This is a genomic window from Chitinophaga solisilvae, from assembly GCF_009928525.1.
In the GTDB taxonomy this organism is placed as follows: domain Bacteria; phylum Bacteroidota; class Bacteroidia; order Chitinophagales; family Chitinophagaceae; genus Chitinophaga; species Chitinophaga solisilvae.
Genome location: NZ_JAABOK010000003.1, coordinates 403,701 through 461,371, shown reverse-complemented (window position 1 = coordinate 461,371; position 57,671 = coordinate 403,701). Strand labels below are relative to the sequence as shown.

55 protein-coding genes (2 of these 55 cut by a window edge) are annotated in these 57,671 nt (G+C 46.9%); 19 read left to right on the top strand and 36 right to left on the bottom strand.

Annotated elements, in window-relative coordinates:
• From porL to GWG06_RS07800, 5 genes are all read right to left on the bottom strand, one after another.
• Positions 1–535 carry the 5' portion of a type IX secretion system motor protein PorL/GldL gene (porL, locus tag GWG06_RS07820; protein ID WP_127044402.1) on the bottom strand. 212 nt of this gene lie to the left of the window's left edge, so the window shows 535 of its 747 coding nt (coding positions 1–535); its start codon is at positions 533–535; its stop codon lies off the left edge, out of view.
• 138 nt (positions 536–673) lie between these two features.
• Entirely contained in the window at positions 674–1,939 is a 1,266-nt protein-coding gene (porK, locus tag GWG06_RS07815; protein WP_127044401.1) for a T9SS ring complex lipoprotein PorK/GldK, read from the bottom strand.
• A gap of 282 nt (positions 1,940–2,221) precedes the next feature.
• Entirely contained in the window at positions 2,222–4,270 is a 2,049-nt protein-coding gene (locus tag GWG06_RS07810; protein ID WP_160712407.1) for a thioredoxin domain-containing protein, read from the bottom strand.
• A gap of 179 nt (positions 4,271–4,449) precedes the next feature.
• Positions 4,450–5,241 (bottom strand): uroporphyrinogen-III synthase, encoded by a 792-nt coding sequence (locus GWG06_RS07805; RefSeq protein ID WP_127044369.1) that lies wholly within the window; start codon positions 5,239–5,241, stop codon positions 4,450–4,452.
• Between the two features lie 35 nt (positions 5,242–5,276).
• Positions 5,277–6,341, bottom strand: a complete 1,065-nt coding sequence (locus GWG06_RS07800; RefSeq protein WP_160712405.1) for a DUF4271 domain-containing protein — start codon at positions 6,339–6,341, stop codon at positions 5,277–5,279.
• 243 nt (positions 6,342–6,584) lie between these two features.
• On the opposite strand from GWG06_RS07800, the gene hemW reads away from it, so the two are divergent.
• Positions 6,585–7,709, top strand: a complete 1,125-nt coding sequence (gene hemW / locus GWG06_RS07795; protein ID WP_160712403.1) for a radical SAM family heme chaperone HemW — start codon at positions 6,585–6,587, stop codon at positions 7,707–7,709.
• 128 nt (positions 7,710–7,837) lie between these two features.
• Here hemW and GWG06_RS07790 read toward each other — a convergent pair whose 3' ends face one another.
• The gene (locus tag GWG06_RS07790; RefSeq protein WP_127044208.1) at positions 7,838–8,812 is read right to left on the bottom strand and encodes a deoxyhypusine synthase family protein; all 975 of its coding nucleotides are present in this window, start codon (positions 8,810–8,812) and stop codon (positions 7,838–7,840) included.
• Between the two features lie 165 nt (positions 8,813–8,977).
• Positions 8,978–9,430, bottom strand: a complete 453-nt coding sequence (locus GWG06_RS07785; RefSeq protein ID WP_127044207.1) for a hypothetical protein — start codon at positions 9,428–9,430, stop codon at positions 8,978–8,980.
• 364 nt (positions 9,431–9,794) lie between these two features.
• On the opposite strand from GWG06_RS07785, the gene GWG06_RS07780 reads away from it, so the two are divergent.
• From GWG06_RS07780 to GWG06_RS07755, 6 genes are all read left to right on the top strand, one after another.
• Positions 9,795–10,391 carry an acyl carrier protein phosphodiesterase gene (locus GWG06_RS07780; protein WP_127044206.1) on the top strand — a complete coding sequence of 199 codons (597 nt, stop codon included), beginning with the start codon at positions 9,795–9,797 and terminating at the stop codon, positions 10,389–10,391.
• A 99-nt stretch (positions 10,392–10,490) separates the two neighbouring features.
• Positions 10,491–11,078 carry a DUF2911 domain-containing protein gene (locus GWG06_RS07775; protein WP_127044205.1) on the top strand — a complete coding sequence of 196 codons (588 nt, stop codon included), beginning with the start codon at positions 10,491–10,493 and terminating at the stop codon, positions 11,076–11,078.
• Positions 11,079–11,515: 437 nt separating this feature from the next.
• Complete coding sequence (locus tag GWG06_RS07770; protein ID WP_160712401.1) at positions 11,516–12,655, top strand: cystathionine gamma-synthase; 1,140 nt, start codon at positions 11,516–11,518, stop codon at positions 12,653–12,655.
• A gap of 196 nt (positions 12,656–12,851) precedes the next feature.
• Positions 12,852–13,625: a TIGR02757 family protein gene (locus tag GWG06_RS07765; protein ID WP_160712399.1), complete on the top strand. Its 774-nt coding sequence runs from the start codon at positions 12,852–12,854 to the stop codon at positions 13,623–13,625.
• Between the two features lie 17 nt (positions 13,626–13,642).
• On the top strand, positions 13,643–14,584 hold the full coding sequence (locus tag GWG06_RS07760) for a DUF6263 family protein (RefSeq protein ID WP_160712397.1): 942 nt from the start codon (positions 13,643–13,645) through the stop codon (positions 14,582–14,584).
• On the top strand, positions 14,584–14,928 hold the full coding sequence (locus GWG06_RS07755; RefSeq protein ID WP_160712395.1) for a hypothetical protein: 345 nt from the start codon (positions 14,584–14,586) through the stop codon (positions 14,926–14,928). Before GWG06_RS07760 ends, GWG06_RS07755 begins: the two co-directional genes overlap by 1 nt.
• A gap of 122 nt (positions 14,929–15,050) precedes the next feature.
• On the opposite strand, the gene GWG06_RS07750 is transcribed toward GWG06_RS07755, so the two are convergent.
• From GWG06_RS07750 to GWG06_RS07740, 3 genes are all read right to left on the bottom strand, one after another.
• On the bottom strand, positions 15,051–15,707 hold the full coding sequence (locus tag GWG06_RS07750) for a sterol desaturase family protein (protein ID WP_127044380.1): 657 nt from the start codon (positions 15,705–15,707) through the stop codon (positions 15,051–15,053).
• Between the two features lie 171 nt (positions 15,708–15,878).
• Positions 15,879–17,126, bottom strand: coding sequence for a serine hydrolase (locus GWG06_RS07745; RefSeq protein ID WP_160712393.1), 1,248 nt, complete (start codon positions 17,124–17,126; stop codon positions 15,879–15,881).
• A gap of 36 nt (positions 17,127–17,162) precedes the next feature.
• Complete coding sequence (locus tag GWG06_RS07740) at positions 17,163–18,287, bottom strand: hypothetical protein (RefSeq protein WP_160712391.1); 1,125 nt, start codon at positions 18,285–18,287, stop codon at positions 17,163–17,165.
• Between the two features lie 91 nt (positions 18,288–18,378).
• On the opposite strand from GWG06_RS07740, the gene GWG06_RS07735 reads away from it, so the two are divergent.
• On the top strand, positions 18,379–19,389 hold the full coding sequence (locus tag GWG06_RS07735; protein WP_127044383.1) for a fumarylacetoacetate hydrolase family protein: 1,011 nt from the start codon (positions 18,379–18,381) through the stop codon (positions 19,387–19,389).
• A 2-nt stretch (positions 19,390–19,391) separates the two neighbouring features.
• Positions 19,392–20,279 (top strand): flavin reductase family protein, encoded by an 888-nt coding sequence (locus GWG06_RS07730; protein ID WP_127044384.1) that lies wholly within the window; start codon positions 19,392–19,394, stop codon positions 20,277–20,279.
• 111 nt (positions 20,280–20,390) lie between these two features.
• Here GWG06_RS07730 and GWG06_RS07725 read toward each other — a convergent pair whose 3' ends face one another.
• From GWG06_RS07725 to lysS, 3 genes are all read right to left on the bottom strand, one after another.
• On the bottom strand, positions 20,391–21,137 hold the full coding sequence (locus GWG06_RS07725; protein WP_160712389.1) for a DUF4197 domain-containing protein: 747 nt from the start codon (positions 21,135–21,137) through the stop codon (positions 20,391–20,393).
• Between the two features lie 38 nt (positions 21,138–21,175).
• Entirely contained in the window at positions 21,176–22,009 is an 834-nt protein-coding gene (locus GWG06_RS07720) for a universal stress protein (protein ID WP_160712387.1), read from the bottom strand.
• A gap of 180 nt (positions 22,010–22,189) precedes the next feature.
• Positions 22,190–23,701 carry a lysine--tRNA ligase gene (gene lysS, locus GWG06_RS07715; protein WP_160712385.1) on the bottom strand — a complete coding sequence of 504 codons (1,512 nt, stop codon included), beginning with the start codon at positions 23,699–23,701 and terminating at the stop codon, positions 22,190–22,192.
• A gap of 314 nt (positions 23,702–24,015) precedes the next feature.
• On the opposite strand from lysS, the gene GWG06_RS07710 reads away from it, so the two are divergent.
• Positions 24,016–26,169 carry a S9 family peptidase gene (locus tag GWG06_RS07710; RefSeq protein ID WP_160712383.1) on the top strand — a complete coding sequence of 718 codons (2,154 nt, stop codon included), beginning with the start codon at positions 24,016–24,018 and terminating at the stop codon, positions 26,167–26,169.
• 727 nt (positions 26,170–26,896) lie between these two features.
• On the opposite strand, the gene GWG06_RS07705 is transcribed toward GWG06_RS07710, so the two are convergent.
• The 4 genes from GWG06_RS07705 to GWG06_RS07690 form a co-directional block, all read right to left on the bottom strand.
• Positions 26,897–27,232 carry a tRNA-binding protein gene (locus GWG06_RS07705; RefSeq protein ID WP_160712381.1) on the bottom strand — a complete coding sequence of 112 codons (336 nt, stop codon included), beginning with the start codon at positions 27,230–27,232 and terminating at the stop codon, positions 26,897–26,899.
• A gap of 247 nt (positions 27,233–27,479) precedes the next feature.
• On the bottom strand, positions 27,480–28,034 hold the full coding sequence (gene lptC, locus GWG06_RS07700; RefSeq protein WP_127039683.1) for an LPS export ABC transporter periplasmic protein LptC: 555 nt from the start codon (positions 28,032–28,034) through the stop codon (positions 27,480–27,482).
• A gap of 105 nt (positions 28,035–28,139) precedes the next feature.
• Positions 28,140–29,435: a BamG family beta-barrel-assembly machinery protein gene (bamG, locus tag GWG06_RS07695; protein WP_160712379.1), complete on the bottom strand. Its 1,296-nt coding sequence runs from the start codon at positions 29,433–29,435 to the stop codon at positions 28,140–28,142.
• A gap of 213 nt (positions 29,436–29,648) precedes the next feature.
• Positions 29,649–30,284, bottom strand: coding sequence for an LON peptidase substrate-binding domain-containing protein (locus GWG06_RS07690; protein WP_127039689.1), 636 nt, complete (start codon positions 30,282–30,284; stop codon positions 29,649–29,651).
• A gap of 138 nt (positions 30,285–30,422) precedes the next feature.
• Between GWG06_RS07690 and GWG06_RS07685 the strand changes: the two genes are divergently transcribed.
• The 3 genes from GWG06_RS07685 (at position 30,423) to GWG06_RS07675 (ending at position 32,665) form a co-directional block, all read left to right on the top strand.
• Positions 30,423–31,241, top strand: coding sequence for a glycosyltransferase family 2 protein (locus GWG06_RS07685; protein ID WP_127039692.1), 819 nt, complete (start codon positions 30,423–30,425; stop codon positions 31,239–31,241).
• 11 nt (positions 31,242–31,252) lie between these two features.
• Positions 31,253–32,161 (top strand): methylmalonyl Co-A mutase-associated GTPase MeaB, encoded by a 909-nt coding sequence (gene meaB, locus GWG06_RS07680; protein WP_160712377.1) that lies wholly within the window; start codon positions 31,253–31,255, stop codon positions 32,159–32,161.
• A 177-nt stretch (positions 32,162–32,338) separates the two neighbouring features.
• Positions 32,339–32,665, top strand: a complete 327-nt coding sequence (locus tag GWG06_RS07675) for a DMT family transporter (protein WP_127039698.1) — start codon at positions 32,339–32,341, stop codon at positions 32,663–32,665.
• A gap of 2 nt (positions 32,666–32,667) precedes the next feature.
• Here the strand turns inward: GWG06_RS07675 and GWG06_RS07670 are convergent, their stop codons facing one another.
• Positions 32,668–33,954, bottom strand: a complete 1,287-nt coding sequence (locus tag GWG06_RS07670) for a chloride channel protein (protein ID WP_160712375.1) — start codon at positions 33,952–33,954, stop codon at positions 32,668–32,670.
• Positions 33,955–34,133: 179 nt separating this feature from the next.
• Between GWG06_RS07670 and GWG06_RS07665 the strand changes: the two genes are divergently transcribed.
• From GWG06_RS07665 to GWG06_RS07655, 3 genes are all read left to right on the top strand, one after another.
• Positions 34,134–34,712, top strand: coding sequence for a protoglobin domain-containing protein (locus GWG06_RS07665; RefSeq protein WP_160712373.1), 579 nt, complete (start codon positions 34,134–34,136; stop codon positions 34,710–34,712).
• A gap of 38 nt (positions 34,713–34,750) precedes the next feature.
• The gene (locus GWG06_RS07660; RefSeq protein ID WP_160712371.1) at positions 34,751–35,011 is read left to right on the top strand and encodes a DUF2024 family protein; all 261 of its coding nucleotides are present in this window, start codon (positions 34,751–34,753) and stop codon (positions 35,009–35,011) included.
• 67 nt (positions 35,012–35,078) lie between these two features.
• Entirely contained in the window at positions 35,079–35,687 is a 609-nt protein-coding gene (locus tag GWG06_RS07655; RefSeq protein ID WP_127039711.1) for a MarR family winged helix-turn-helix transcriptional regulator, read from the top strand.
• A gap of 84 nt (positions 35,688–35,771) precedes the next feature.
• Here the strand turns inward: GWG06_RS07655 and GWG06_RS07650 are convergent, their stop codons facing one another.
• From GWG06_RS07650 to GWG06_RS07575, 16 genes are all read right to left on the bottom strand, one after another.
• Entirely contained in the window at positions 35,772–36,254 is a 483-nt protein-coding gene (locus GWG06_RS07650) for a GNAT family N-acetyltransferase (protein WP_127039714.1), read from the bottom strand.
• Between the two features lie 28 nt (positions 36,255–36,282).
• On the bottom strand, positions 36,283–36,498 hold the full coding sequence (locus GWG06_RS07645; RefSeq protein WP_235938210.1) for a hypothetical protein: 216 nt from the start codon (positions 36,496–36,498) through the stop codon (positions 36,283–36,285).
• A gap of 60 nt (positions 36,499–36,558) precedes the next feature.
• Positions 36,559–37,131: a DUF420 domain-containing protein gene (locus tag GWG06_RS07640; RefSeq protein ID WP_127039717.1), complete on the bottom strand. Its 573-nt coding sequence runs from the start codon at positions 37,129–37,131 to the stop codon at positions 36,559–36,561.
• A gap of 81 nt (positions 37,132–37,212) precedes the next feature.
• Positions 37,213–37,905 carry an SCO family protein gene (locus tag GWG06_RS07635; RefSeq protein WP_127039720.1) on the bottom strand — a complete coding sequence of 231 codons (693 nt, stop codon included), beginning with the start codon at positions 37,903–37,905 and terminating at the stop codon, positions 37,213–37,215.
• Between the two features lie 54 nt (positions 37,906–37,959).
• Positions 37,960–38,370, bottom strand: a complete 411-nt coding sequence (locus tag GWG06_RS07630; protein WP_127039724.1) for a cytochrome C oxidase subunit IV family protein — start codon at positions 38,368–38,370, stop codon at positions 37,960–37,962.
• A 76-nt stretch (positions 38,371–38,446) separates the two neighbouring features.
• A complete protein-coding gene (locus tag GWG06_RS07625) occupies positions 38,447–39,121 on the bottom strand; it encodes a cytochrome c oxidase subunit 3 (RefSeq protein ID WP_127039727.1) in 675 nt (224 codons plus the stop codon).
• A gap of 27 nt (positions 39,122–39,148) precedes the next feature.
• Positions 39,149–39,712: a cytochrome c oxidase subunit 3 gene (locus GWG06_RS07620; RefSeq protein WP_127039760.1), complete on the bottom strand. Its 564-nt coding sequence runs from the start codon at positions 39,710–39,712 to the stop codon at positions 39,149–39,151.
• Between the two features lie 16 nt (positions 39,713–39,728).
• The gene (gene cyoE / locus GWG06_RS07615) at positions 39,729–40,628 is read right to left on the bottom strand and encodes a heme o synthase (RefSeq protein ID WP_160712369.1); all 900 of its coding nucleotides are present in this window, start codon (positions 40,626–40,628) and stop codon (positions 39,729–39,731) included.
• A 126-nt stretch (positions 40,629–40,754) separates the two neighbouring features.
• Positions 40,755–42,566, bottom strand: coding sequence for a cytochrome c oxidase subunit I (locus GWG06_RS07610; RefSeq protein WP_127039733.1), 1,812 nt, complete (start codon positions 42,564–42,566; stop codon positions 40,755–40,757).
• A 111-nt stretch (positions 42,567–42,677) separates the two neighbouring features.
• The gene (locus GWG06_RS07605) at positions 42,678–43,724 is read right to left on the bottom strand and encodes a cytochrome c oxidase subunit II (protein WP_127039736.1); all 1,047 of its coding nucleotides are present in this window, start codon (positions 43,722–43,724) and stop codon (positions 42,678–42,680) included.
• Positions 43,725–43,788: 64 nt separating this feature from the next.
• Positions 43,789–44,994, bottom strand: a complete 1,206-nt coding sequence (locus GWG06_RS07600) for a quinol:cytochrome C oxidoreductase (protein ID WP_127039739.1) — start codon at positions 44,992–44,994, stop codon at positions 43,789–43,791.
• Between the two features lie 47 nt (positions 44,995–45,041).
• Positions 45,042–45,647, bottom strand: coding sequence for a c-type cytochrome (locus GWG06_RS07595; RefSeq protein ID WP_127039742.1), 606 nt, complete (start codon positions 45,645–45,647; stop codon positions 45,042–45,044).
• A gap of 87 nt (positions 45,648–45,734) precedes the next feature.
• Positions 45,735–46,319, bottom strand: coding sequence for a DUF3341 domain-containing protein (locus tag GWG06_RS07590; RefSeq protein WP_127039745.1), 585 nt, complete (start codon positions 46,317–46,319; stop codon positions 45,735–45,737).
• Between the two features lie 50 nt (positions 46,320–46,369).
• Positions 46,370–47,806, bottom strand: a complete 1,437-nt coding sequence (gene nrfD / locus GWG06_RS07585) for an NrfD/PsrC family molybdoenzyme membrane anchor subunit (RefSeq protein WP_127039748.1) — start codon at positions 47,804–47,806, stop codon at positions 46,370–46,372.
• 112 nt (positions 47,807–47,918) lie between these two features.
• Positions 47,919–50,984, bottom strand: a complete 3,066-nt coding sequence (locus GWG06_RS07580; RefSeq protein ID WP_160712367.1) for a TAT-variant-translocated molybdopterin oxidoreductase — start codon at positions 50,982–50,984, stop codon at positions 47,919–47,921.
• A gap of 104 nt (positions 50,985–51,088) precedes the next feature.
• Positions 51,089–52,315: a c-type cytochrome gene (locus GWG06_RS07575; RefSeq protein ID WP_235938238.1), complete on the bottom strand. Its 1,227-nt coding sequence runs from the start codon at positions 52,313–52,315 to the stop codon at positions 51,089–51,091.
• A 482-nt stretch (positions 52,316–52,797) separates the two neighbouring features.
• On the opposite strand from GWG06_RS07575, the gene GWG06_RS07570 reads away from it, so the two are divergent.
• The 3 genes from GWG06_RS07570 to GWG06_RS07560 all read left to right on the top strand — a co-directional run bounded on the left by GWG06_RS07570 (position 52,798) and on the right by GWG06_RS07560 (position 55,031).
• Positions 52,798–53,547: a copper resistance protein NlpE N-terminal domain-containing protein gene (locus tag GWG06_RS07570; RefSeq protein WP_160712365.1), complete on the top strand. Its 750-nt coding sequence runs from the start codon at positions 52,798–52,800 to the stop codon at positions 53,545–53,547.
• A 155-nt stretch (positions 53,548–53,702) separates the two neighbouring features.
• A complete protein-coding gene (gene purN, locus GWG06_RS07565; RefSeq protein ID WP_160712363.1) occupies positions 53,703–54,269 on the top strand; it encodes a phosphoribosylglycinamide formyltransferase in 567 nt (188 codons plus the stop codon).
• 72 nt (positions 54,270–54,341) lie between these two features.
• On the top strand, positions 54,342–55,031 hold the full coding sequence (locus tag GWG06_RS07560; protein WP_127042864.1) for a hypothetical protein: 690 nt from the start codon (positions 54,342–54,344) through the stop codon (positions 55,029–55,031).
• Here GWG06_RS07560 and GWG06_RS07555 read toward each other — a convergent pair.
• Both GWG06_RS07555 and GWG06_RS07550 read right to left on the bottom strand, forming a co-directional pair.
• On the bottom strand, positions 55,028–57,487 hold the full coding sequence (locus GWG06_RS07555; protein ID WP_160712361.1) for a TonB-dependent receptor: 2,460 nt from the start codon (positions 57,485–57,487) through the stop codon (positions 55,028–55,030). The genes GWG06_RS07560 and GWG06_RS07555 overlap by 4 nt on opposite strands.
• A gap of 149 nt (positions 57,488–57,636) precedes the next feature.
• On the bottom strand, positions 57,637–57,671 hold the final stretch of the coding sequence (locus GWG06_RS07550; RefSeq protein ID WP_160712359.1) for a GTP-binding protein. Its footprint extends 1,150 nt past the window's final position; 35 of the gene's 1,185 nt are visible here — the last part of the coding sequence; the start codon falls outside the window, past its right edge; it ends in the stop codon at positions 57,637–57,639.

Genomic DNA, 57,671 nt, shown 5'->3' with positions numbered 1-57,671 from the left:
CATTCAGGGAAGCCAGGTTTTTGGTCATACCCTGCATTTGCTCATGGAAACTTCTGGTAGACTCGGAAGCGCTGTTGAAGGAAGATACAGCAGCAGCGGCAGTAGTGTAGGCGTTAGCTACGTTACCGATAGCGCTGGCAGCTTCTCTTGTTTTCTGAGTATAATCGCCAGTAGCAGCTACTACGTCGGAGATGTCTCTCATTTTGTCAACAGTGGTACCCAGTTTCTGGAAGTTTTCGCTCAGGCGTTGCAGGTTGGCAGGCGTGATGTCTGCTTCCTGGAGCATTTTGTCAAGACCAGCAACTGCAGGGCTGCCGGCAACTGCTACTACCTGACCTTCCGGATGAGAAGCGCTGGAATCAGGAACGAAAGCATATACGAAAAAGATGAGCGCTTCTGTGCTCAGACCTAAAATCAAAGCGATATCCGCTCCCCGCCAGTGCTGCAGTTTAAATAACGCTCCGATAATTACTACAGAAGCCGCAATACATACGAAAAAGTTCAGCCATTTAGCTTTGTTAGGATTCATAGCCATAGGTTAAAATTTACTGGTTAAAGTGATAAGTGTTAAAGTTCTCTGTATGGAATAGTTGTTACTCACCGATTTGCTAATAGTTGTCATAATATAAAAGGGTTTACTTGTTATATTAATTAGAGCTATTAATACGTGCGTTTATTTTTTGTGTCTTCTGCTAAGCGCAATTGTACATCTGAAGCCTACGTAGGATTTGGAACTATCCTGGTATTCGTAGGTTCTGGTACCGGTCTGCAGGAAATATCCCACATCTTTCCAGGAACCGCCGCGGATAGCTTTACGCTTCATTTTCAATGGTGCGTCGTCAGGTACATCCATTCTCAGATAAGGGTTCATATCGGATGTAAATGAGTAGGCATTTTCATAGAAGATGTCAGCAGTCCATTCCGCTACGTTACCAGCCATGCAGTACAGGCCGTAATCGTTAGGCCAGTAGGCGTCTGCACGTACAGTATAGAAACCGCCGTCTTCCGGATAGTTACCGCGGCCAGGTTTGAAGTTGGCCAGCAGACAGCCTTTTTTGTTACGGATATAGTATCCGCCCCATGGGTATGGCGTTTGTTCTCTTCCGCCGCGTGCAGCGTATTCCCATTGTGCTTCAGAAGGCAGCTGGAATTTATCTTCCGTGAACAGTTTCTTGGAGTTCCTGTAATCTTCCCAGAATTTACTTCTCCATTCGCAGAAGGCAGTAGCCTGGTGCCAGTTAACGCCTACCACCGGGTAGTTGTCGAAGGCAGGATGCCAGAAATACATACGGGTCATGGGCTCGTTGTATGCGTAGGAGAAATCCCTGATCCAGCACAGCGTGTCCGGATAGATAGGAACATCTTTTTTCACGATGAACGTAGAACGCGGTTTACCGAAGTTCTCCCTCAGCTTGGCCTTGTCCCAGTTGAAAGTTTCCTGGTGATAGATCAGCTTGCCCACGTCGATGTCCTTGCGGCCATAGAGACGGTCAGCTTCGGTATACACCATCGCATCCAGTTTCTCGAGGGTAGCCTTGTCTTTCCAGACAATTTTCTGTTTCCAGTCAATGATATCATGCCCGTCGTCCTGTTTAACGTGTCCCAGGAGGATATGCGCAATTGAGTCCTGCACCCACTGCACAAACTGGCGGTATTCATTGTTGGTGATTTCAGTGGCATCCATGTAGAAGCCCGAAATCGAAATAGATTTGTTACGTGCCGTATAGGCGTAGTTTACATCTTCATCGCTGGGACCCATATGAAAGGTTCCAGGTGGTACATAAACCATCCCATAGGGTACAGGGGGAGTGTACTTAGGTCTGGGGCTTACGCCAATCAGTTGACCTTGTGCGTTCTTGGGGCCTTTACTACCACCACAGCTGGCCAGCAGGGAAACCAGCAGCACTGCCAACAGACCTCTTAAATAGTTAAGCTTCATAAGGGTAGCTTTCATCAGAATATGTTTTTCTATTAACCAGCCTGGTGCTTTTTGCCTGAATGCAAGGGAACACATTTCTCATTTTTTCACCCGCTTTGTTTATATGAAAGATAGCAAATGTAATAATAATATTTAATTTGTAGTCACTTTTTATACAACTTTTTCAACTCTACATACACCGGATCGGTAACTAATTTAAACGTATTTTTTAACATTTTATTATATCATCGTCACAACATTTGTTTTAGTTTCCCCTACCCTTATAACGGGCAAGTTACATAATTATTCTATTAAATTAATAATTTCTTGTATATAAAAAACAGGCTTAATACAATGATAATCCTTGCATAAATAAACTAATGTGTCATTTTCCACGGCCCTGTCTGTCAGCAAAGGAATAGCCGGAATATTTTTTTCTGCACCGATTAAAATTTTAAAAGGAAGAAACCATTGTCCGGCCTCATTCATTCTTGCCAGAAAATCTTTTCCTACTACCGCCAGCTCAGGAGTACCTTTCACGAACTGTAATAACTGGCTCGCCCACACGCCGAAGGAAGTCGGATACCTCACCACCGTTTGCGCCAGCCCGGAAACCGCCGCCACCGCCTTATCTGCCCAGTTTTTGTTATCAAAAACAACAGAAAGGTACCAAAGGTTTTGCGCCATCAGCGCATTACCGCTGGGCACTGCGCCGTCGTACACCTCTTTCTTTCTCACAATAACATCCTGCTGCCCGTCTATCGTATAGTAAAAATAATGGCCGGTTTCATCTCCGAAATGATCGTTCACAAAGGCGGTAATATCATGTGCCTTATAGAGGTAGTCCAGGTTTCCGGTAATCTCCTGTAAGGCAATCAGGGCGCGGATCAGGCACGCATAATCGTCCAGGAATGCAGGATATTTTGCCTCCCCGCCCTTCCAGGTATGGAAGAAGGCCTGTCCGTTTTCTTCCTGCCGGAAACTGGCCAGGCAGAATTCCATATTACGTACAGCCATTTCCCGGTAGGCTTCATCGCCCAGCGCGGCATATGCCTTACAGCAGGCATGTACCATCATGGCATTCCATCCGAGCAGGATTTTATCGTCCAGCCCCGGGCGTATTCTGCCGGATCTTACCGCCAGCAGCTTCTCCCGGCAACCTTTCAGCATGGCACCCAGTACAGCGGGATCATAGCCCTTTTCAGCGGCAAACTGCTCCAGCGGCTGTTGTATCCACAGGATATTTGTTTCTTCCCAGTTGCCATGATCGCTGACATCATAAAATTCGCAGAAAGGCTTCGCCTGTTCTCCCAGGATATGATGTATTTCCGCTTTGCTCCAGGTATAGAATTTTCCTTCCACCCCTTCGGAGTCCGCATCCAGTGCGGCATAGAAGCCACCTTCAGGAGAAGTCATCTCCCTGGTAATAAAAGTCAGTGTATCCCTTACCGTTTGGGCATATACCTCCCTGCGCGTGAGCTGCCAGGCATCGCAAAGCACATCAATCAGCAGGGCGTTGTCGTACAGCATTTTTTCGAAGTGCGGGGCCAGCCACTTCTCATCGGTGGAGTACCGGGCAAATCCGCCGCCCAGCTGGTCGTAAAGCCCTCCCTGCAACATCTTGTCCAGGGATAGCAATGCCTGCTGCAACGCCGCCGGATCTTTGCAGACATGATGATACCGCAACAGGTAAGCAATGGTAAACGTCTGCGGAAACTTGGGCGCACGCCCGAAACCGCCCCAGACAGTATCTGCCTGTTTCAGTATATTTTCACAGATGGTATCGCATTGTTCCCTGGTAAATAATTCTTCCCGCGGGATATTCAGGTTTAAGCCGGCCTGTATTCCAAACTGGCTGGACTGGCTGATATGTTGTGTAAGATTATCTGCCTGCTGCTCAATTTCGTCTCTTTTAGTGGCAAATGCATCGGCGAGCGACAGCAGTACATCTTTCCAGGACGGCCTGTTATATGCTTTTACCGGAGGATAGTAAGTGCCTCCGTAAAAAGGCTTTCTTTCCGGTGTGAGAAAAACATTCAGGGGCCAGCCACCGGCTCCTGTCATGGCCTGCACGGCATCCATGTAAATATGATCCAGGTCAGGGCGTTCTTCCCTGTCTATCTTGATGTTGATGAAATGCTCATTCATGATGGCTGCGGTAGCAGCATCCTCGAAGCTCTCCCTTTCCATTACATGACACCAGTGGCAGGCAGCATAACCAATACTCACGAGTATAGGCTTATCCTCCGCCACGGCGCGTTGCAGTGCCTCTTCCCCCCAGGGATACCAGTGAACAGGATTATGTGCATGCTGCAGCAGATAGGGACTTGTTTCGCCGGCTAGTTTATTCATGGATTCCGCTTAAATGGTTGAATGATTCCTTGTTACAAGATTAAAAAAGTTTTTGTTCAACCATGCATATCAGGCAGGAATTTTTAAAATATTCTCAGGATGCGCCTGTATTGCAGCCAAAAAAACAGGGATGGCAGTCTGCCATCCCTGGTATAATTAATTGCTATGCGGAAACCGCACTACTTCTTGTTGATAGATGCAAGGTACTGATCCAGCGCTGCTGCCATGGATGGCGCCTGCGGAGCGGGAGCTTTAACATCGAGCCTTAAACCTGCCTCTTCCACAGCGGCAGAGGTAGTAGGTCCGAACGCCCCGATACGGGTACCATTCTGTTCAAACGACGGCATGTTCTCAAAAAGTGATTTCACACCTGAAGGACTGAAAAACACAATCATGTCATATGAGTTCTTCGCCAGTACTTCCTTTACATCGTTGGAAACGGTTTTGTAAAGGGTCGCTGTAGCATACTCACATTTGTTCGTCTTTAACCATTCCTCAATGTCCTTCTTCTGACTGTCTGAGCTTGGAAACAGGAACTTTTCATTGTCACGATGCTTGTTCATAACCTCCAGTACACCTTTGGTTGAACCATCCGCACCATAAAACACTTTGCGCTTGCGATACAGGATAAATTTCTGCAGATACAGTGCCACTGCTTCTGTAATACAAAAGTATTTGCAGTCCTGCGACACTTTAATCTTCATTTCTTCACAGATCCGGAAAAAGTGATCTACTGAATTGCGGCTGGTAAAAATTACCGCAGTATAATTCAGGATATCAATTTTCTGCTTCCGAAACTCCTTAGCGGGTAATCCCTCTACTCTGATGAACGGGTAAAAATCCAATTTTATGTTGAACTTCTTTGCCAGATCAAAATAGGGAGATTTTTCTGTTTCAGGCTTAGGTTGAGAAATTAGGATTGACTGAACTTGTTTACCTTGCAAATCTTTTTTTGGCCCGCCTTTTATCATACGTTTTTTGCTCTTGTGTTAACAATAGGCGATAATCAGGGATTACCAGTTAACCAGATATTCAGCAGCACCCTGGTTAATATTAAAACAGGCGCTACTTCGAATGCGCAAAGGTAAAGAAAAAAATGCAATTTACTGAAAGACAAGTACTGCCTAACTAAAGAATAAGATCTAATATACCTGTAAAGAACAAGTAATGCAATAATAAATAATGATATATATAGAAAAGCGAGGGCTATTTCCTGGTCACAGAAGGCCATAATCACTAAAAACGGTACCAGTATAACTCCCAGGATTTTGTTAATCAGGTACAGGATGAAGATATATGCATCTGCCAGTTCGCTGTTACCGAACAGCCATCCGCAGAAACGCAGCATCACATACTTGATGCCGTATACCACTGCTACCAGAATCACCAGCCCCGGAATCAGCAACCACGGCTCTGCCTGCGGGAACACCTGCTTTCTGTATAGCACCAGGTACAGGTATAACCCCAGTGATATGGCAAAGAAGATATTGAGCAGCATATTCGGGAAAGGCGCCTGTGACAACTGGTCTTTCAGCTGCCGCTGGCTGAGCGTGGGATTAAAGAACGCCTTGAACAGATCAGAAAAATATTTGGTGTAGGACAACCGGATGATACTCAGCACCAGCAGGATGCCAGCCACGAGATAAATCAGCCAGTCCATGTTCCGGTAGCTGCGTACCGGGTTGGTATCGTAATAAACCGGCCTGCCGGGCTTCAGGAAGTCATTTTCGCGGGCCAGCTGCTTCATATACAGGTCGTAGTAGGAAACTGGTTTGGGAGCAGGAGGCGCCGCCGCAACACTGTCTTTCCCCGTCAGCGCACTGTCGGTTACCGCTGTTACGGGAGTGGCGGCCGCCGCGGTATCCTTTTTAACAGGCGTTACAGTACGCGGTTTAGGCCGGGAGCTATCTGCAGCACGATGGGTGATAACCGGTGCGGCTATCCTGCCGGAATCCCTTTTCACCGCAGCTGTATGCGGCCTGGGTTTAGGCTTTGCTGTATCCGATACCTGACGGGTAACTGCCGGTTTTCTGACAGGCTGATGAGCGGTACTGTCCGCTGTTTGTGCCATTACCGGCAAATAACTGAAAATGAATAGAAACAAATACCAGATGCGCACCAGGATATTATTTTGCAATGACTTTATATTTGGCTTTTCAACAAAAACGTTCCCCCGAAATCCATCAAACCAGAGGCAATTAACAGCGTCCTGTTCACATAACAAAACTGAAACGTAATTTTGTCGTTTGCAAAGATATTAAAATAGTCCATAGTTGGCCTGTGAACGCCTGCTGCGGACAGCTATATAACGCTGATGGCCGGAATTTATTTACATATTCCTTTTTGTAAGCAGGCATGTTATTACTGCAACTTTCATTTTTCTACTTCCCTGCGGCAGAAAGATGAGCTGGTAGCGGCTTTATTGAAAGAGATCGTCTTACAGAAAGATTATTTGTCCGGTGAAACCGTGCAAACCATTTACTTCGGGGGTGGAACACCCAGCTTATTGACTGTTGCCGAGCTGCAACAGTTGCTGGCTGCCCTGCGCAGCACTTTTCCCGTGGCCGCCGATGCTGAAATAACCCTGGAAGCCAATCCTGACGACCTTGACAGCGGGCGGCTGGAATCTTTGCGGGATGCAGGCATTAACCGCCTCAGCATTGGTATACAGTCTTTCCACGAAGCGGACCTCCGCTGGATGAACCGTGCGCATAACAGCGAACAGGCGCTGCGTTGTATAACGGACGCACAAAAGGTTGGGTTCCGGAACATTACCATAGACCTCATTTATGGCGGGCCTACGCTCACGGATGAAGGGTGGCAGGAGAACGTAGCGCAGACGATTGCCCTGGGTATCCCGCATATTTCCTGTTACGCGCTCACCGTAGAACCCGGCACTGCGCTGGATCATTTTATCAGTAAGAAAAAGATGGAGCCTACGGATCCTGATAAAGCCGCCCGTCATTTCGAGCTGCTGATGCAGTGGCTGGAGGCAGCCGGATTTGAACATTACGAGATCTCCAATTTTGGAAAGCCGGGGTGGCACTCCCGGCACAACAGCAGTTACTGGCAGGGGCAGCAATACCTGGGCCTGGGCCCGTCTGCACATTCCTTCAACGGCCATTCCCGCCAGTGGAATATTGCGAACAATGCACAATATATCCGCAGTCTGGCGGCCGGGAAGGTACCTTCTGAGCTGGAAACCCTCACCACTGCCATGCAGTTCAATGAGTACATTATGACGAGCCTTCGTACGGCCGCGGGGTGCAACCTGGAATGGGTAGCAGAGAAGTTCAGCGCTCCGCAGAGCAGCCAGCTGCTCGCCAGTAGTCAGCCATTCATCAGCAAGGGATGGATGGAACAGAAAGGAGAAACGCTCCGCCTTACAAAGGCTGGCCGTCTCTTTGCAGACGGCATTGCGGCCGACCTGTTCATTTGATTATTTTATTATTTTGTTATTTGAGATTTGTTATAAATCAAGAAGCCCCCTGGAAGTTTCGATATCCAGGGGGCTTCTTGATTTATAACAAATCTCAAATAACAAAATAATAAAATGACTGATTGTTTTTACCAGCCAAGAATGTAGGCAAAAATCAGGGGAGCTACGATGGTAGCATCTGATTCTACGATAAACTTAGGTGTGTTGATGTCCAGTTTACCCCAGGTGATTTTTTCATTCGGTACAGCGCCCGAGTAGGAGCCGTAGGAGGTAGTGGAGTCAGAGATCTGGCAGAAGTAGCTCCAGAAAGGAACGTCTGTCCATTCCAGATCCTGGTACATCATAGGCACTACGCAGATCGGGAAATCGCCGGCGATACCGCCACCAATCTGGAAGAAGCCAACGCCTTTACCGGCGGAATTGTTACGGTACCATTCGGAGAGGAAGATCATGTATTCGATACCGCTCTTCATGGTAGATGTTTTCAGGTCGCCCTTGATGCAGTAGGATGCGAAGATGTTACCCATGGTACTGTCTTCCCAGCCTGGAACGATGATAGGAATATTTCTTTCTGCTGCAGCGATCATCCAGCTGTTTTTAGGATCGATTTCGTAATGTTCTTTCATTACGCCGCTGAGGAGCAGTTTATACATGAATTCGTGCGGGAAATAGCGTTCGCCGCTTTCTTCTGCATCTTTCCATATTTTGTAGATATGTTTCTGGATACGGCGGAAAGCTTCTTCTTCAGGGATGCAGGTATCAGTTACGCGGTTGAAGCCCTGTTCGAGCAGATCCCATTCTTCCTGGGGGCTCAGATCACGGTAGTTAGGAACTCTTTTATAGTGGGTATGTGCTACCAGGTTCATAATATCTTCTTCCAGGTTTGCACCGGTACAGGAGATAATATCCACTTTACCCTGACGGATCATTTCTGCGAAAGAAATGCCCAATTCAGCCGTACTCATCGCACCGGCCAGTGTCACCATCATTTTACCGCCTTCCAGCAAATGAGTTTCATATCCTTTGGCAGCATCCACTAATGCAGCAGCATTGAAGTGGCGGTAATGGTGCTGGATAAATTGAGAAACGGGTCCCTTGTTCATGTTATTTAATCGTTTATACATTAACAGTCTGGCTCATAAAGCCTTAACAGTTCGCAAAGTTAAGATAATTTTCATTGGGGGAGGGGCATGTGCAAAAAACAACAAGGCTCATGGTAGCACCCATGAGCCTCAAGTTTCAAACAATAGAAAAACACAACTGAAAAACTAAGCTTTTTTCAGACGGCCCTGTACGGTTACAGCACCGTTGCGGTCGGCTTTCAGCGTAGTCCATGTATTCTTGCCTTCCAGCGTGATAAAATACACGGTGCCTTCTCCGGCGCTATATTCTACGATGCAGTAGATGCTGTCGTCTGCATATCTTTTTGCGATTTTACCTGATACGGAAAGGGGCAGCTGATCGGCCTGCAGGTAACGGGAAGTAGCCAGCAGTGTACCATCTTCATTGAAGAAGGCGGTTACCTTTGAGTTGCTGATTTCAAATTTTGCAGTAAAGGTCTTGTTATCGTCTGTATACCATTTCACTTCTTTGGCGCCAACGAAAGCATCATTAAATGCATATTTAATTTTGTTGCTAACGGTTGTTTCAGACGGATTTGCAAAAAGGGTGGTTGCACTCAGTAAAAAAGCTGCACTCAGTAAAACAATTATCTTTTTCATGACAGTAATTTTAAATGGTTTAAATGTTTTTGTCCGGTTGGTTTTGTTTTTGATTTTTTTGTTGAAACAAAGCTACGACGGGATGGTACCAGTGGTCAAGCCATACTTTACCACTGGCACTACTAGATAACTTTAAGTATCCGTAATCGGACGTCCGCCTGCCCGCAGCCGGACATGCAGCCTTCTTTGCCAGCCACAGCTTAGTTGTTGGTGACACCTTGCCAAAGCTGCATGGAGGAGTGTTAAGGTTGTGTTAAAGTGGATGGGAAATCCGTATAAACATGAAAACTGGCATAACCACCTGTACCAATGGTAAACGAATCGTTACTTTTGTAGTCTTATTACCATCAGGAGGGGCTTTTCCATGAATCATCTGGCACATGCTTATCTATCCTTTCATCAGCCATCGCTTATTACAGGTAATCTGATTGCAGATTTTGTGAAGGGCAAACGGCAGCTGGAAGTATTTACACCGGATATACAGCGTGGTATCCGTATACACAGAGCCATCGATACCTTTACAGACCAGCACCCGGCAACGGGAAAGGCTAAACTTTTTTTCCGGCCTTCCTGCGGATTGTACAGCGGCGTATATGTAGATGTAGTGTTTGATCATTTTCTGGCCAACGACACCGCCCGGTTTACTGAAGACTCGCTCTATGCCTTTGCTGCAGAGGTTTATAGGGTAATCAGCCAGCAGGCAGACGCACTGCCGCCGGCGTTTATGGAGATGTTTCAGTACATGCAGCAATACAACTGGTTATATAATTACCGGACTACTGCAGGCATAGAACGCGCATTCAGGGGTATCACCCAACGGGCCAGGTACCTGGAAACCAATGCCAGCGTTATAACCGCAGTTTTTATAGAACACTATGCCGCCTTGCAATCCTGCTATGAAACGTTTTTCCCGCAGCTGCAGGCACACGTAGAAAAACTGCTGTTGACGGAAAACCGCTAACACCATGTTAAAGCGGGTTTCTACTCTTTTCAGGTTCGTTAAAAATGTCTAGGTTTGACCCTTCAAATCCGTTTCAAGAAATATATAAAGTATAGCAGGATGATTAAAAAAGCATTCTTATTTGCCGTTGCATTGGGAGTATTTGCACTGAGCGCTGTTGCACAGGAAAAAAAATTGCCACCACTGGATGCCAGCCCTATGGATATGGCCTACTACCCTGTAATGTATCCGTACGTTTGTAAAATTAAAGGCGAGCCAGGCACCCTGATCGCCAGGGTTATCTACAGCCGCCCGCAAACCAAAGGCAGGGAAATATTCGGTAACCTGGAAGAATACGGAAAATTATGGCGGCTGGGCGCAAATGAAGCCACAGAAATCGAATTTTTCCGCCCGGTAATCATTGCCGGCAAAAATATTCCGAAAGGCCGCTACTCCCTGTATGCCATCCCTACAGAAAAAACATGGACGATCATCCTCAACCGCGAAACAGATATCTGGGGCGCCTTTAAATATGATGAACGTAAAGACCTCGTAAGAACTGCCTTACCGGTAATGTCGCTCGACACCCCCGTTGAAGCCTTCACCATGGCATTCGAAAAAGGAGAACCCGGCGCAAACCTCGTTATCGCCTGGGATAAGGTAAGTGTGAGTTTGCCGATTAAGTGGACAGATGTGAAGAAGAAATAATTACGAATTTCAAATTACGAATTACGAATGTAGAAGCGAAGAGCTAAACTTAGATTAAAGGTGATATCTAATACTTATCCTCCTTAATCTAAGTTTAGCTCTTCGCTTCTACATTCGTAATTCGTAATTTGAAATTCGTAATTAAATAGAAAAAGGGCGGTAAGACTACCGCCCTAAGAATTTTAACCATATCCTATGAAAAACCTGAACGAATTTAATCCGAATATCCATTCCCGTTAGTAGTCATTTGGTGAACGATGTAAAAATGTTCGTGAGCGTTGTGAAAAGTAGGTCAAGGGAGAAATAATAGCTAAATAGGACAAATATTGCCGCGTACGCTTTTTACCGGCTCTTTCGGAAGGCAAAATCACGCAATCGCAAAAACTGGAGTATATTTGAAAAGCACCAGAAATTATTCATTTTAAAATATTTAAGACATGAAGCTGGGTACTAAACTCATACACGCAGGTGTAGCTCCGGACCCTTCCACCGGGGCCATAATGACTCCTATTTTCCAGACCTCTACCTATGTACAGAGCGCCCCTGGCGAACACAAAGGCTACGAATATGCCCGTACGCAGAACCCCACCCGCGACGCCCTGCAAAACGCACTGGCTGCCATTGAAGGCGGCACCCATGGCATCTGCTTCGGCAGCGGCCTCGCCGCTACAGACGGTATCCTGAAATTACTGCAACCCGGCGATGAAGTAATTGCCACCAACGACCTGTACGGAGGTACCTACCGCATCTTTACAAAGGTATTTGAGCGTTATGGTATTAAGTTCCGGTTCATCGGACTGCAGGATGCCGGCAACCTGGAAGCACACATTACCGCCCAGACTAAACTTATCTGGCTGGAAACACCTACCAATCCACTGCTGAATATCATTGATATTGCTGCCTGCGCAGAGATAGCCCGGCAAAAAGGCATCCTGCTGTGTGTAGACAATACCTTTGCCTCCCCCTACCTGCAGAATCCCCTGGAACTGGGCGCCGATATTGTGGTGCATTCCGCCACCAAATACCTGGGCGGCCACAGCGATGTGGTACACGGAGCAGTGATTGTAAAGGATGAAGAACTGGCTAAGCAATTGTATTTCATACAGAACAGCTGCGGCGCTGTGCCTGGTCCTCAGGATTGCTTCCTGGTGCTGCGCGGTATCAAAACCCTGCACGTACGCATGCAGCGTCACTGCGAAAACGGAGAGGCCATCGCACAGTTCCTGCGTAACCATCCCAGGGTAGCCCGCGTATACTGGCCGGGATTTACTGACCATCCTAACCACAATATTGCCAGGAAACAGATGCGCGGCTTCGGCGGCATGATGTCCTTCACCCTGAAAGACGATAACCTTGCTGCTGCTAACCGCATCCTGAGCGGCACTCACCTGTTCTCCCTCGCAGAATCACTGGGCGGCGTGGAATCCCTGATCGGACATCCGGCCAGTATGACCCATGCCTCTATTCCAAGGGAAGAAAGGATCAAAAACGGCCTGGCCGACTCCCTGATCCGCCTCAGTGTAGGTATTGAAGATGCCAGCGACCTCATAGAAGATTTAAACAACGCCATAGGCTGATTTCCGCCGGTAAAGATCATTTTAAATCTTTCCTGTTTAAAATTATCTTTACCGGAATATATTATTCCTGACCATATCCACAGCCTTTACGAAAGCGCTGAACGTCGTAAGCCACCTGTGGCAGTACTGCATGCGGTATTGTTTCAGGTGGTTAAAGTCGTATAGCCGGGCTGCCGGTGCTACACATGTGACTACTATGAAGATCCAGCAACTGAGGGATTTCCTGAATACAAAGGCGGCATATTATAATCAGACAGACTTTATTGCAAATGACCCCATTTGCATACCACACCGCTTCAGCGAACTGCAGGACATAGAAATATCCGGCTTCTTCGCTGCCATACTCGCCTGGGGTAACCGTACCAGCATTATCAACAAATGCACGGACCTGATGCAGCGTATGGATAATGCACCATATGATTATATACGCCACCACCAGCCCAGGGAACGTATGCAGCTGATGTCCTTCTGCCACCGGACCTTCAACGGGCTGGACCTGCTGTACTTTGTAGAATTCCTCCAGCATTACTATAATAATGTAACATCGCTGGAATTCGCATTCAGCGGACATATTACCGCAGAAGACGAAAATGTGGAAAAAGCACTGACCGGATTCAGAAAAGTATTCTTTGCACTGGAACATCCCGACAGAACGGAAAAACATATTTCTACCCCGGCAAAGAACTCAGCCTGCAAACGATTGAACATGTTTTTACGCTGGATGGTAAGAAAAGATGAAAATGGCGTGGATTTTGGGCTGTGGCATCACATATCACCATCTCAGCTGGTTTGCCCGATGGATGTACACGTAAGCCGTGTAGCCACGCGACTGGGGCTGATTTCAGACGCCAAAGCCGATTGGAAAACAGCTGTAGCCCTGACACACGAACTAAAAAAACTGGATCCTGATGATCCCTCTAAATACGATTTCGCATTGTTCGGGCTGGGGGTGATTGAAAAATATGTTTGAATAAATAAATAACGGTAATGAAAAGACTACTGGGCATCACTGCCATGATGCTGACATTCGCTGTCAGCGCCGGCGCACAGGAATATATGGACCTGCGCTACAACTTTAACAAAGGAGAACTGTTTGAACTGGAACAAAAAAGTAAGAGCGAAACCTACATGACCGTTAATGCTATTCAGCAACGTACTACCCGTGACTATAATAACCTTATCAGCATAGAGGTAACGGAGGTGAATCCCGGTAAAGCTATACTGACATTCCGTTATAAGGAACTGAAATTTAACTTCAACGGCAAAAATCAGAACATTTTCGTGGATGCAAAAGTATCCAAACCGGAAGAACCCTTCCAGGCCGGCCTTAAAAAAATGCTGGACCAGCCCTTCACCGTAGACCTGCAAACCAGCGGTATCATCAATAAAATAGATGGCCTTGATAACCTGCTGGACAACGCCGCAACCGCCTTCTCCTCCCTGAAAAAAGATGAACAGGAAGCCTATAAAAAACTCATGAAAGACCAGTTCGGTACCGATGCCTTCCGCGGATGGCTGGAACAACTGCTTATCATGTATCCGGCCCACGGTATTAAAACAGGCACCCAGTGGGAGGAAAGCGTTCCCCTGCGTGGCGGCCTCATTGGCCGTATTGACCTGTACTGGAATCTGCAGACCTGGGATGCACAGACCGCCAAAATAGGAGGCACCTCCAAAATAAATACCGATAAGGTACAACTGCTGACGCTCGAAGACGATATCAAAGCTACTGCCGAAATCAGCGGCAGCACCTCTTCCAACTATCTCATCAACCGCAGCAGCGGCCTTCCCTCCATCTGCGTACAGAACACAGAAATGAACGGTACCTACACCTATAAAGTTAACCGCGCCAAAAGAATTAAACACGATCTTAAAGTGCCGGTGAAAGTAGTGACCAACGCTTCCTACAAAATAAAACAAATGAAGTAATGAGTTCCCTGCCTGCACAGCATCTACAGGAAACAGCCGCATGGACGCAACAGACCTTTGAAGTGTCTGTACCCGTCAACATCAGCTTTGAACAGCTGCAGGACCTATTGGCCACCCGCCTGAAACAATTGATCAGCAAGGACTTCGGGCAATTTATCTACCTGCTGTACCACATCGATGTTTCCGAGAAAAAGGTAAAAGCCATACTGGATGATGCCGCTGCCGACGGCACTGACCCCTACAGGCCTATCGCCGCCCTCATCATCGAAAGGCAGCTACAGAAAATAGCCACCAGAGCTTCTTTCAAAAAAAACAACCTCCCCGATGACGAAGAAAAATGGTAACCAGCCATGTCGTTATTTGGTTATTTGGTTATTTGAGATTTTATTCCAAAAGAAGATGCCCTCCGGACTTACCAGAGGGCATCTTCTTTTGGAATAAAATCTCAAATAATAAAATAATCAAATTAAAACATGAGTTCTTTCACTTTCTCTTTGTCTTCCTTCTCTTTGTCCAGATCGAAGAAGGTGCCGAACACCTTATCCCAGAAGGAAGAACTTACACCAAATCCCTTATCCTCACTTTTATAGTGATGCAGGTGGTGATTGCGCCAGAGCGGCTTCATAAATTTAAATGGCGGATTCCATGCGTGAATAGCATAATGCATACTGCCATAAATGAGATAGCCCAGGATAAATCCCGGGAAAAACATAAACGTATACTGCCGCAGGAAAATATACTGCGATCCGAAAATAGCCGAAGCCAGAATCAGACTGGGTACCGGCGGCATAAATAAACGTTGCTTGTCTCTGGGGTATTCATGGTGGTTACCATGCATCACATAAATAAACCGCTGTACCCTGGGAGTGTCGCTCGCAAAGTGAAACAGAAAACGATGCATGATATACTCAAAAAAGGACCAGAATAACATAGCCCCGACAAATATCAGGGAGATTTTGCCAAGGGAGAACCCAAGTGAATCATGGCTATAATACAACATATAACCAATGATGGGCAAATACAACCCCCAGATCACGAGAGGATGCGTTTTGGTCAGCATCTCCAGGTACTGGCTTTCAAATAACCTTGCCTGTCCTTTGTTCTTAATCTTTTCAAATTTCATGAATCCCAGTTTTAACGTAACAGTTACGGGAAAATGAATAAAACCCTTCTAATTTTACCCTGGCGGAAGCCATGCAACATTCACATTAAATAGCTTCCTGACCAATATCTCCACAAAAATACAACCTTAGGATTAATTGAGATATTTTTCATGCTGAAATTACCCTGACCGCTATTCCCCGTATCTTATCCTGAATGACTGCAAATCCGGCTCGTGCGCACGTTTCCGGTGCAGCTCGTATTCATAAATAATCTTTCCCACATCCCGGAAAAAAGGATATCCATCATCTTCATATTCATATTTATTATCATTCAAAATTCCATCTCTGTTTACATACACGTTTCCGGTAAGCATAAACTCCAATCCATGCTTGAAATCAACAATATAAGCAGCATCCGTCAGGAACCCGTAAGACCAGCCCGTTTTGTTGAAATCCCGCAAATAGGAGGGAATCCTGTGACCAGCGCCCTTGAAGAGAAAAAACTTCGTATAGCTGTCAAAGTACTCCGCTGTATCATATTTAGGCCAGGCGGTTTCAGAAGGGTATTGCGACATATACTGGTATAAAAAGTGATAGTCTGCCGCATCTATATTAAACCTTTGCCGGGCAGGTACGGAAGCCGGGAATATCACGGATTGCAGCATCTGCTGCAAATCTTCCAGCGGCAATTTGTTATGCCGGGTAAAATCCATCGGGAGCGGCACCAGCTTATCATCTTTATCCAGGTAACCCTGACCGATGGTGACGGGCTTGCTGTAATCAAATTGCAGCGTGCTGACAGCCGCCGGTTGTTCGTATATGCTGTTACCGTTATCCACAAAACGGATAGCATTGGTATGCCTGTTCTGTTCTTCATTCAGCGGCATAAAGCGGCGTACAATACGTGCACGCCTGTATCCTTTCTCCCACAGCCTTTCATGAATTTCCTGCTGCCCTACAAATTCGTACAACCGGTTATACGCATCATTATCACTGATGAGAAAAATGCGTTTGATATAGTGATAGATAGAAGGCAACAGGTTCTCTGCTGTACTGTCTGTATGAACGGTCACCTGCCCGCTCCAGCTGCTGTCTGTCAGCATAGGCGTATGGCCTGTCAGCCCCGGAATCCGTAATTCATGCAGCTTTTCCAGTGCCAGCAACGCAATCGGTAACTTCACGGTACTGGCCGGATTAAAATACCGGTCTGCATCCACATTCAGGTAGTAATGCCTGAAATGCGGCACATTGCGGGCATCACGGTTGATCTGGGTATATATCAGCTGGTACCTGAATGAGTCCGGATGCTGCAGGATATGTTGCAGGGAAGGGGAGGCTCCCTTGTAAATCAGCTCTTTCAGGAATTTGTCAGTACGGGGCTGCGCCTGCAGGAAAGACAGGCAGCAGGCGCCCAGCAGCGCCAGCAAATATTTACGCATGTGGAAAGGAAGTTCTGTTCTCTAAATATAAAATATTTAGCCGGCTGTTAATAGCTTTCTCACCTTTTCATTAAAATTCTGCGGGGTGATGCCAAAGAACTGCTGCATATTTTTCAGCATTCTTTCATCTGTATTTTCTCCCCTGATAAATGCGAGCACCTGCGCAAAACCTTCCCGTTTATCCAACGTAGCTACCAGCAACGCGCTGATAGTGTGTTTCAGGGAAATATCGCCTGCTGAGAGGTTGTTCTTGAACGGTTCATACAGGTTGGTATCAGGGTGTGCAGCGGCATAGTCCTTCAGCGTTTTCAGGCATTTCTCATATGATTCACCCCAGCCGCCATCCATGTAATAAGCCAGTCCTTCCTCAGCGGGTCTGCAGGTTTGTTTCGGAAAAAATTTGGCGCAGTAAAAATGTACCAGGTCATGTTTGTATAGCGGAGAATTAATACCGCTCATGAAGATGTTATTTTCTTCATCGGAATCTCCTCTGCGCAGGTAGCTGGCAGTAGCATCGAAATCAACGCCTTTGACTCTCAGCAATTCCTGTGCACTGCTGCAGTGATAATAGGTGAGCGCCACGGGCTTCACGCCAAACTTAGCGGCCAATGCTGTGTTAAATTCATCGAAACGCTTTGCTGCTGACAGGTCCAGCGTATGCGGATAGACATAGTGAATGCGGCCCACCTGCTTATGTTGCCAGTCTTTCACCACATAATCCACTGCAGGATAGAATATAAATTTATCTGCCTTCTCCCTGGCTACCATACTGTATAATTTACGTACAACGGGCTGCCTGTCGGGGGTAACGCCTGCAAACGCCAGCTTAATCAGGTATTCGCCGGGATTGATTTTAATGATGTTGGTGAGCTGCGGCCGGAAGAAATTGCTGTCATTATATTTCTTACTGTTTTCAATAAACTGAATCTCATCAAATCCCATCTGGTAGCGGCGCAGGTAAGCAGTATCCGTATAACCGGCGGCGCCTCCCGGACGATCCTTATCCTGCAGGAAGCCGTCCAAACTTGTCAACAACCGGTTCTTTACCAGGCTGTCAGGCGGAAAAGACAGGGAAGGAGACAGGGAAAAGCGCAGCTGCTGCGCTGTCAGAGCAGCTGGCAGTAAGGCCAGTAGCAGAAATGGCAGGGATAGGTATTTCACGATAGCAGGTTTTATTCTTCTTAATTTATATAAAAAAACAGCAATAGCATCCTTATATTTGGCCATTCATACACCCAGAACAAAGCAAATCATGAAACTTGTTAGTTATTTAAGAGAAGAAACAGACCAACTGGCCATATTAGTGGACGGACTGTTGTATAACACCCAGGACCTGCATCCCGACCTGCCCAATAATATGGGCATGTTTCTGATGATGTGGGAAGATGTGATTGAAATTGCCAAAAGAGCCGATGCCAACCTGAAGGCCGGCATTAATCCGGGTGGCGCCGGTATTCCTGTACAGAACGTACAACTGCTGTCTCCCGTGCCTTTCCCTACTTCCTGCCGCGACGGATATGCGTTCCGCCAGCATGTGGCCGCCGCCAGAAGAAACCGTAAGGTAGACATGATCCCGGAATTTGATCAGTACCCTATCTTCTATTTCACCAATCACAATGCTATCCAGGGTCCGGGCGATATTCACTGTATGCCGGATCATTTTGACAAACTGGATTTTGAGCTGGAAGCAGCTATCGTTATCTGTAAGCAGGGCCGTAATATTACAGCTGCAGAAGCAGATGACTACATTGGCGGCTACATGATTATGAACGATATGAGCGCACGTACCCTGCAGATGGAAGAAATGAAGCTCAACCTGGGGCCGGCTAAGGGCAAGGATTTCAGCACCGTAGTAGGACCTGTGCTGGTAACGCCTGATGAACTGGAAGCCTTTAAAATTCCGGCTAAACCAGGTCATACCGGCAACAGCTACAGCCTGAAGATGATCTGCAAGGTAAACGGCATTCAGGTGAGTGAAGGTAATATGGGTGATATGGACTGGACCTTCGCCGAAATCGTGGAGCGCTGCGCCTATGGCGTAAATATCATGCCCGGCGATATTATCGGCAGCGGCACCGTTGGCACCGGTTGTTTCCTGGAACTTAACGGTACCGGCAAACTCAACGATCCCAGCTACACGGAACAGTGGCTGCAACCCGGCGATGTGGTGGAAATGGAAATAGATGGACTCGGTACTTTAACCAATACCATCGTGCAGGAAGACAGCGACTTCTCGATTCTGGCACTCAAGAAAAACGTATAGCCATGATAGTGAATCCTGCTGAAATCAAAACCAGCGAACTGCATGCCTATCTGCTGGGGGCGGTATCTCCGCGTCCTATCTGCTTTGCCAGCACGGTAGATAAAGACGGCCGCCCTAATTTATCACCTTTCAGCTTTTTTAACGTATTCGGCGCCAATCCGCCTACACTCATATTTTCCCCGGCCCGCCGCGTGCGCGATAATACGGTGAAGCATACCCTGGAAAATATCTATGCCACCAAAGAAGTAGTCATCAACGTAGTATCCTACGATATGGTACAACAGACTTCCCTGGCGAGCTGCGAATTTCCGGAAGGCGTCAATGAATTTGAAAAGGCCGGCTTTACAGCGCTGCCGTCAGAAAAGGTAAAACCATTCCGGGTAAAGGAAAGCCCGGTGCAAATGGAGTGTGTGGTAAAACAGGTCATTGAAACCGGCCAGCAGGGCGGGGCCGGCAACCTGGTTATCTGCGAACCGGTATTGCTGCATATCAACGATAACATACTGGATGCCAACGGTAAAATAGATCCGCATAAGATAGATCTCGTTGCCCGCATGGGCGGTGACTTCTACTGCCGTGCTTCCGGCAATGCCGTATTTGAAGTAGCCAAACCCAATACAAAACTTGGTATCGGCGTAGATGCATTGCCGTTAGCTATCCGTAACAGCCACATTCTTAGTGGCAACGACCTCGGCAAGCTCGCCAACGTCCATGAAATGCCCTTCGTTGATCCGGCTTTCGAAGATGATCATCTGAAGAACATCATCCAGTACTACAGTATCACACCGGATGAAATGGAGAAAGAGCTTCACCGCCATGCCAAAAAACTCCTCGAAGAAAATCAGGTAGCAGCAGCCTGGCAGATACTGCTCAGCAACGTAGTTATTTGATTATTTGATTATTTGGTTATTTGAGATTTATTATAAAACAAGATGCCCTCTGGTAAGTCCGGAGGGCATCTTGTTTTATAATAAATCTCAAATAACCAAATAATCAAATAATCACATGCCAAACACTTTTTTCAGCAAATCGGTTGTGCGTGCTGCAGGGTTGGCGCGGATAGCGGCTTCTTCTTTGCCTATCTGGTCAAAGAGGGCGTTTACGGCCATGGTGGTAACGTAGTCCTGTAAGTCAGGGTTTACCTTGTTGAAGGTAGTAGGCAGTTTATTGTATGTAGTAACAATATCGCTGTAGTAGCGGGTAGCGCTGGTACTGTCGAGTGAATTCTTCACCACGGGCGAAAATGCTGCTTTCAGCTGATCGGTGGTTTTGGATTTGAAGAATTCAGTAGCAGAATTATTACCACCTCTTACCAGGTTTAATGCGTCCGTGAGTGTCATTTGTTTAATGGCGTTCACGAAGATGGGGGCGGCGAAACCAACTGCTTTTTCTGCTGAACGGTTAATCTGCAGGATGGCGTCATCCACCTGTTTGCCGAATCCCAGGGAACGCAGGGTGTTACCTATTTTTACTGCATCGGGAGGCAGCAGTAATTTATATATTTCGTTTCCGAAAAAGCCATCCGTCTTATTCAATTTGGAAATACCTGCTGAAACCCCTTTCATCAGTGCTTCCTTGATAGCGGAACCCGCTTCTCCTTCGGTTACATTTGTGTTACCCGTTGTTTTGTTGGCCGTTGTGGTGGTATTTTTCTGACCCAGTTTTTTACTCAGTTTGTCCAGAAACTGAGCCTGGCTTGCCTGCAGACAAAAAAAGCCCAGCAGTACTAACAGTGATCTTTTCAACATAGTTGTTTTGTATAATTAATGAATCAAATATAAAAGAATTATTCATGTATTGTTAATAATGGAATATGTGTTTTATAGGCCAGCTTTGCTGTATTGCTGCGTTTGAAAATACTTTCAAACAGTCCGTGTTTTTTGGGAATGGTCAATATCAGGTCTGCATGGATTTCTTCGGCAAATTCCACTATTCCCTGTACTATATTCGGATTATCAATAAAATGATATTCAGGTTGATAATCTTCCAGCAGCGTATCCAGCATCAGTGTTTCGAAAGGGGTATCTGTGGTAAAATGTCTGCTTTCGTGATCTATATTGATGACGTACAGTTCCGCCTGAAAGGCCGCCAGTAATTTTTTCAGCGGGGCTATCGGCGTAGTATCCGCTACCTTCCTGAGATCGCAGGCGAACACTATTTTCTTTACCGGTTTGAACGTGGTATTTCCCGGGATAATCAGCACCGGGCAGGTTGTATTTTTCACCACATCGATGGTATTGGAGCCGATAAGAATTTCCTCCATTTTACTGCCGCCGGTGATGCCCATTACAATCAGGTCTGCCTCTTCCTGCTTACTCACATCATCTATGGTGGCTGCCAGTATGGTGTTATCCGCACGTACCACGAGGCTGGTTCCTGCTGCCAGCAGCGGAGTCAGTTCTTTCTTCATTTTTTCCAGTCCGTCCAGCGAAGAAGCGCGCAGATCTTCCGGATTTACCATCGGTATGCTGGTGGGTACATCCGGAATGGGCATAATCAGTTCGTAGGCGTGATACAGAACAATGCGGGTAACTCCCAATGCAGGGGCCAGTGACAATGCGTAGGCAGCGGCATTGTAGGCAGTATCTGAGAAATCAGTGGGGACAATTATCGTTTTCATATAACCAATTTGAGATACAACAGATAAGAACTACTTAAAGTTAAAGCTGTGCTCCTTTAAATGTGTGTTACCACTGTGGCTATAGAAAATTTGATGCCGTTTTTGCCGGACGCAGAGAAAAAAGCAGGGGCGCAGAGAAAAAATCTTCTGCGCCCCTGTTTTTTATGATAATATTAAGATTTAGCTTTTCTCCGGCTTCATCTGCGGGAAGAACAACACATCCTGAATGGATGGCTGGTTGGTCATGAGCATGGTCAGGCGGTCAATACCAATACCGATACCGGATGTTGGCGGCATACCGTATTCCAGTGCGCGCAGGAAGTCGTAGTCAATGTACATGGCCTCATCGTCGCCACGTTCCATGAGTTTCACCTGTTCTTCAAAGCGTTCGCGCTGGTCAATAGGGTCGTTCAGCTCACTGTAGGCGTTGGCAATTTCCTTACCGTTTACCATCAGTTCAAAACGCTCTACCAGTCCGGCTTTGCTACGGTGTTTCTTGGTCAGCGGGCTCATTTCTACCGGATAATCGGTGATGAAGGTAGGCTGAATGTAGTGGCCTTCACATTTCTCCCCGAAAATTTCATCGATCAGTTTAGCCTTACCGAATTTAGCGTCTACGTGGAGCCCCAGTTGTTTGGTGACTTCGCGCAGCTGGGCTTCGTCCATGTCGGCAATATCGAAACCGGTGTGCTCTTTGATGGCCTCGTACATGGTTACACGGCGGAACGGCGCTTTGAAGTCGATGACTTTGTCGCCCACGTGTACTTCGGTAGTACCATGGAGGGCCAGTGCCACTTTCTCCAGTAATGTTTCTGTAGTGCGCATCATCCACTCATAGTCCTTATAGGCCACGTACAGCTCCATTACAGTGAACTCAGGGTTATGGGTACGGTCCATACCTTCGTTGCGGAAGTCTTTCGCGAACTCATACACCCCTTCGAAACCGCCTACAATCAGGCGTTTCAGGTATAATTCATTAGCAATACGCAGGTATAACGGGATATCCAGCGCATTGTGGTGGGTAATAAACGGACGGGCGGTAGCGCCGCCTGGAATAGGCTGCAGGATAGGCGTTTCCACTTCCAGGTAGCCCAGATTATTATAAAAATCGCGGATTGTCTGTAATATTCTGGTGCGTTTTACGAACACATCTTTCACTTCCGGGTTGATAACCAGGTCAACATAACGCTGACGGTATTTAAATTCCGGATCTGTCACTTCATCAAATACCTGTCCTTCAACGGATTTTACAATCGGCAGCGGACGCAGGGCTTTTGACAGCATGCTGACTTCCTTCGCGTGGACGGATGTTTCGCCGGTTTTGGTAACAAAAGCATATCCTTTAATACCGATAATGTCACCAATATCCATCAGTTTCTTGAATACGGTATCATAGCCGGATTTATCTTCTCCCGGGCAGATATCGTCTCTGCGTACATATACCTGAATACGGCCTGCCTTATCCTGGATAACCACAAATGCAGCCTTACCCATATCACGGATGCTCATGATACGGCCAGCGAGGCATACCTCCTGGAATTGCTCCTTTGTTTCTTCCGAATAATTCGTTTTGATATTCACGGAAGTATCGTTAACCGGGTACTCAGCGGCAGGGTAGGCGTCTATACCCAGTTTCTGCAGCTCCTGTAATTTTTCCCGGCGTATAATCTCTTGCTCAGATAATTGTGTCATGTAAATATGTGTAATTACCAAAATGGAGTGCAAAAATAACTGATTATGGGGAATATTGTAAGCAAAAGGGCTGTAAGACTACAGCCCTCTCATTTTTTGACCATATCCTATGAAAACCGTTTTAAAGGTAAATGCTTTCACTGCTATAGATAGCTGCTTTTCGCAAATGCAGGAAATTGTTGCATAACTGGCGGCTGACGGCCTATGGATGGTCGGAAACGGCGGTCCGTTTATGGAAATTATCCGGTCTATTTTTCAGTTATGCTTATTTTCGCCCGCCAACATTCAACAAAAAACCACCTGATACATTAATTATGAGAAGCGTACAATGGTTTAAGCCCGCCTGCCTGGGCAGTACCGTCCTGCTGTTAGCCGGAACACCGCACCTGCAGGCGCAGCAAAAGCAGGACATTACATTTGAACAGGCTTTCCGCGGAAAAACAACTGATATTACCAGCCCCCTGCCTGCCATCAGGGATTGGGCAGATGCAGACCATTACCTGGAGATGCGCCCCGATGCCGCCAATGGCGGCCGTATGCAAGCCTACTCGGTAGATGCCCGCACCGGTAATGCCACCGTTTACACCGCGCCCGTAGATGGCCCCAGTGTAGAGGTACGCGAAAACGATGTATTTTATAAATCCGCCGAAGGAACCAGCACCCGCCTGACCAATGACGCAGCTGCTGAAAAAAATCCGACCCTCTCTCCGGACGGTAAATATGTGGCCTTCACCCGGAACAACGACCTGTATAGCGTGGAAATAGCCACCAAAAAGGAAACCCGCTATACCAACGATGGCTCTGAAGTAGTATACAATGGCTGGTCGTCCTGGGTGTATTATGAAGAAATTCTGGGAAGACCTACCAAATACCGCGCTTTCTGGTGGAGTCCCGACAGCCGGCAGATTGCCTACATGCACTTTGACGACACCAAAGTACCTGTATTCCCCATCTACAGCGAGAAAGGCCAGCATGGCTACCTCGAAAACACCCGCTACCCCAAGGCCGGAGATCCTAACCCTGCCGTAAAAGTAGGCGTGGTACCGGTTACAGGCGGTGCTACCACCTGGGCTGACTTTAACGAAAACGATGACCAGTACTTCGGTATGCCCTTCTGGACCAGCGACAGCAAACAACTCTGGATGCAGTGGATGAACAGGGGCCAGGATAACCTTAAAATATACAGCATCAACCCGCAAACCGGCGCCAAGAAAGAGATCTACAGCGAGCAGCAAAAAACCTGGGTGGACTGGTTCGATGCCGTTCCCTTTCTCCGGAATAATCAGGGCTTCCTGCTGCAAAGCGATAAAACAGGCTGGTCGCACCTCTACCTGTATAACATGGATGGTTCCCTGAAGAAACAACTCACTTCCGGCAACTGGACCGTAAAAGATGTAGTACAGATTGATGAGAAAAACCAGGAAGTATATTTCACCGCCCGCAAAGAATCTTCTGCCCGCTTCGACCTGTACAAGGTAAATATGAAATCCGGCGCTATCAGGCGGCTTACCTCCGGTAACTATAATAACGTTATCAGTATGGCGCCAGGCGGTAAATACTTCATTACCACCTACTCCAACCTGCAGACGCCCTCCAGAATGGCGCTGGCAGATAATAACGGGAAAGTAATCCGGGAGCTGGGCGACAGCAAAGGCAGCCGTTTTGATAACTACAACCTTGCCCTGCCCCAGCTGAAAACATACAAAACCCGCGATGGTCTTGAATTACCGATGACCGTTATTATGCCGCTCCACATGGAAACCGGCAAAAAATACCCGGTACTGATCAGCATCTATGGCGGTCCTAATGCAGGCACCGTTTATGATACCTGGAAATCCAATATGGTACAGCAGTGGTGGGCGCAGGAAGGCGTTATCCAGGTAGCTGTTGATAACCGCAGCAGCGGCCACCTGGGTAAGATGGGCATGAACTACATTCACCGCAAACTGGGTATCCATGAAATAGAAGACTATATGGATGCAGCACTGGCCCTGCGGGCAGAACCCTGGGTAGATGGCAGCAAAATCTGCATGACCGGCGGCAGCTTCGGAGGCTATATGACCTGTATGGCCATGACCTACGGCGCAGACGTATTTACCCACGGTATGGCTAATTATGCCGTTACCGACTGGCAGCTGTATGACAGCCACTACACTGAACGCTTTATGGATACTCCTGCCGAAAATCCGGAAGGTTATAAAGAGACGAACGTAATGAACCATGCCGATAAATACAAAGGACTGATCCGTATTGTACACGGCACCATGGATGATAACGTGCATTTGCAGAACGCTACCCAGCTAATCGACAAACTCGAAAACCTGAACAAGCACTTTGAATACATGCTGTATCCCGGCGAGCGCCATGGATGGGGCGGCCTGAAAGCAGTACATTCTTCCGGCGAAACTTACCGGTTTATATATCACAACCTGTTAGACAAGCCTTTCCCGGCAACCTTCCGTAAGTAATAAAGGGAATAACCATATTACCGGCCTCCGGATTTTGTCTTATTACATGGATAATGAATAGGATAAAGCCCGGAGGCCTTTTTATATGCTATATGTAAAAAAGAGGAAGAGATACGGAAAAGTGGGAGGTATATAAAAAGAAACAGGGCTGCAAGACTACAGCCCCGAAAAATTTTAACCATATCTTTATTGAAAAACCTATACCAAAGGTGAGGCTTTTTCGCATTAGGTGTTACCCCATTTTTGTGAAAGGTATATTTTTCACAGGGAACGTAGCAAAAGGACGGGTAAACGTATACATCCTTTAAACGCTTTATACATAATGACAATATAACAATTTTTATATAGTGTATTGATTATAAAGTAGTTGAGTCAAAAACAATGATTTTATCCGGTTTAAACAGGGGAGGAACCTGCAGGTTGAGTGCAGTGATTTTGCCGGTAAACGTATGGGAAATAAAAAAGGGTGGTAAGAATACCGCCCTTGTAATAATTTTAACCATATCCTATGAAAAACCTGATACAAAGATATACCTGTGATCGGTGTTCCAATTTTCATTTCCGTGAACGATGAATTATTGTTCGTGAAATGAGGATAATGGTAAATATCTTATTATATTAAACAAATTGCAATATTATAAATATATAGAATTTGATTATTTTAATATATATAGATAATTATAAGCCATTTTGTAATAAAGCACTCATGTGAACGAATTAAAATTTATTACGCTATCCGCTGACCGTTCTTTACTGATTTACCGGGCTGAAGCAGCGTAACTTCCTTATCCTCACCGAGTACACCCAGCACCAGGCATTCGGACATAAAATTGGCGATCTGCTTGGGGGGGAAATTAACCACCGCAATGACCTGTTTACCCACTAATTCTTCTTTCTGATAAAGCCGGGTAATCTGGGCAGATGTTTTTTTAAGCCCCAGTTCCCCGAAATCTATCACCAGCTGATAGGCCGGATTTCTTGCCTGTGGAAAATCATTGGCTGAAATAATTGTGCCCGCCCTCATGTCTACTTTTTCAAAATCCGACCAGTTTATCGTTTCCATGCTGTTGTGTTTTCACTAAATATAGCATTCACCGGTCAATTTAACAATACGCCGGGATATATTTAATACACCTCATTACAGCCAACTGTTCAAGATGTGAAAGTATCGCCAAAACCTATCGTGATGGGCCAAACTGGCATAGTTATTGTCTTTCTGTAAACAAATTTTAGGTTAAAAAATAGGTTAAAGCGAAAGAACCCCACCTGCAGAGGTGGGGTTCTTTCGTATATATATTTCCGTTAGCCGGTTATTGCATGGATAAACTATCCTGAACGGTGATAGGACCGCTTACATTGATGATTTTTTTATCCGTGAAATCCTCATTGGCAATCAGGCCCCAGCCGTGCAGGGAATCGGTAGGCGTTTTAATAAATACCTCCTTGGTGGAGTAGAAGACTTTTCTTTTGGGGTCCCAGTTCAGTTCTTCCGTATTCAGCCGGTCGCCTTTCTTATTCACTACCACTACATTTTTGGTGAGGTATACGTATCCTTCATCTTCCATATAGCGGCCGGTATCGGCGGCCAGGGTACTTTCCAGGCCCAGGGTATCATTGAACATGAAAACTTTAAGCCCCTGTTTGAACTTTACATAGCCTGGCTTATCGATACTGCGTTCCATGGCCGGCCCGGTAAGTTTGGCATTTACCTTCCCGTTCTGGCTGAAAATAATAACGATATCTGTTCCGTTTTCAACCGCTGCCTTCTTGCTGTCAAATTCCATCACTGCGTGAATATCATTCTCGCAGGCAATGGCTGTCAATCCCAGCAGCAGGCATATGTATATTAATTTCTTACTGATCATCGCTTATAAATAGATGTTCAAAGATACGATGGCTTATTATAACGTAAAAGTGGAATGCAGGTGTTTCGCATTCCACTTTTCAGTATTGTTTTATGTATAAGAAGATTAATCGTATTTCTTCTTGATAAACCATCTGTCACTCAGTGTGAACCCGATGGAAAACCGGTAGATATTTTCTTTCAGGGCAGTGTTGCCGTTGCCGCGGTGGGCTACGTCAAATGCCAGGTTGATCATGCTGTACTGGTTAGAGTAGGGCATGCGGCGAACGGGTAAACCTGCGCCTATGGTGAAGCCCATGATCGGCATATTTTCTCCGCCCAGTTTCAGATAGTCGAGACCGTAGTAACCACCCAGGCGGTAAGCTACGCGGTTCCAGTAACCACTGAGTGCCATTGCATTAGGTACAAACTGACCGCCGATGGAAAGTTTCCAGGCATTCTGCAGGGAGTCTGCCGCACCAAACCTGGTGAAGTTTCCCCATTGGGTGGAGTTGAAATCCACGCCCAGCATCCATTTATCCAGCTTACGCAGCATAATACCGGCAGAGTAGTCTGCAGGATAAACCACCTTGCCTCTATTTCCTTTAGCGTATGCCACTGTATCGAGATTGGTGAAGTCGTTGCTGCTGGCATTATACAACAGTGTTTCGCTCAGTGTTTCCACTCTGGCGTTCATCTCCTGCTGCAGGCTTCCGGAGGCGCCGATAGTCAGGTCCAGATCCTTGTTCAGCTTGGCCTTGTACTGCATACCCACTTTATAGAAAAAGCTGCTGTAGCTTACGCGGGTCATATGCCGGGTAGCGTTGATGTCTGATACCGGATAAATAACCCTGGTATTGGTTTCCACGCTTCCGAAGAGGTAACCTACGTTCACCCCGATACTGAAGTGCTCACCAATACCCACGCCGGTTCCGGCATGCAGCTGGTACAGACCGCCGCTGCCTTCGTAACGGTTGGCGATTGGCAGTTTCAGCGTATCATGAAATATGGCGTCTTTTGACTGCTGAATATTGTAGGTAACCCTTGTAACAGGACGCAGACCAAGGTTTAAGCCCCAGTTTTTCCTTACGGGAATACCAATCTGCAGGTAGGAGATCGTACCAAATCCGGAACTGAACCTGGTATTTTTGTCTGAGATGGATCTGGCGCCGCCTTCGATGCCCACATCCAGTGTGGTAAGCATCAGGCGGGAATAGCTCGCCGGGTTGCTGAAGTTTACGGAAGTAGGATCAGCATATCCCTGAGAAACACCTCCCATACCACGGTTAACGGTATTCTGGTTGTTATTCAGATCGCCTAATCCATATCGCGAATAAGGTGAGTTATCCTGTGCGGTAGCATTATTTGCTACCAGGAATAAGCCAACCAGTAAGCAAAGAATACTGACTTTTGTCCAATGCATTTCGTATCAGATATTGAGTTTAAACCCTTGTCCAGTGAAAATATGGGTCTGCAAATATCTACTTTTTAAGGCGGGAAGCAAAAAAAACCAAATTCGGCCCTGTTAAAAACGCGTTAAAGTTGCAGTACTATTTCTCTGAAATCCTTACCAGATCATTATCTCCTGAAAAAATATAAAATTTATACTATATTAAAAGCGGGTAAATTCTGCTGATCAGAAATTTTCGGAGGATAAATTCCGGAAATGACCATTTAACTTTACACGTTCTTTTAATTTTTCCATTTCCGCCATCATAGGAATAACTTTGTGGAGATGACGTTTCAGGTATTCCAGCCGTTGTACTTCATAAAAGAGGTGCAGCAGTTCGTATTCTTCATTAAGGGATAAGCCGGCATGATGCGCCAGATCATAGGATCTGAGCAGGTGATCTTCCTTCTTAAAGCTCTTGTGTATCTGTAAAATAGCGTGCAGTTCCCTGATGCCATGCAGTACTTCATCCAGCAGTCTTGTATTGGAGGCCTCATGATTTTCGGGATAATTCACGATAGCGCCGGCATATAATTTATCCGGGATGGAACTGATCAGCTCGAGGGTCCGGAATACACTGGCCCCACGGGTTACCAGGTCCATTTCCCCGTTATCATATAATTTTTCAACTTTTTCGATAGTGACAAGGGTTCCATATTCCATTATTTTTTTGTCAATTACAGCCGGGATACCAAATGCCTTTTTTTCGGCCAGACATTCGGCTGCCAGTTGTTTATACCGCGGTTCAAATACATGAAGATTAAGCTGTTCTCCGGGATAAACTACCACACCAAGTGGGAAAATGGAAATAAAATTTGTCATTTTGCAGAACGGAATTTAGTCTAAAGTTATAAAAATCATGCCGCAGGGCAGGATCATATTTGCTTATCGGGCCGCCGTTACGGATATATTAAATAAAAGGAATACCTTTATAGATAACATTATTACTTACTCGCAAACATGCTAGCAACCACACCCACAATATCGTTGTTGATTTCTACATATAACTGGCCGGCCGCTCTAGCTTTATGCCTGAATAGTATTAAATCACAAACAATATTACCTAACGAAGTCATCATTGCTGATGATGGCTCCAAAGAAGATACCCGGGATCTGATCAATGCCATCCGGCAGGATTTCCCGGTACCTGTGGTGCATGTATGGCAGGAAGACAAAGGTTTCAGGCTTGCGCAGATCAGGAACAAAGGCATTGCTCAGTCTACCTCCGATTATCTTATCCAGATAGATGGTGATCTGATTCTGGACAAACATTTTGTGGAAGATCATATGGCCCTTGCCGAAGAAGGATTTTTTATTACCGGCAGCCGTGCCCTGTTGTCTTCCCGGATTACCAACCAGCTTTTACAGCATAAAAAAATCAATGTCAGCTACAGATCCACACCTTTCAGCCATATTTTCAATGCATTGCGGTTCCCGCTTTTAAGCAAATTTTTATCTAAACGCTATAAAGTAAACGGCAGGCATAAATACTATGTGAAAGGCTGTAACATGTCTTTCTGGAAAAAAGACCTGATTACCGTAAACGGCTATGATGAAAACTTCACCGGATGGGGTATGGAAGATAATGACATTGCAGTAAGGCTGCTCAATGCCGGTGTGGAAAAGAAATTCATAAAAATGGGAGGGGTTGCCTTTCACCTGTATCATCGTGAAAACTCCCGCGGCAAGCACCAGGAAAACAGTATACTGGTAAAAGCAGCTGTGAGCAACAAAAAAATAAAGGCAGAAAAAGGAATTCTGGAATATCTGATTCACTAAAGCGTTTGTGCATGTACCAGCCATATATTGACGGGCTCCTGAAAGGAGATATAAAATCGCTGGCCCGTTGTATTTCCCTGGTAGAAAATGAAGCCGCCGGCTACTCATCATTACTTGAACAATTACCCACGGGGCAGTCTCCGACCAAAGTAGTGGGTATCACCGGACCTCCGGGAGCCGGTAAAAGCACGCTGGTCAATGCGCTCATCACGCACCTGCTGCATGCAAAGAAAAAAATAGCCATCATTGCCGTAGATCCTTCCTCCCCGTTTAATTTCGGCGCCCTGCTCGGCGACCGCATCAGGATGAGCCAGCATTTCAACAACCCGGACGTATTTATCCGCTCTATGGCCAGCAGAGGCGCTTTAGGCGGATTAAGCCCTAAAATAATTGAAGTCAGCGACCTGATTAAAGCAGCCGGCTTCGACTATCTGTTCATTGAAACAGTGGGGGTAGGGCAGAGCGAGGTAGAAATTGCCGGCATTGCTGATACCACCATCGTAGTAGTAGTACCGGAAGCCGGAGACGAAATACAGACCATGAAAGCCGGTCTGATGGAGATTGCAGATATTTTTGTTGTAAACAAGGCTGACCGGGACAATGCGGATATTTTTGTGAAGAACCTGCGTTTGCTTGCCCACAGCAAACAAACCGGCCAGTGGGAAATACCTGTTATCAAATCTGTAGCCACCCGGCAGGAAGGTATTGAAGATATCAGTCAGGCTATCAGCCGGCACCATGAAGCTGTCATGCATCAACACCAGCGCCATGCCCTGCTGCTGACCGAAAAAGCCTGGCAGCTTATTCAGTACAGGCGTATGCAGGACCTTAACAAAAGGGCCATGCAGGCCGAAATAGCCTCTCTAATAACCGAAAAAACGTTTAACCTTTACCGTTATGTGGCGGCCAAAAGCCGTTAAGCATTTATTCCCGGATTCTTTCAATTTTACTATCTTTGCCACATGCGCACAACCGCACCCAATATATTAATCGCGTACGCCGTTTTCAACTACGGCCTCTGACTATAAGTCATCGGGCATCCCATGCCTGTTTATAATATTATCATTTCTTTTTATTCACTTTTTAAACTGGTTATTATGGCTTGGCTATTCCTGCTTATCGGCGGACTTTTTGAAGTGGGCTTTACTATTTCCCTGAAGTATTCTGAAAATTTCTCAAGGCTGTGGCCATCCATCAGCTTTGGTATCTGCATTACGCTCAGCTTCCTGTTTCTGAACAAGGCTATCAACGGCGGGCTACCCATTGGTACTGCCTATGCCGTGTGGACGGGCATCGGAGCGGCCGGTACGGCCATAGCAGGTATGATCTTTTTTAAAGAGCCGGCAGCTATGTGGCGCATATTCTTCCTGGTAACGCTGATCAGCTCCATTGCAGGACTGAAGCTCGTTTCCGGAGGCGAATAACTTTATAGCACAGCGTTCCCCGCCTCCGGGCGGGGGCGTTTGTTTTTCAGCAGCGGGAAAGACACTCCGTAAGCCGCTACAGCAGCCAGGCCTGCCGGGATGCCAGCAGGCAGGCAGTGCGTTAATTCCAGTACCAGCACCACCGCGGTAAACAGTCCCCTGGAAATACCGGCAAACATGGCACACATACCTATCAGCGCCGCCAACACCGGATTAATGATTACCGCCGGCGCCACCAGCTGGATAATTACTGCCAGCAACAGACCGGTAGCTCCGCCCATCAGGAGCAGCGGCATCACCGTAGTACCTGTTTTATTACCGGCGGAAAAGAACAACCACGCGATCATCTTCAGCAAACTCAATACTGTCAGCAATTGCAGGGTTACATGCGCCTGCAGCAGAAAGCTGCCATACCTTTCCCCGGGGCCCAGCGTATCCGGCGACCAGTAGCCGATAACTGCCACAGGTACTGCAGTTAGCAGCAGCCACCACCGGTTGCGTGCCCCCAGTCTGTCAAAAAGCCGTTCCAGTCTGCGGGAAGCCTTTACCAGCAATACCGCCAGCAGGCCAATCAATATACCGATGACCATATATGCCAGCAGTGCAGGCACATTACCGCCGGGGCCTGTTCCCATGGTAAAGAACGGCTCCGTGCCTTCCCACCAGGCTTTCAGTGCCCAGGTAGCTGCAACACCTGTTATCAGCGGCAGCAATGTCATCAGCGTCCAGGCGGGCAGCAATACTTCCAACCCCAGTAATACTGCTGCCAGCGGCGCATTAAAATACCAGGCCAGCCCACTACACAAACCGGTTATGATGAATATACTAACCTCTGCCTCAGAAATACGGAGCAGTTTACGCAGATGTGTGGCAAAAGCGCCGCCTGTCAGCATAACGGGCGCTTCCCAGCCGAGAGATGCTCCGGTGCCCGTAGCAGCCAGCAGTGCGGGAATTTTCAACCCGTATTTTCCGGTGCGGGTAAGTAACAGGAACAGGGCTGTTCCGGCGATGGGAATCAGCAGCAGCAGGGCTCCCAGCTCACTGTCTGCCGGCGTATCTCCGCTATAAAAGAATTTTCCGAAAAAGGCGAGCTGCATAACGGTAAGGCCTATCCAGACGATCAGCTTTCCGAGCGCTGCGGTGAAAAGGCCCAGAATGGCCGCCAGCAGGGCAAGATAGCCGGATCTGGAAGCGGGTCCTTTAAAATTTTCCGGATTTTTCCGGGCTACGGATAGTACAGACAGGGTATCCAGACCGTTTCTATTTAAATGGTAAAAGGCATTCTCCATGGATATTGATTATGTCAGGGGCTATCAAAGCTATATTGTTCCTGTCAGAATCTCAAATGAATTTAATGCGTAATATAGGAAGATGCAATCCGTTGAAACGGCAGTTCGCTTTTTTTAGTTAGGAATCCAGAGTATATTTGCACTTAACCATTATCGACCAGAGACCAAAAATTGTTTGTATGAGTAATGCAGCAGAAAAACCACCCGTTATTCCAGACCCCAGGAATTCACCTGTAGATGCGCAGACATTGATTAAAATTAAGCGGATGATGTTGTTTACCCATGAGGATGAACAATATCTGACGATGGCGGGAGAGGTGCTTGCGCCACATGCAGAAGATATTCTGAACAAATGGTATGAACGTATTGTGAGTAATAACTATCTCGCTAATTACTTCACGCAGAGTGGTGCGCCTGATCTCAACTACGTTCATTCCTTGCGCCCGCATTTCAGGGAATGGATTTCCAGCCTGTGCAGGCGTAGTGAAAGCATGCGCTGGTGGGAGTTTGAAGAGAAAATTATCAGGCAGTTGCAGTTGAGAAACATTCCGGTGGATGACCTTGATCCGCTGTCGCCCCTCTTTCTGCGGTATCTGTCTACTTTTGTTTTTCCGGTGAGCGAAGCGGGCAGATATTTTCTGAATAATACCGGTTATGGTTCCGATGATATTGAAAAAATGCATCAGGCCTGGTTTAAGGCTGTGAGCCTGAGTGCTTTGCTATGGCTATATCCCGGCGGGCAGAAACCGCCATTTTAATATAACCATTCACGTTACCCTCAAAACGTACAGTATTTATGGAAGTTGCGATTTACAAAACTTATGCAAAGAAGAAAGCGGGAGGCTTTATGCATTTTGACATTATTGTAGCGAAGGAAACCTCATTTGAAGCCGTGCTTGTATATGGCGCCACATTTATCAGGAGCAGGCTGCAGGACAAGGCAGTAATGCTGACAAGAGACTGCCGTTTTTATCATGTGACCGATGTTATACCCCGTTGGGAGAAACTGATACAATCTCAGGGATATTATATTCATGAATTGGAAGGATGTCACTAATATGCTATTTACTGCGTTGTATTTATATTGTACCTTGCCACGCTAATTAAGGACAGCAAGTTAACATATGGGGAAAGTTTCCACATTCAGCCCCGCTCAGCAGGCAGAAAACACAACCAGTAAAGTAGTCGTTGCACTGGAGCGCTTATCAGAGGCTTTCAGGGTGCTATTATGGCAAGAAGCAACACAGTATGGGCTTAGTCCCATACAAATCCAGGTACTCACCTATCTGCTCCATTATCCGGAAGAAAACCGTACCGTAACCAATTTGGCGTTGTATTTCAACATGACCAAGGCTACGATCAGTGACGCCGTGAAATCACTGGAGCAGAAAAACTATCTGGTAAGAAAACAAAGCGCCACAGACACCAGGAGTCATTCCCTGCATCTGTTGAAAGAAGGCCGTGCTATTGCAAAGAAGGTAGAGCATTTTGCGACTCCTTTGCAGGATGCAGTAGCGGCTGCGCCGGTAAAAGACCAGGGCGCGCTGCTAGAACAGTTGATGCAGCTTATCTTTCAGCTCAACCAGCAGGAAGTGATTACCACACAGCACATGTGCTTTAATTGTCAGCACTACACGCTCAAAAAGAGCGGTGCATTCTGTGATGCATTGAAAATTTCTTTAAAGCCAACCAATCTCCGGGTAGATTGTGAGTATTTCGAGGAAGCCGAGTAAGGCGAATTAAGCTGATTTACAGAATGAAATTTACGTCTGGTTATCCAGTGGATAATCCAGCGCGGTTTTGTTATGTAAATCAGCTTAATTATTTTTTATCATGATAGCAGGCTGGTAGGTCATTTCATTATCTCCGGCAATAAAGCCCAGCTCCTCGTATAAGGTACGGCCATCGGGGCTGGCATGCAGGCTCAGCTTTCCTGTCTGGCGCAGCCGTGCTTCTTCCATTATTTTTTCCATCAGTATTCTGGCAATGCCCTGGCGGCGGAAGGCAGGGAGCGTATATACGTTGAGGATGTATCCTACTTTACCGCTGAGGTTATGGTACAGGGGTGGCTGCTGATAAAATACAATACCGGCAGTACCGATAATTTCCTGTTTACTTTCGGCCAGCCAGTTAACGAAATTACCTTCAGGCAGGTGTTGCAGCATATACAGGCGGAGTTGTTCCAGCAGGGTTTCATCGCGGGAAGTATCTGCAAGCGGGTAAACTTCTTTCAGGAATTGCAGCCGGAGATGCGTCACTGCCGGAATATCCCGGAGTTCGGCTTTACGATAGGTAATCATAGACTGAAAGGAGGGGTTAAGTCAGTAATCAGGCTTCCCGGTTGCTTCTCCACCAGCGGAAAGCCAGGAAACCTATGATAGCCAGCGGTGTTAACGCCAGCATCAGGATACCATTGTTCAATCCTTTTGCAGGGCCTTCACCCAGTTGCTGTGCCGTTTTGGTACAAAGAGAACACTGCGCCATCAGCGGTGCGCTCATCATCGTCATTATTCCTGTCAGCAAAAACAACCACAGCTTATTCATGTCAAGATAATTTATTGAACAAAATTAGAGCATCTCCCGTAAAAATCCATAGCATTCTTATCAATGGTAGTAAGGAGAGATCATGATATACACGATCACACCGGTTACCGCAACATAGAACCAGATAGGCCAGGTAATACGCGCTATTTTACGGTGGCGGGGAATATCGTTCTGGAAACCACGGAGCAGGGTGAACAGCACCAGTGGTACGATAATACCGGCCAGTACAATATGCGTCAGCAGGAGGAAGTAGTATAAATATCTGATACCGCCCAGGGCTGCTTTTTCAGCTGCATCTACCACTCCGCTATGATCGGTGTCTCCGAAGCGGGTTTCAGGCGCCAGGGCATGGTAGGTAACGTAGGAGAGGAGGAACAGTGCCGAAAGGCCCACTGCTATCAGGTTGGTAGTTTTGTGTGCCTTTACATGACCGTTCTTGATAAAATAGAGGCTGGCTACCAGCAGTACGGCAGTAGCCGAGTTCAGGATAGCATGGAACAGGGGTAATATTTTTATATCGAAACCAGGATGATAATCCGGTTTGGGCATAAAGAACAACACAGCCACCAGAGCTGGAATCACGACGGATACGATAGCGATAGGGGTGTTGAGATTTTTATTTTTCAGTTCCATAATATCTGTAATTGTGAAAGGTGGATAAAGAAAGGTGAAGAACCTTTCCTTATCCACCTTTCACCAAATAATCTTATATAATCAGTTGAAGTTGTTGATCAATCTCTTAAAGAATTTGATGAACCCGGGTCTTTTTCTTTCCTTTTCCAGGTGCAGGGTAGCGATGTCGCTGGCGCACTGCCTGATGGCGTTGGAGTCGAGCCCGTTATAGTATCCTCTGATATTTCTGTTCTTATCGATCAGAACCAGCTTTTCTGTGTGTACAAAGTCATCCGGGCCTCCGTCTCCTTCCGTCACCGACACGAAGAATTCGTGTCTGGCGAGGTCGTAGATTTCCTTTTTATCTCCGGTGAGCAGCCACCAGTTATCCGGGTTTACCTGATAATCGTATCCGTATTTTCTGAGTCTTGCTACGGAGTCTCTTACGGGGTCAACCGAGAAAGAGAGTATCTGCAGCAGGGAGTCATTCTTTACGTAGGCGCTTTGTATCTTCCGCAGGTTTTTAGTCAGTGTCGGGCAGATGGTCGGGCAGGAGGTAAAGAAGAAGTCTACCAGAAGTACTTTACCTTCCATGTCTTTCAGGCTTACCTGCTGACCCAGCTGGTTGGTCATCCTGAAATCTGCAATCTTGTGGAACACAGTATCGTAGGATGTTTTACCGTCTTTTACGATGGTATCAATTCTTTCGGGAATATAATATTTGGGAATCGGCACTACATTTTTACCGTAGTGATCTACAATCAGATAACCGGTCAATGGTACCAATATAGCCAATGCAACTCCTAATATAGCCCTGCGAGAAATGATCCTGATATTTAAAGGTAAAAACTAGTAATGTCCGTGTCCTGCTTCTTTAACCGGTGCTTTTGGTGTTTCGATCGGCGTACCTGGTTTCAGGTCTTTGATCATGTTTTTCCAGGAGTTACCCTCATACAGGAAAGCGATGATAAACCAGACGAAAAGCAGCAATGGCAGTAAGATGGTATAGATCAGGTTTTTGATTTCGCTGCCGAGGTGCATGAATTCTGCAACGATATAAAAAGCTTTCACTACGGTAAGACCTACGAATATAGCGTTCAGCAGTACTCTGCTGGGGAAGCCTGTTTCCAGGTGTAAAAACGCCAGGCCTACTTCCACCATGGTAACACCTAACAGAATCCAGAATGTTTTCCAGATTTTTTTGGTAGATGAATCATGATGCACATGTTCAAGCACTTCTGATGAATGAGTATGCTCCATTACTATTTAAGTTAAAATAAATTCTAAAAACTGATTTCAAATAACAATAACCGGTTCTGTGTGTGGCGCTGCAAGATCAGAGCAGGTAGAAGCAGGTGAATACGAATACCCATACCAGATCTACAAAGTGCCAGTACAAACCTACTTTTTCCACCATTTCGTAGTGACCTCTTTCTTCGTAGGTACCTTTCAGTACGTTAGCAAGGATAACGATGTTCAATACAACGCCGGAGGTTACGTGCAAGCCGTGGAAACCGGTGATGGTGAAGAAGAAGTTGGTAAAGTTAGTTGAAGCGAGCGTACCGTCCACGTTCAGGAACGGGTTACGGCCCCACCATGCGCCTTCGTGGTACAGGTGTGTCCATTCCCATGCCTGGCAGCTAAGGAAGGCGATACCGCCGACGATAGTCCATGTCAGCCATTTTGCGACAGCTTTTCTATCTCTGAAGTGACCGGCGTGAACGGCCAATACCATGGTTACAGAGCTCATGATGAGGATAAAGGTCATCAAGCTCACGAATACCAATGGTAAATTGGCGTGTCCCATACCTGGGAAAGAGCGGAACACTTCGTTCGGATCAGGCCAGGATGTGCTGGAAAAGCGGATGGTACCATAAGAGATCAACAATGCGCCGAAAGTGAACGCATCTGAGATCAGGAAGTACCACATCATCAACTTGCCATAGCTCACATTAAAGGGAGAATATCCTCCGGCCCACCATTTTTTCTTCGCTGTAACTGCTGTATCCATTGTTAGTTTTATAAAATTTTACAAAGTTTATCTCGCGATACTTAAAAAAATTAACAGGTAAATCCACAATACGTCAACAAAATGCCAGTATGTGGCTGCCACTTCGATAGGTACTGCGCTGTAAGTGCGTACACGGGTTCTGTAGGCCCTGCCGAACATGACGAGCAGTGCAACTACACCGCCCAGTACGTGCAGCATGTGCACGCCTACGATTACATAAATAAAGGAAGCGGAAACCGGCCCGTTAAGGGGAAGTCCGCTGGATTTTAATTGTGAAAAGCCGATCCACTGACAGGCTGCAAATACTACACCCAGTACGGCGGTGATGGTAATCAACTGTTTGTAGCGTTGCATATTCCTTTCTTTAAAGTTCTTTAAAGCCAGGTGAATGGTTACGCTGCTGAGTAATATTACAGCAGTGGATAACCAGAAAATATGCGGTAATTCGAATGCCAGCCAGTTGGCCTGCGACCTCTTCACAACGTATGCACTGGTAAAGCCTATGAACATCATGGTAATACTACCCATTGCGATCCATAGGGAATACTTGTGCGGATGAATTTTTTTACGTTGTATGCTCATTGTATGCATCACTCCTCATTTCGTTTTACGCCTTGTCCAGCAGTTGTGCCAGCTGAACAACAGTCAGGTAAATATAAGAACCGAACATCAGCTTGCGGGCAGCAGGAACATCATTCTTCCGGTACAGGTTAATAGCGCGGTACAGGAAGAACAGACCTGCGAGAATAGCCACGATAGCAGATATTCCACCGGTAATTTTCAGCAGGTAAGGTGCAACACCGGCCGGTATCAGCAGCAATGCGTATAAAACCGTCTGTATGGCGGTAAACTTATTAGGTTCACCGTTGGCAGGCAACAGTTTGAATCCGGCTTTGGTATAATCCTTATGTGCAATCCAGGCGATAGCCCAGAAATGCGGGAACTGCCACAGAAACTGGATAGCGAATAAAGACCAGCCGCCTTCTGCCAGATTATTGGCGCCGGCAGCCCAGCCGATTAACAGCGGCATGGCACCCGGAATAGCCCCTATCAGTACGGCGAGCGAGTTCCATTTTTTCCATGGTGTGTATACGAAACCGTATGACACCAGGGAGAACAGACTCAGCGCGGCACTCAGCCAGTTGAAGCATAACCCCATTATCAGGAGCCCTGCCATACCGGTGATAACAGCCACCACTATCGCTTCTCCTTCATTCATCCTGCCGGATGGCAAAGGGCGGGTGGCGGTGCGTGCCATCAGCTTGTCAGTATTTTTTTCCCATATCTGGTTGATGGTATTGGCTGATCCGGAAACCAGCAACCCACCGGCAAATAATAAAAGAACTTTAATGATGTTGAACTCCACGCCCGGCACCAGCAGATAAGCCACTACAGATGAAAATACCACCATGAAGGTGAGATTAAACTTCATTAACTGAGAATAATCCTTCACCTTACTCGCTACTGCATATGATGACGACAACTTTATGGAGTTTTCTTGCAACATGTTTTTTCTATCCACATTCCGGGTTTTAATTCCGGAACAAATTTACAAACATCACAGTGAAGAAGATTCCGGAAGGCGGCCTATTCCTAAAATAAACCTGTACGTTCCGGAATCCTTTCAGATATCTTAGTGTGCTGACTCGTTAGGACCGATCGGCTCTGTCTGCGGAATGAAATCTCTTCCATCCTTGCTGTAGTCATAAGCCCAGCGGTGAACCTCAGGGATTTCGCCAGGCCAGTTACCGTGACCAGCGTGGATAGGAGTAGTCCATTCCAGTGTAGTAGCGTTCCATGGGTTCTGTTCAGTCAGTTTTCTTCCTTTGAAGATGCTGTAGAAGAAGTTGAATACAAACAGCAGCTGTGTAGCAAACACGAGGATTACCACGATGCTGATGAAGGCGTTCAGTCCGCCGAACTGGTTGAAGGAAGTCCAGCTGGAGTAATCGAAATATCTTCTTGGCATACCGGCCATACCTTCGTAGTGCATTGGCCAGAAGATCAGGTAAGCGCCAATCAGGGTCACCCAGAAGTGGATATAGCCGATGGTGTTGTTCATGAAGCGGCCATACATTTTAGGGAACCAGTGATAGATACCTGCGAACATACCAAAGAATGCGGACACACCCATTACAATGTGGAAGTGAGCGATTACGAAGTAGGTATCGTGCAGGTGAATATCGATAGAGGAGTTACCTAACCAGATACCAGTCAGGCCACCGGAGATAAATGTACTTACGAAACCGATAGAGAACAGGGCAGCCGGTGTAAAGCGGATGTTACCTTTCCAGATGGTGGTAAGCCAGTTAAATACCTTGATGGCAGATGGTACTGCGATCAGTAATGTTAAGAGTACGAAGAATGCACCGAGGAACGGGTTCAGACCTGTTACGAACATATGGTGCGCCCAAACCAGGAAGGCCAGGATGCAGATGGCGAACAGGGAACCGATCATCGCCAGGTAACCGAAGATAGGCTTGCGGGAGCTTACTGCCAGTACTTCTGATACCATACCCATTGCAGGGAGGATGATGATATATACTTCCGGGTGACCCAGGAACCAGAATAAGTGTTGATAGAGGATAGCGCTACCGCCTTCGTTAGCCAGGGCTTTACCTGCGATGAAGATATCGGAGAGGTAGAAGCTGGTACCTGCGTGGCGGTCCATCAGCAACAGGATGAAGCCGGACAGCAGCACAGGGAAAGACAGTACGCCCAGTACAGCGGTAAAGAAGAATGACCAGATGGTTAAAGGCATTTTGGTCATGCTCATACCTTTAGTACGCATGTTCAGGAGGGTAGAGATATAGTTCAGACCACCGAGCAGCTGTGAAACAACGAACAGTGCCATACTGGTGAGCCAGAGGTCCACACCTATTTTAGATCCGATAGAAGCGTCACCCAGTGCACTCAGCGGAGGATACATCGTCCAGCCACCGGAAGCAGGGCCTGTCTGTACAAACAGGGAAGCCATCATAACCAGGCTGGCCAGGAAGAAGAACCAGTAGCTCAGGCAGTTCATGAAAGGTGAAGCCATATCGCGGGCACCTACCTGCAATGGAATGAGCAGGTTAGAGAAGGTACCACTTAAACCGGCGGTTAATACAAAGAATACGAGGATAGTACCGTGCATTGTTACCAATGCATAGTAAGCTTCCGGAGTGATACGGCCACCTTTAGCCCAGTGACCCAGTATGCTTTCCAGCCATGGGAAAGTAGCATCGGGAAAACCCAGTTGCAAACGGAACAGTACAGAAAAGAAAGCACCAATGATAGCCCAAACGATACCAGTGATCAGGAACTGTTTGGCGATCATTTTATGATCCATGCTGAACACGTACTTCGAAATGAAACTGTCCTCATGATGGTGTTCATGATCATGATGATCATGCGCGCCGTGCATTACCTCCTGTTGACTGTGCAATGTTGCTTCGTTACTCATAATCGGTTCGGTTTATAATAAAACTAACGCCCGGGAAGTATCGCGTTTGTCAGTTTGTTCTTTTTGTTTTTAGTTTCTGCGTCAATAAATTCTTCTACACAAAATTACGGCTTACTTGATATTGGCAGCCACAGTTTTTTGTGTGCTATCTGCTTTTGGCGCTTCGGGGGTAGCCGGAGCGGCAGCAGGATGAGCCAGGCTATACTGCAAAGGTTGTTTTGCAACCCAGGCATCGTATTCTTCCTGAGTTTCCACCACTATCACGCCTCTCATGGAGTAGTGACCGGAGCCGCACATCTGATCGCAGGAAATTTCGTATGTGAAATCCGGATTGCCGGTTTTTTCCTTCATTTGTTTGGTGGTATACTTTGGTGTAAACCACAGTGTAGTAGGGATACCAGGCACCGCATCCATTTTCATACGGAACTGAGGTAAACCAACGTCGTGAATAACATCACGGGAACCGATTACAAATTTAACGGGCTTACCAACTACCAGGTGAACTTCGGTAGCCATGAAGTCGTCTTTACTCAGCTGGTCATCCCAGTCCATACCCAGCGGGTTGCTGGCAGCTTCGTCGATTTTCTTGAAATCGCGGCGGCCGAGCTGACCATCTTTACCCGGGTAGCGGATCAGCCAGTTGAACTGTTTACCGGTTACTTCTACTACTGCCGCATCTTTCGGTGCGTCGGAAGTTAACTGGAACCAGTGTTTCAGACCGAAAGCCACGAGAACAGTCAGTGCGATTGCAGGGATAACTGTCCAGATTACTTCCAGTTTATTGTTGTGCGGGAAGTAGAAAGCTTTCTGACCTTCTTTCTCCTGATATTTAAATGCGAACCAGAATAAAAGAATCTGTGTAATAACGAACACGATACCGGTGATGGCCAGTGTTACGTAGATGAGGGTATCTACGCCTTCGCCCTGTACGGAAGCAGATTCGCCCAGGATCTTGCCTTTCAGCAGATCATTACAGTAGTACACCCCTATGAGCCCCAGCACCAGGAATGCTATCAGCAGGAAACCATTGATACGGTTACTTTGCTGGCGCGCTTTCTTTTCTCCCTTCAATATGGACACATATTCGCTCGCCTTCGCAATCTGGAAGATGACTATGAATATGAGAACAATAACTAAGACTGCTAAAAATCCTGACATTGCTATATGAAATAATTAAGTTATCTAATGCTTTTCTATTGCTTAATCTCCGTTATCACCCATATTAGGTGTGGTGAACAATACTTTCTTTCAGGTAAGGATGATTTTTCGGAACCAATGAAGCTTTTGTCAGCTGATTGGATACCAGGAAAATGATCAGACCTACGAAGCCCAGTCCGAGACCAAATTCATACCATGGGAATACCAGGTGCTTCACGGTGCCCGGATAAACCATCTGCCAGAAATCCAGCCAGTGACCGAAGATGATCACAACAGCGATGAATGCAACGGCAGTATAGTTACGTTTGGTGTCCCTTTTCATCAGGAACAGCAACGGAGTGATAAAGTTGATCAGGAGGTTCAGGAAGAAGATAGGTCTCCATTCGCCCCATACGCGTGGCTGGAAGTATTCAGTTTCTTCCGGCATGTTGGCGTACCAGATAAGCATGTACTGAGAGAACCACAGGTAAGTCCAGAAGATGCTGAATGCGAACATGAATTTACCCAGATCGTGCAGGTGTTCTTCAGTTACATAAGTCAGATAACCGTGTTTTTTCAGGTAGATCACAAACAGGGCAATCAGGGAAAGACCGGATACCCAGCTGCTGGCGAAAGTATACCAGCTGTACATGGTGGAGAACCAATGTGCATCGATGCTCATCAGCCAGATCCATGGAGTGGTAGAGCCAACGCTCAGGGTAAATACTACCAGGAATCCGCCACACCATACGGTATTTCTCCAGATCAGTTTGCGGCCTGTTTCAGGGCGCAGATCCCAACCATCTTCTTCGATAGACATTTTACGCAGTCTCAGTGTGAAGAAGATCCAGAGAGCCAGTGTGATGATAGTAGCGGTAGTGAAGAATCCTTTGTTCAGGAAAGCGGATTTCCAGGTGAGGATTTTATCTTCTGCTACGTGATGGGCATTTACCCAGTGGTAGATATGTTCTTTACCGCCGAAAACGAGGATCATTACAACTACGAACAGGATGGCAGCCAGTGCTGGCACCGCCATGGAAATAGCTTCCGGTACACGACGGAAAGCGATCTGCCATCCACCATGAGCCAGAGTTGTAGCTGCTATAAAGAAGGTGCTGGCCAATGTAATCAGCAAAAAGAAGCTGCTGTTTTGCAACAGACCGGCCCAGAACCGTGTCGCGTTTTCACCTTGAAACGCAATTAATCCGATCAATAAAGTCAGCAAGCCCACGCCCATTAACACGAAGCTGGTCTTTTTTAATCTTGCCGGTACTACAAATTGGTCTTTCATTTCTGTATATTAAAATACTTGTTTGAAATTCAGTTTTAACTCTCTACTTATTTAGCCGTTGCGCTGTCTGCAGCAGGAGCGGCTTCAGCAGCAACTGGCGCTGCACCTGGCTGTTTGCTTCTGATGTAAGCGGCTACTTTCCAGCGCTGTTCTCTGTCCAGCTGGCTGGCATAGCTACCCATCATGTTATAACCATACGTCATTACGTGAAACAGGCGGCCTTCAGTGAAACCAGCTTTCGCGCCGGCAATCAGGTTAGCGGGTGCTGCAGGGTAGGGGCCATCGCCACCTTTGTACAGCGGACCGTTACCATCCAGTGCAGTACCATGGCAGATACCACAGTAGATGTTAAATAAACGCTCACCTTCTTTCAGGTCGGCTGGCGTGATTGTCAGCGGATTTTTTACCAGATTTGCCAGTGCGGTATCTGATTCTTTCAGATGGTATGGCAAAACTTCACCTCTTTTTACTGTTCCTTCCACTGGCTTCAGGCCTGACAAACGGGCACTATAAAATTCATACGCACGTGATTCATACATGTCGGGCATATAAATCCTGCCGGGCTTTCTGTTATGCTCTCCCCTGTTACAGGCTGCCAGGAAAGCTCCAGTTGCCAATGCGGCTACAATCAATATGTTGGAAGTCCTTTTCATCAGAAATTATTTATCTAGCTTTCATTAGTTCTTGCTTGCTCAAATCCTAATGGTTGCAACTGTATTTTTTAAGCTGTTAGAGTGTTATTAAGCGTTTGCCGGAACAGAATAAACCTCGTCATTCTTGTCATATCTTCCGAACCACCATCCTGCTTCTGCTTTCTGCTCATTTACGTCGTGAGCGCCGGCGGCATTCAGGAATGCTTTCACCTCTTCTGCATTGGTTTTTTCTGTCAGCTCAATTACCATCACAAACTTATCATCTGTTTGTCTTGGGTGGAAGATGTGCTTTTTAACACCTGGCATAATCTGGCACAGGTAGCAGAAAGTCATCACCATACCTACTGCTGCAAATAATACTGTCAGCTCGAAAGTGATCGGTATGAATGCAGGCAGCGGAAAATGTGGTTTACCACCGATATTCAGCGGCCAGTCTACGTTAAATACCCAACTCATGAAGGATAATGCAGTAGTGGTACCGGTAATACCGTATATGAAACCGGCTGTGTGCAGGCTGGTTTCCCTTAAACCCATTGCATGATCGAGGCCGTGAACAGGAAAAGGAGTGTATACATCGTGCAATTTGTAGCCAGCAGTGCGTACTTTTTTCACTGCCGGGAACAACACCGCCTCATCGTCAAACAAGCCTACAACAAAATTTTTAACAGCCATATATTTAAAAATTCAAATTCCAATTAATTAATTCTGTTAACCTCTTATTATTAGTGAGCGTGTGCCACATCGTGCGCAAATTTCTCCGCGCTTTCTTCCTCGTATTTCTCCATTTTCTCTTTGAAGTTCTCACCGGAAACTTTCAGGATAGACTTGATCTCAGCTACTGCGATTACCGGGAAGTATTTAGCGAACAGGAAATAGCAGGTGAAGAACAGACCAAACGTACCCATGTAGAAACCTACTTCAGGCCAGGACGGGCGATAGTAAGACCAGCTGGATGGCAGGTAATCGCGGTACAGGGAAGTACAGATGATTACGAAACGCTCAAACCACATACCGATGTTAACGATGATGGACATTACGAAAGTCACCATTACGTTTCTTCTCATTTTGCGGAACCAGAACACCTGCGGAGAGATTACGTTACAGGTCATCATGATCCAGTAAGACCAACCCAGCGGACCGGCAGCGCGGTATTTGAAGAAGGTAGCGAACTCGTAAGGGTTAGCACCATACCATGCCATGAATAACTCGGTCAGGTAAGCGCAACCTACTACGGAACCGGTTAATACAATTACCTTGTTCATGGCTTCCATGTGGCCCAGGGTAATGTATTCTTCCAGGTGTAATATTTTACGGGTGATGATCAGCAGTGTTTGTACCATTGCGAATCCGGAGAAGATCGCACCCGCCACGAAGTAGGGAGGGAAGATGGTAGTGTGCCATCCGGGAATAACAGAGGTAGCAAAGTCAAAGGATACGATGGTGTGTACAGATAATACCAGCGGAGTGGATAAACCTGCCAGTACCAGAGACAGTGCTTCATGACGTTGCCAGTGTTTGGTAGAACCTGTCCAGCCGAAGGAAGCAACACCATATAACAGCTTACGCAGTTTGGTTCTTGCTCTGTCGCGGATGGTAGCGAAATCCGGAATCAGACCGGAGTACCAGAACAACAGGGAAACGGTAAAGTAAGTAGAGATCGCGAATACGTCCCAGAGGAGCGGAGAGTTAAAGTTAACCCATACCGGACCGCGGGTGTTAGGATAAGGCAGGATAAAGAATGCCATCCATACACGACCCATGTGAATGATCGGGAACTGGCCGGCGCACATTACCGCGAAGATGGTCATCGCTTCTGCCGCACGGTTTACCCCTGTACGCCATCCCTGACGGAACAGGAGGAGGATCGCGGAGATCAGGGTACCGGCGTGACCGATACCTACCCACCATACGAAGTTGGTGATATCCCAACCCCATCCGATGGTTTTATTCAGGTTCCAAACCCCCACACCGAAATAGATCTGCCAAAACACTGAGAATGCGCCGAAGCCCAACAGTGTCAGTGATATAAAAAAGCCTACATACCACAATTTACCAGGCTTCCCTTCAATGGGACTAATGATATCTTCCGTTACCTGGTGATAATCCTTAACCCCGTCTACTAAAGGTTCTCTCAGTGTGGATTCGTATTTTAAACTCATATTCTATAAGCTTTTAGCTGCTAGCTTCTAGCTACTAGCCCTTGTCTTTTGTTATGATCTCAGATTCTGTAACTTCTTTGTCTTTATTCTTTTAACGTTACGGTTAAAAGAACTACGCGTGATGCGCTTCTTCCTTGTGGGCAGATTCTTTTTTCTCTGCTTTAGGCGCTGCATCTTTATTTCTGATCTTAGCCAGGTAGCTGATAGAAGGCAGTACGTGTGTTTCTTCGAGCACGTAGTACATTCTTTCTGTCTGCTCCTCGTTACGGATCTTATAAATTTCGCTGTTCTTGTCGTTGATGTTACCGAATACGATGGCATCAGCACCACAAGCCTGCTGGCACGCTGTTTTAGCAGCTCCGTCTTTCAGCGGATGACCTGCTTTCTTAGCATCCAGTTTCGCTTCCTGCAGACGTTGTACGCAGAAGGAACATTTTTCCATCACACCACGGCTACGAACCACTACATCCGGGTTCAGCACCATGCGGGTCAGGTTATCGTTCATATCTGCCACATCGTACAGGTTGTTTTCGAAGCTGTCAGCACCGTTCCAGTCTCTCCAGTTGAGGCGGCGTACTTTGTAAGGGCAGTTGTTAGCGCAGTAACGTGTACCGATACAACGGTTGTAAGCCATCTGGTTAATACCTTCAGAGCTGTGGTTGGTGGCGCCTACCGGGCAAACGTTCTCACACGGAGCGTTATCGCAGTGCTGGCACAGCATAGGCTGGAACACTACTTCCGGATTGTTTTCATCACCGCTGAAGTAACGGTCAATGCGGATCCAGTGCATTTCATGCGCTTTAGCCACTTCGTCTTTACCTACAACGGAAACGTTATTTTCTGCCTGGCAGGCAATTGTACATGCACCGCAACCGAAGCAGGTGTTCAGGTCGATGGACATGCCCCATTTGATACCAGGGTAAGAGTAGTTTGGATACAGGGTAGCGTCCTTGCGGAAGTCAGCACCGAATTTCTTCAGTTCATGCCTGTCTTCATTTACTTCTTTCGGATTGTGAATGAACTCAGCGAGGGTCGTTTCTTTAACGATAGGACGGCCTTCGTAGCTGTTATGCGTCTGAGTCAGCGCTACAGGATATTTGGTTCCGGTAGCTTCTACAGTTACGTCTGTGGAGAAGTAATCGAAAGTCTGACCGTTGTAGCTAACGAACGGATAAGCATTCTGACCGATCTGGCCTGCTGCTCTGCCGGCGTTGGCGCTACGGCCGTAACCTACTGCAATGGCAATTACATCAGGGTGCATACCTGGAACTATCAGGAGGGGCAGCGTGATTTCCTTACCGTTTGCTTTTATTTTCAGTACTTTCTTTTCAACATTGATTTCGTAGTCATCGCCCAGTTCTGTGGAGAAGGTTTTGGCGAGTGTGTTGGAAACACAGGCGTAGTTATCCCAGGTAGCGCGGGTGATAGGATCCGGCATTTCCTGTAACCATGGGTTGTTAGCGAGTTTACCGCTACCGATAGCTACTTTTTCATAGAGAACCAGTTCGTATTTGCCACCTTTTTTAGCGCTGCTGATTTTAGCTGCAGCGCCGGCGATGTCGCCGGAGAAGGATGCGCCAGCGAAAGCCGGAGCGGTGGCAGGTTCTACCACACCATCCTGCAGGGCTTTATCCCATGCTTCCTGGCTGCCCAGTTTAGTGATCCACTCTGCTTTCAGGAAATCAGCCCATGCGGTAGTGTTACCAGCCCAGGTGAGTAATGTATCCTGTACAGCGCGGGTTTTGAACAGCGGGGAGATGGTAGGCTGAGCAAAGCTGTAGTAACCTGGTTTACCCTGTGCATCGTTCCAGCTTTCGAGGAAGTGATGATCAGGCGCAGCGTAGGTACACAGTTCTGTTGTTTCGTCGTTTCTGTCGTTGAAGGAAACTGTCAGTTTAACTTTCTTCAGTCCTTCAGAGAATTTCGCCGCATCGAAATAATCGTAGGAAGGGTTAGCGCCATAAACCAGCACAGCACCGATGTTGCCGGCGTTCATGTCGTTTACCAGTGCAGCCATATCGCTGTCGGAACCCTGGCGGTAGTTAGCCGGAGCAGCCCAGTCGATAGTGGTGCCGTTAGCGCCTACTATATTGTTGATAGCATTTACGATGATCTGTACATTCACGTCGTTGGAACCGCTTACTACCAGTGCTTTTCCGGCATTGGCTTTCAGTTCTTTCGCCGCTTTGGCGATACCTTCCTTCACGCGTGCGTCAGCGATAGCAGGAGCGGAAACGCTGCCACCAACGGCTGCCAGCAGGGCCAGTGCGATAGCACCGGTTTCGGAAGGTCTGTGGGTATATCTTTCGTCAGCGTTAGCACCGGTAAGGCTCATGGTGCTTTCAAACTGGAAGTGTTTGGACATTTCCGGTTTTTTAGCATTGATCTTACGGGTCTGTGCGAACTGACGGCCATATTCTACAGGGTTCAGCCAGGTTCCCAGGAAGTCGGCGCCCAGGCTCACTATCGCTTTTGCATTTTCAAAGTGATAGGAAGGGATTTCTTTCTTACCGTAGGAGGCTTCGTTTGCCAGCTGCATACCTGCGTAGGAAACAGCATCGTATACTACGTGGCGGGTATTTGGATATTTCGCTTTGAAAGCGTCGATTACTTTTTTAGTACTCGGGCTCAGGATGGTAGAGCTAACGATAGCGATGGCACCGGAAGTGCCGGCCAGCGCTGCTGTTACCTGTTTGTCCAATTCGGCCCAGGTAGTTTCTGTTCCTTTGATAGTAGGATAACGCAGGCGTGCTACGTCGTACAGGCTCAGTACAGCTCCCTGAACTCTTGCAGAGGTGGAACCACCAGTGATAGAGGAGAGGGTGTTACCTTCCATTTTGATAGGGCGGCCTTCACGGGTTTTCACCACTACAGGCACATACTCACCATCAAGTATGTATGAAGAAGCATAATAATTGGCTACACCGGGAGTAATTTCTTCCGGTTTGTTCACGTAAGGAATAGCTTTTTGAACAGGTGTTTCACAGCTGGCTGCGATTGTAGCGGCTGCGGTGGTGAAACCCAGGTATTTCAGAAAGTCCCTGCGGGGGGTAGTAGCATTCAACAGGCCTTCACTCTCAAACGGTAATTCTTCTCTGAATTCGTTCTTCACAATTTCCTGATGCGCATCGGTATTGTGCAACTCCTCCAAGCCTTTCCAATACTTTTTTTGCTCCATGTTATATTAACGAGTTACGTTTATAAATTTTGATATCTTCTGAACATTTCCGGATTGCCGATGATGAAGTTTCAAATCTGACATCCGGAGATATTAAATCCTTTCTAGTAGTGACATTTCTGGCATTCAGTACCACCTACCATTTCAACTGTTACGCTATCGATCTTCTTATCTTTAATATCCTGATGAAGTTTCTCGAAGATGCTGTAGTAGTTGTTGTCAGCAAACTGCACTTTGGTAGTACGGTGACAGTTAATGCACCATCCCATAGAGAGATCAGCAAACTGGTGTACTTCGTCCATTTCGGTGATTGCACCGTGGCAGGTCTGACATTGTTGTTTACCGGCCACTGTGTGTTGGGAGTGGTTGAAGTAAACGTGGTCGGGGAGATTGTGGATCTTGGTCCATTCGATAGGTCTGCCTGGCTTGGTATATTTACCGGCTTCAGGATCCCAGCCTACGTAATCGTATAATTTGGCAATTTCTGCAGTACCGTCAACTTTCTTGCCTTCAGCAGTAAACAGCTCAGGGCCGGAGTACTCTTTAATAGCTTTGTGACAGTTCATACAGATGTTCTCGGAAGGAATCATGGCGTGCTTGCTCTTCTCAGCACCGGCGTGGCAATACAGACAGTTGATCTGGTTGATACCCGCGTGAACCTTGTGGCTGTAGAAGATAGGTTGCTCAGGCATGTAGTCTTTCTGACGACCCAGGCCGATAGCGCCCTGAATGGTGAAGTAACCGCCTACCATGAACAGTACCAGGATTACCAGTGCGATGTATGCCTTGTTCTTGTAGAAAGGAACAGGATCCGGAGTTGGCACTCCTTCCTTATCGCCGGCAAGTTTGTTCAGGTTGCTGTTGATCTGCATCAGGATCAGTGCTACAACTGCCAGTACCAGGGTGATGATACCGAAAAGCAGGCTGTTGTCACTGCCTTTGTCCTGAGCGCCTCCGGCTTCCGGAGCAGCAGTTTTACCTGCGTTAGGATCTTTGGCGCCTTCCACCTTAACGTACTCCAGGATGTCGTCAATTTCCTCGTTGGTTAACGCAGGAAAAGCCGTCATCGCGGTTTTGTTGTACTCGTTGAAGAGATCATTGGCGTACTTGTCGCCGGTGGCCAGTACAGCAGCGGAGTTATGAATCCACTGGTGCAATAATTTCTTATCGGGCCAGCGGCTTTCAACGTCCTTCAGTGCAGGGCCTGTCAGCTTCTTGTGGACATTATGACATGAAGCGCAATTTTGCTGGAAGATTGCCTTACCCTTAGCAGGATCCGCTGCCTTTACAGACGAAAACGGAATTACTATACTAGCGCATAGAATAAGCACACTCACAAAATGCTTGCGCAAAAGAATGGAAACACGACGATACACAGCCTATATAGTTTAGATTTGACCTAAAGTTTCTTAAAAGTGCCAGCAAAAATAAGACACAATGTTGACAATTTACCAACAATTAAAAAATTATTTGCGTTGAAAAATCTCTTTTTTTACCTATCTTTCCGACACTCCAAATGATAGAAGTCTTACTGCTGGCTGATTCTATCGCTGTGCCGGATAAATCCTTCCTGATGTTATAATTTTCCGGGATATTAAATTTCTGTTTCCATCCATCCCGTCAATATAATATGGTATATGGTTCCAGGGGGATATAATAATATTATATGCAGATCTTAACTTAATAGCGGCTCCCTATATCTTATCTATATATTATTATCTGCCTCCGCTATAATTACTCCAAGTGTGTTATTTTTACCTTAATAACCTGCGTAAAGTCCAGAATGTTCAATCTGTTTGTAAAAAACATTCCCATGAGAAAATTAATATACTTACCCACTCTTATCGCCGTACTGGCAGCCTGTAACAATTCCGGAAAGCAACCCGGTACCGACAGCACCGGTACCATCACCCCGTCTGCCCCCGGCAACGCCATTCACCTGACCGGCACCTATCAGGGTACCATCCCCTGCGCCGATTGCCCCGGAACAGATTACCAGGTAAGCCTGTTCGATGACCACACCTTCACAGAACTGATGGCCTACCAGGGCCGCGGACAAGGCATCGCCTATACCGAAACCGGTTCCTGGAAACAAATCAATGATTCTGTAGTAATGTTGCAGAAGAAGGAAGACAGCAGCTCCTTCCTGGCATCCGACGGTAAACTCCTCCTCCTGGACCGGGAAGGCAAACGCATTGAAGGCGCCCTCGCCAGCAATTATGTTCTTAAACCTGTAGAAGGCGGGGACCGCCGGGACATTTTTGCCCAGAAAACTGCCGCCGGCATCAACTTCACCGCCAACGGCAACGAGCCCTTCTGGTCACTGGATCTTGATAAGAAAAATATTATCTTCCAGTCCATGGGCGGCGATACCATCAAAGTTGCCCTCCCGGCTCCCAACCCAAACACCGACACCCTGAAAACATATACCACCCCGCAAATCACCATCAGCATCCGCAATAAAGTCTGCTCCGACGATATGAGCGGGCTCATGCACCCCAATGCAGTGGAAGTAAAAGTGAAGGAACAGCAGTTTCATGGCTGCGGGCAATACCTTAAATGATTAATTACGAATTGCGAATTACGAATTACGAATGAGGAGCGAAGATTTAAGCGGATAAAGAATTTACTTCTTCGCTTAAATCTTTGCTCCTCATTCGTAATTCGCAATTCGTAATTTGTAATTGATTATTTTTGCTTCCATATAAATAGAGATAATTGAAAAACATTGCCATATTCGCCTCCGGGGCAGGAAGTAACGCGCAGAAGATCATTGATCATTTCAGACATTCAGAGAAAGCAAGGGTATCTTTAATTATATGTAATAAGCCAGGCGCCGGCGTGCTCGATATTGCACAAAGGGAAGGCATTGAATCTATACTTATTGAAAGAGAGAAATTTCTTCATACCGATACCTACATTGATATTTTAAAGCAGCGTCAGACAGACCTGGTTGTACTGGCGGGGTTCCTCTGGAAAATACCGGCCAACCTGGTACAGGCGTTTCCCGGCCGTATCATTAATATACATCCGGCCCTGTTACCTAAATTCGGGGGCAAAGGCATGTACGGCCACTTCGTTCATGAAGCCGTTATTGCAGCCGGAGAAACAGAAAGCGGTATCACCATCCACTATGTAAACGAAAAATATGACGACGGAGAAACGATCCTGCAGGAGCGTTGCGTAGTCACCCCGGAAGATACGCCGGAGACAGTTGCCCGCAAGGTGCAGGCGCTGGAACATCAATGGTTTCCGGTAATTGTGGAACGATTATTGAACAAATAATTCCTGGCTTTCAGCGGAAAAAAGTCAACGGCTATACGCTGAAAACTCATTACCCTACTCACTGTTTACTGTATGAAAAAGACACTGTTACTTATCATCCTATTCAGCACAATTGTCCTTTCATCCTATGCGCAGGACGCAGCCCCCAAACCAGTACACCGGCACACCTATCTTAAAATAAATCCTACTACCTTAATCAACGAACTGGACATCTCCCTGGAACAGGTTATTACGGATAAAATCAGTATTGAAATTGGTGTCAGCGGTATCTATACAGATTACCCGGATTATGTACTGGCTAAAAAAATTGATATCGGGCAGAAGAAACCCGACCTCAGCACCAGCCAGTTCGTAGACGGCCGCGGCCTCGGTTTCAGAGCCGGACTGCGCTATTACCTCATTACCAGGGAAATAGGCCCGTCTTCTGCAGCCGGCACCTACTTTGAACCTATCGTGTTTTATAAAAAGGTATTCTATCCCAACGAAGATGTGTTCCTCAACGGCAACAACTACAGTAATTCAGGATATAAAGATGTATTCGGGTTACAATTACTGGTGGGCCGCCAGTACAGAAGAGATAAAGTAGTACTGGACCCTTATTTCGGCATAGGCATCAGAAGCAAGATCTATCATTCAGATAGTTATAAGGATGGAGGCGACAACACCATACAGCGTAACCAGAGCAAGCTGGTGAGCGTGTTACCAAGCATACACCTGGGCATCAAGCTGGGGCTGAGCCTCCATCACAAATACCGTAACTAGAACGGCACTACCACCTTAGCGCTGAAATTCCTTCCCATATTGTATATACCCAGGCGCCCGTTTGGCGAGGCACTGTAGTATTCAAAATACTTCAACCGGTTCATGTTGGCCTGGTAGGCTACGTCAAATACATTATCCAGCTGCAGGAATAACTCCAGCACACTTCTTCCTTTCCGGTTGGTCAGGGCGGTGCCCGCGCCAATGTTAAACAGCGTGTAGCCGGCTGTAAATGTTTCTGTATTATCTACTCCGTAAAAGTGCGACTGATCCGCAAACCGGTCTGCTTCCAGTCTGACATAGGTTTTGGTCAGCCTGCCGAAATTACGCTGCGCGGTAGCACGCACTTCAGAACGTATATGCAGCGGTGGTATAAATGGCAGGTACCTGGCCGCATCTCCATATTTATCGATCAGGGGTTTATTCCGGTTCAGCCCCTCCGTATAGGCTATGCTGTTATTCCAGTTCAGCCAGGGTACTATGCGCGGATGCAGGTTAACGGACGCCTCTGCTCCGTATAGCCGTGCGCTGGACTGCTGATACCGGTAGGTAGCATTTCCCGGCACTATAACCACCGCATCTCCGTTGGCATCGTACAGGCGTGCCTGATAGATGTAATTATCTATATTATTATTGAAAAGCTCCACACTGATGTCCGCATCCGGAAGGTAGGCCAGGAAACCTATATCTTCCTGTAAACTGAACTCCGGCTTGAATTCCCGGTTACCGAGGTATACAATGTGCGCTCCGGGATCAAGACCATTGGAGCCGATCTCCGTAATATTCGGCGCACGGTAACCTCTGGCAATATTGGCCTTTATCAGCACCCGTTTACTGATGTTCCAGGTTACTCCCAGGCTACCGGAAATACCGGTATAGCTATGCCGGAAAGAAGGGAACTGCAGGGTGGCGCCGGCAGTATCCGGACCTGTTACATGTTGCCCGAAACCGTTGTCTTTATTGGTACCTACATAAAAATCATTCCAGCGGATATGGCGGCTGTCGTACCTGACACCTCCGGAAACATCCAGCTGCCCCAGTGTTTTTTTGGCAAACACAAATCCGCCGATGTCGAACAGGTTATAATCGGGGATGGGGAAGTCCGTACCATTCTTACTGCGGTTGGTCTGATACATGCCATTCACGCCCACGGTCGTTTCCAGACCGTTCAGCGAGGGAAGATTATATCTTACATCATAGTTCAGCGTGTTCAGGACTACGTACAGTCCCGGCTGGGCAACCATTTCAGGGTGGTTGTACTCGCGGCGTATGCTCTGCTGTACACCTATGGTGGTGTTGATGTCGCCGCGGTTCAATATCCAGCGGGTGTTGTTGTAGGCCCGGTAATGCTGAATATGCTGATGCAGCGGGTTCAGGGTGTAAGTACGCAGCAGGTTGTCCGGTACAATAGGACGGTTGGTAATGTCATCATCTTCCTTTACCTGGCGGGTAAATTTACGTGTCAGCGAATCGCGGCTGCCATCGGGGATTTCCTGCATATTGTCGTAGAGGGTAGCGCCCCATTGCGAGTGGCCCCAGGACTTATCCACCCTTGCCAGCGCGGTGAGGTTATACTCCCGGAAGGCAGTACCGTACACAAATCCATCCACTTTATTCCGGTAGTTATGCGCAGTTTTCACCGTTCCCCTGAGTACGTATTTCCAGTCATTTTTGTTGTAGGCCAGTCCCAGGGAAGAACCTATCATACCGTTGTTGCTGTGGTAATCTGCCAGGAAGCTGCCTTTCAGCTTACCGGGTTCTACTTCGGGAATATCAGGGATCATGTTGATAACCCCGGCGAGGGCATCGGAGCCGTAGGTCAGGCTGGCCGGCCCTTTCACCACTTCTGCACGGGAAACGCCATACTGGTCAATTTCAATACCATGTTCATCGCCCCACTGCTGGCCTTCCTGCCTGACCCCGTCGAACAGCGTCAGCACACGGTTGTAGCCCAGACCACGGATAAATGGTTTGGAGATATTGGGGCCTGTGGTCACCGCACTCACACCAGGAATGCCTTTCACGATGGCGTCGATGAGGTTGTTGTTCACATTCATATTCATCTCCCGCTTACCTATAACGGCAATGGGTATAGGATTTTTGCGTACCGCTGTAGCGCGGGAAACACCCGTTACCACCACTTCGTTGAGTTTAGAGAGATCTTCTTCCAGCGAGATGTCCAGCAGGGTAACCTTTCCTGCAAGGATGCTTTTTTTCAATGTCAGCGGCTGGTACCCAATCATGGATATTTTAATATCGTATGCGCCGGGCTGAACATGCTGAATAGTGAAAAAGCCCTGCTGATCGGCAGTAGCGCCGGCTTTCAGCGATGGTATGACGATGTTGGCAAACTGTACCGGCTTACCGCCGGACGTTACTTTCCCTTTAACAGTTCCTTGCTGCGCCTGTAGGGATAAGGTAAGTATCAGGGCAGATAGCAGTGTAAAAAATTGTTTCATTTAGAAGAAATCACTTGTAGATGAAGCAGCCACACCGGATTTTCCGGATAGTAACAAAAAGGCTCACTTCCGATGTGGCTACTGAAATTTATTTTTAACAAAACTAGTATTCTATTTTTATACTTACCTTAATTATTATTTAGACTAACCTAAATAACAGGAAAAGGATCAGCGAATACTGCTC

Excerpts from the sequence above, each read along its gene's own strand:
- porK (WP_127044401.1), bottom strand. The coding sequence starts at position 1,939 with ATGAAGCTTAACTATTTAAGAGGTCTGTTGGCAGTGCTGCTGGTTTCC.
- GWG06_RS07810 (WP_160712407.1), bottom strand. The coding sequence starts at position 4,270 with ATGAATAAACTAGCCGGCGAAACAAGTCCCTATCTGCTGCAGCATGCA.
- GWG06_RS07805 (WP_127044369.1), bottom strand. The coding sequence starts at position 5,241 with ATGATAAAAGGCGGGCCAAAAAAAGATTTGCAAGGTAAACAAGTTCAG.
- GWG06_RS07800 (WP_160712405.1), bottom strand. The coding sequence starts at position 6,341 with ATGGCACAAACAGCGGACAGTACCGCTCATCAGCCTGTCAGAAAACCG.
- hemW (WP_160712403.1), top strand. The coding sequence starts at position 6,585 with ATGGCCGGAATTTATTTACATATTCCTTTTTGTAAGCAGGCATGTTAT.
- GWG06_RS07790 (WP_127044208.1), bottom strand. The coding sequence starts at position 8,812 with ATGAACAAGGGACCCGTTTCTCAATTTATCCAGCACCATTACCGCCAC.
- GWG06_RS07785 (WP_127044207.1), bottom strand. The coding sequence starts at position 9,430 with ATGAAAAAGATAATTGTTTTACTGAGTGCAGCTTTTTTACTGAGTGCA.
- GWG06_RS07780 (WP_127044206.1), top strand. The coding sequence starts at position 9,795 with ATGAATCATCTGGCACATGCTTATCTATCCTTTCATCAGCCATCGCTT.
- GWG06_RS07775 (WP_127044205.1), top strand. The coding sequence starts at position 10,491 with ATGATTAAAAAAGCATTCTTATTTGCCGTTGCATTGGGAGTATTTGCA.
- GWG06_RS07770 (WP_160712401.1), top strand. The coding sequence starts at position 11,516 with ATGAAGCTGGGTACTAAACTCATACACGCAGGTGTAGCTCCGGACCCT.
- GWG06_RS07765 (WP_160712399.1), top strand. The coding sequence starts at position 12,852 with ATGAAGATCCAGCAACTGAGGGATTTCCTGAATACAAAGGCGGCATAT.
- GWG06_RS07760 (WP_160712397.1), top strand. The coding sequence starts at position 13,643 with ATGAAAAGACTACTGGGCATCACTGCCATGATGCTGACATTCGCTGTC.
- GWG06_RS07755 (WP_160712395.1), top strand. The coding sequence starts at position 14,584 with ATGAGTTCCCTGCCTGCACAGCATCTACAGGAAACAGCCGCATGGACG.
- GWG06_RS07750 (WP_127044380.1), bottom strand. The coding sequence starts at position 15,707 with ATGAAATTTGAAAAGATTAAGAACAAAGGACAGGCAAGGTTATTTGAA.
- GWG06_RS07745 (WP_160712393.1), bottom strand. The coding sequence starts at position 17,126 with ATGCGTAAATATTTGCTGGCGCTGCTGGGCGCCTGCTGCCTGTCTTTC.
- GWG06_RS07735 (WP_127044383.1), top strand. The coding sequence starts at position 18,379 with ATGAAACTTGTTAGTTATTTAAGAGAAGAAACAGACCAACTGGCCATA.
- GWG06_RS07730 (WP_127044384.1), top strand. The coding sequence starts at position 19,392 with ATGATAGTGAATCCTGCTGAAATCAAAACCAGCGAACTGCATGCCTAT.
- GWG06_RS07725 (WP_160712389.1), bottom strand. The coding sequence starts at position 21,137 with ATGTTGAAAAGATCACTGTTAGTACTGCTGGGCTTTTTTTGTCTGCAG.
- GWG06_RS07720 (WP_160712387.1), bottom strand. The coding sequence starts at position 22,009 with ATGAAAACGATAATTGTCCCCACTGATTTCTCAGATACTGCCTACAAT.
- lysS (WP_160712385.1), bottom strand. The coding sequence starts at position 23,701 with ATGACACAATTATCTGAGCAAGAGATTATACGCCGGGAAAAATTACAG.
- GWG06_RS07710 (WP_160712383.1), top strand. The coding sequence starts at position 24,016 with ATGAGAAGCGTACAATGGTTTAAGCCCGCCTGCCTGGGCAGTACCGTC.
- GWG06_RS07705 (WP_160712381.1), bottom strand. The coding sequence starts at position 27,232 with ATGGAAACGATAAACTGGTCGGATTTTGAAAAAGTAGACATGAGGGCG.
- lptC (WP_127039683.1), bottom strand. The coding sequence starts at position 28,034 with ATGATCAGTAAGAAATTAATATACATATGCCTGCTGCTGGGATTGACA.
- bamG (WP_160712379.1), bottom strand. The coding sequence starts at position 29,435 with ATGCATTGGACAAAAGTCAGTATTCTTTGCTTACTGGTTGGCTTATTC.
- GWG06_RS07690 (WP_127039689.1), bottom strand. The coding sequence starts at position 30,284 with ATGACAAATTTTATTTCCATTTTCCCACTTGGTGTGGTAGTTTATCCC.
- GWG06_RS07685 (WP_127039692.1), top strand. The coding sequence starts at position 30,423 with ATGCTAGCAACCACACCCACAATATCGTTGTTGATTTCTACATATAAC.
- meaB (WP_160712377.1), top strand. The coding sequence starts at position 31,253 with ATGTACCAGCCATATATTGACGGGCTCCTGAAAGGAGATATAAAATCG.
- GWG06_RS07675 (WP_127039698.1), top strand. The coding sequence starts at position 32,339 with ATGGCTTGGCTATTCCTGCTTATCGGCGGACTTTTTGAAGTGGGCTTT.
- GWG06_RS07670 (WP_160712375.1), bottom strand. The coding sequence starts at position 33,954 with ATGGAGAATGCCTTTTACCATTTAAATAGAAACGGTCTGGATACCCTG.
- GWG06_RS07665 (WP_160712373.1), top strand. The coding sequence starts at position 34,134 with ATGAGTAATGCAGCAGAAAAACCACCCGTTATTCCAGACCCCAGGAAT.
- GWG06_RS07660 (WP_160712371.1), top strand. The coding sequence starts at position 34,751 with ATGGAAGTTGCGATTTACAAAACTTATGCAAAGAAGAAAGCGGGAGGC.
- GWG06_RS07655 (WP_127039711.1), top strand. The coding sequence starts at position 35,079 with ATGGGGAAAGTTTCCACATTCAGCCCCGCTCAGCAGGCAGAAAACACA.
- GWG06_RS07650 (WP_127039714.1), bottom strand. The coding sequence starts at position 36,254 with ATGATTACCTATCGTAAAGCCGAACTCCGGGATATTCCGGCAGTGACG.
- GWG06_RS07645 (WP_235938210.1), bottom strand. The coding sequence starts at position 36,498 with ATGAATAAGCTGTGGTTGTTTTTGCTGACAGGAATAATGACGATGATG.
- GWG06_RS07640 (WP_127039717.1), bottom strand. The coding sequence starts at position 37,131 with ATGGAACTGAAAAATAAAAATCTCAACACCCCTATCGCTATCGTATCC.
- GWG06_RS07630 (WP_127039724.1), bottom strand. The coding sequence starts at position 38,370 with ATGGAGCATACTCATTCATCAGAAGTGCTTGAACATGTGCATCATGAT.
- GWG06_RS07625 (WP_127039727.1), bottom strand. The coding sequence starts at position 39,121 with ATGGATACAGCAGTTACAGCGAAGAAAAAATGGTGGGCCGGAGGATAT.
- GWG06_RS07620 (WP_127039760.1), bottom strand. The coding sequence starts at position 39,712 with ATGCATACAATGAGCATACAACGTAAAAAAATTCATCCGCACAAGTAT.
- cyoE (WP_160712369.1), bottom strand. The coding sequence starts at position 40,628 with ATGTTGCAAGAAAACTCCATAAAGTTGTCGTCATCATATGCAGTAGCG.
- GWG06_RS07610 (WP_127039733.1), bottom strand. The coding sequence starts at position 42,566 with ATGAGTAACGAAGCAACATTGCACAGTCAACAGGAGGTAATGCACGGC.
- GWG06_RS07605 (WP_127039736.1), bottom strand. The coding sequence starts at position 43,724 with ATGTCAGGATTTTTAGCAGTCTTAGTTATTGTTCTCATATTCATAGTC.
- GWG06_RS07600 (WP_127039739.1), bottom strand. The coding sequence starts at position 44,994 with ATGAAAGACCAATTTGTAGTACCGGCAAGATTAAAAAAGACCAGCTTC.
- GWG06_RS07595 (WP_127039742.1), bottom strand. The coding sequence starts at position 45,647 with ATGAAAAGGACTTCCAACATATTGATTGTAGCCGCATTGGCAACTGGA.
- GWG06_RS07590 (WP_127039745.1), bottom strand. The coding sequence starts at position 46,319 with ATGGCTGTTAAAAATTTTGTTGTAGGCTTGTTTGACGATGAGGCGGTG.
- nrfD (WP_127039748.1), bottom strand. The coding sequence starts at position 47,806 with ATGAGTTTAAAATACGAATCCACACTGAGAGAACCTTTAGTAGACGGG.
- GWG06_RS07580 (WP_160712367.1), bottom strand. The coding sequence starts at position 50,984 with ATGGAGCAAAAAAAGTATTGGAAAGGCTTGGAGGAGTTGCACAATACC.
- GWG06_RS07570 (WP_160712365.1), top strand. The coding sequence starts at position 52,798 with ATGAGAAAATTAATATACTTACCCACTCTTATCGCCGTACTGGCAGCC.
- GWG06_RS07560 (WP_127042864.1), top strand. The coding sequence starts at position 54,342 with ATGAAAAAGACACTGTTACTTATCATCCTATTCAGCACAATTGTCCTT.
- GWG06_RS07555 (WP_160712361.1), bottom strand. The coding sequence starts at position 57,487 with ATGAAACAATTTTTTACACTGCTATCTGCCCTGATACTTACCTTATCC.